This window comes from Streptomyces sp. NPDC001056, assembly GCF_053598955.1.
Genome location: NZ_JBSFLI010000001.1, coordinates 1 through 56,153 on the forward strand (window position 1 = coordinate 1; position 56,153 = coordinate 56,153).

Annotated in this window: 48 protein-coding genes, 1 tRNA gene and 2 pseudogenes (1 of these 51 running past the window's edge); 24 read left to right on the top strand and 27 right to left on the bottom strand. The window is 69.9% G+C overall.

Annotated features, from left to right (window positions below; translation table 11 throughout):
- The 5 genes from ACWDD7_RS00005 to ACWDD7_RS00025 all read left to right on the top strand — a co-directional run.
- A partial coding sequence (locus ACWDD7_RS00005) for a hypothetical protein (protein ID WP_450455308.1) occupies positions 1 to 197 on the top strand: 197 nt, incomplete at its 5' end.
- Between the two features lie 213 nt (positions 198 to 410).
- Positions 411 to 1,853 (top strand): Na+/H+ antiporter NhaA, encoded by a 1,443-nt coding sequence (gene nhaA / locus ACWDD7_RS00010; RefSeq protein ID WP_450455309.1) that lies wholly within the window; start codon positions 411 to 413, stop codon positions 1,851 to 1,853.
- A gap of 97 nt (positions 1,854 to 1,950) precedes the next feature.
- Entirely contained in the window at positions 1,951 to 2,439 is a 489-nt protein-coding gene (locus ACWDD7_RS00015; protein WP_450455311.1) for a phage holin family protein, read from the top strand.
- Positions 2,436 to 3,368, top strand: coding sequence for an alpha/beta fold hydrolase (locus ACWDD7_RS00020; protein ID WP_450455312.1), 933 nt, complete (start codon positions 2,436 to 2,438; stop codon positions 3,366 to 3,368). The genes ACWDD7_RS00015 and ACWDD7_RS00020 overlap by 4 nt, the downstream gene beginning before the upstream one ends.
- 135 nt (positions 3,369 to 3,503) lie before the next feature.
- On the top strand, positions 3,504 to 3,683 hold the full coding sequence (locus ACWDD7_RS00025) for a hypothetical protein (RefSeq protein WP_392215530.1): 180 nt from the start codon (positions 3,504 to 3,506) through the stop codon (positions 3,681 to 3,683).
- A 22-nt stretch (positions 3,684 to 3,705) separates the two neighbouring features.
- Here ACWDD7_RS00025 and ACWDD7_RS00030 read toward each other — a convergent pair whose 3' ends face one another.
- The 3 genes from ACWDD7_RS00030 to nth form a co-directional block, all read right to left on the bottom strand.
- Positions 3,706 to 4,905, bottom strand: coding sequence for a MarP family serine protease (locus ACWDD7_RS00030; protein ID WP_351876664.1), 1,200 nt, complete (start codon positions 4,903 to 4,905; stop codon positions 3,706 to 3,708).
- A gap of 122 nt (positions 4,906 to 5,027) precedes the next feature.
- Positions 5,028 to 5,723, bottom strand: coding sequence for an NUDIX hydrolase (locus ACWDD7_RS00035; RefSeq protein ID WP_285557060.1), 696 nt, complete (start codon positions 5,721 to 5,723; stop codon positions 5,028 to 5,030).
- A 58-nt stretch (positions 5,724 to 5,781) separates the two neighbouring features.
- Positions 5,782 to 6,852, bottom strand: coding sequence for an endonuclease III (nth, locus tag ACWDD7_RS00040; RefSeq protein ID WP_450455315.1), 1,071 nt, complete (start codon positions 6,850 to 6,852; stop codon positions 5,782 to 5,784).
- Positions 6,853 to 7,177: 325 nt separating this feature from the next.
- Between nth and ACWDD7_RS00045 the strand changes: the two genes are divergently transcribed.
- The gene (locus ACWDD7_RS00045) at positions 7,178 to 7,852 is read left to right on the top strand and encodes a Crp/Fnr family transcriptional regulator (protein ID WP_014674022.1); all 675 of its coding nucleotides are present in this window, start codon (positions 7,178 to 7,180) and stop codon (positions 7,850 to 7,852) included.
- 123 nt (positions 7,853 to 7,975) lie between these two features.
- A complete protein-coding gene (locus ACWDD7_RS00050; protein WP_450455317.1) occupies positions 7,976 to 8,806 on the top strand; it encodes a nucleotidyltransferase domain-containing protein in 831 nt (276 codons plus the stop codon).
- On the opposite strand, the gene ACWDD7_RS00055 is transcribed toward ACWDD7_RS00050, so the two are convergent.
- From ACWDD7_RS00055 to ACWDD7_RS00070, 4 genes are all read right to left on the bottom strand, one after another.
- On the bottom strand, positions 8,803 to 9,633 hold the full coding sequence (locus ACWDD7_RS00055) for an MBL fold metallo-hydrolase (RefSeq protein ID WP_450455319.1): 831 nt from the start codon (positions 9,631 to 9,633) through the stop codon (positions 8,803 to 8,805). The genes ACWDD7_RS00050 and ACWDD7_RS00055 overlap by 4 nt on opposite strands.
- Entirely contained in the window at positions 9,630 to 10,523 is an 894-nt protein-coding gene (locus ACWDD7_RS00060) for an NUDIX hydrolase (protein ID WP_450455321.1), read from the bottom strand. The genes ACWDD7_RS00055 and ACWDD7_RS00060 overlap by 4 nt, the downstream gene beginning before the upstream one ends.
- A 68-nt stretch (positions 10,524 to 10,591) precedes the next feature.
- The gene (locus tag ACWDD7_RS00065) at positions 10,592 to 11,056 is read right to left on the bottom strand and encodes a RidA family protein (protein ID WP_351876670.1); all 465 of its coding nucleotides are present in this window, start codon (positions 11,054 to 11,056) and stop codon (positions 10,592 to 10,594) included.
- Positions 11,053 to 11,211 (bottom strand): DUF4177 domain-containing protein, encoded by a 159-nt coding sequence (locus ACWDD7_RS00070; RefSeq protein WP_018547934.1) that lies wholly within the window; start codon positions 11,209 to 11,211, stop codon positions 11,053 to 11,055. The genes ACWDD7_RS00065 and ACWDD7_RS00070 overlap by 4 nt, the downstream gene beginning before the upstream one ends.
- A 100-nt stretch (positions 11,212 to 11,311) precedes the next feature.
- Between ACWDD7_RS00070 and ACWDD7_RS00075 the strand changes: the two genes are divergently transcribed.
- Both ACWDD7_RS00075 and ACWDD7_RS00080 read left to right on the top strand, forming a co-directional pair.
- Positions 11,312 to 12,289, top strand: coding sequence for an ArsA family ATPase (locus ACWDD7_RS00075; protein WP_450455324.1), 978 nt, complete (start codon positions 11,312 to 11,314; stop codon positions 12,287 to 12,289).
- The gene (locus tag ACWDD7_RS00080; RefSeq protein ID WP_450455325.1) at positions 12,286 to 13,746 is read left to right on the top strand and encodes an ArsA family ATPase; all 1,461 of its coding nucleotides are present in this window, start codon (positions 12,286 to 12,288) and stop codon (positions 13,744 to 13,746) included. Before ACWDD7_RS00075 ends, ACWDD7_RS00080 begins: the two co-directional genes overlap by 4 nt.
- Before the next feature lie 108 nt (positions 13,747 to 13,854).
- Here the strand turns inward: ACWDD7_RS00080 and wblA are convergent, their stop codons facing one another.
- On the bottom strand, positions 13,855 to 14,193 hold the full coding sequence (wblA, locus tag ACWDD7_RS00085; protein ID WP_285557034.1) for a transcriptional regulator WblA: 339 nt from the start codon (positions 14,191 to 14,193) through the stop codon (positions 13,855 to 13,857).
- Positions 14,194 to 14,687: 494 nt separating this feature from the next.
- Here wblA and ACWDD7_RS00090 point away from each other — a divergent pair, with 494 nt between their 5' ends.
- Complete coding sequence (locus tag ACWDD7_RS00090) at positions 14,688 to 16,982, top strand: transglycosylase domain-containing protein (protein WP_450455327.1); 2,295 nt, start codon at positions 14,688 to 14,690, stop codon at positions 16,980 to 16,982.
- Between the two features lie 141 nt (positions 16,983 to 17,123).
- Here ACWDD7_RS00090 and ACWDD7_RS00095 read toward each other — a convergent pair whose 3' ends face one another.
- On the bottom strand, positions 17,124 to 17,591 hold the full coding sequence (locus ACWDD7_RS00095; protein WP_351869305.1) for a GatB/YqeY domain-containing protein: 468 nt from the start codon (positions 17,589 to 17,591) through the stop codon (positions 17,124 to 17,126).
- 94 nt (positions 17,592 to 17,685) lie between these two features.
- On the opposite strand from ACWDD7_RS00095, the gene ACWDD7_RS00100 reads away from it, so the two are divergent.
- The 4 genes from ACWDD7_RS00100 to ACWDD7_RS00115 all read left to right on the top strand — a co-directional run bounded on the left by ACWDD7_RS00100 (position 17,686) and on the right by ACWDD7_RS00115 (position 21,409).
- Positions 17,686 to 18,612, top strand: a complete 927-nt coding sequence (locus ACWDD7_RS00100; RefSeq protein ID WP_351869302.1) for a metallophosphoesterase — start codon at positions 17,686 to 17,688, stop codon at positions 18,610 to 18,612.
- Positions 18,613 to 18,667: 55 nt separating this feature from the next.
- Positions 18,668 to 19,396: a Pr6Pr family membrane protein gene (locus ACWDD7_RS00105; protein WP_450455329.1), complete on the top strand. Its 729-nt coding sequence runs from the start codon at positions 18,668 to 18,670 to the stop codon at positions 19,394 to 19,396.
- Between the two features lie 67 nt (positions 19,397 to 19,463).
- Positions 19,464 to 19,537: transfer RNA gene (locus tag ACWDD7_RS00110), tRNA-Pro, on the top strand.
- A gap of 225 nt (positions 19,538 to 19,762) precedes the next feature.
- Positions 19,763 to 21,409, top strand: a complete 1,647-nt coding sequence (locus tag ACWDD7_RS00115) for a PE-PGRS family protein (protein ID WP_450455330.1) — start codon at positions 19,763 to 19,765, stop codon at positions 21,407 to 21,409.
- Here the strand turns inward: ACWDD7_RS00115 and ACWDD7_RS00120 are convergent.
- Positions 21,339 to 22,091 carry a PE-PGRS family protein gene (locus ACWDD7_RS00120; protein WP_450455824.1) on the bottom strand — a complete coding sequence of 251 codons (753 nt, stop codon included), beginning with the start codon at positions 22,089 to 22,091 and terminating at the stop codon, positions 21,339 to 21,341. The genes ACWDD7_RS00115 and ACWDD7_RS00120 overlap by 71 nt on opposite strands.
- A 263-nt stretch (positions 22,092 to 22,354) precedes the next feature.
- On the opposite strand from ACWDD7_RS00120, the gene ACWDD7_RS00125 reads away from it, so the two are divergent.
- Both ACWDD7_RS00125 and ACWDD7_RS00130 read left to right on the top strand, forming a co-directional pair.
- Positions 22,355 to 23,686, top strand: a complete 1,332-nt coding sequence (locus ACWDD7_RS00125; RefSeq protein WP_450455332.1) for a DNA cytosine methyltransferase — start codon at positions 22,355 to 22,357, stop codon at positions 23,684 to 23,686.
- Positions 23,687 to 24,090: 404 nt separating this feature from the next.
- On the top strand, positions 24,091 to 24,543 hold the full coding sequence (locus ACWDD7_RS00130) for a very short patch repair endonuclease (RefSeq protein ID WP_450455826.1): 453 nt from the start codon (positions 24,091 to 24,093) through the stop codon (positions 24,541 to 24,543).
- On the opposite strand, the gene ACWDD7_RS00135 is transcribed toward ACWDD7_RS00130, so the two are convergent.
- Complete coding sequence (locus tag ACWDD7_RS00135; protein ID WP_450455333.1) at positions 24,490 to 24,678, bottom strand: AbrB/MazE/SpoVT family DNA-binding domain-containing protein; 189 nt, start codon at positions 24,676 to 24,678, stop codon at positions 24,490 to 24,492. The genes ACWDD7_RS00130 and ACWDD7_RS00135 overlap by 54 nt on opposite strands.
- 227 nt (positions 24,679 to 24,905) lie before the next feature.
- On the opposite strand from ACWDD7_RS00135, the gene ACWDD7_RS00140 reads away from it, so the two are divergent.
- From ACWDD7_RS00140 to ACWDD7_RS00150, 3 genes are read left to right on the top strand one after another with little or no spacing between them, the layout of a single operon-like run.
- Complete coding sequence (locus ACWDD7_RS00140) at positions 24,906 to 27,239, top strand: ATP-binding protein (RefSeq protein WP_450455335.1); 2,334 nt, start codon at positions 24,906 to 24,908, stop codon at positions 27,237 to 27,239.
- A gap of 14 nt (positions 27,240 to 27,253) precedes the next feature.
- Complete coding sequence (locus tag ACWDD7_RS00145) at positions 27,254 to 28,912, top strand: DEAD/DEAH box helicase (protein WP_450455336.1); 1,659 nt, start codon at positions 27,254 to 27,256, stop codon at positions 28,910 to 28,912.
- Positions 28,913 to 28,968: 56 nt separating this feature from the next.
- On the top strand, positions 28,969 to 29,535 hold the full coding sequence (locus tag ACWDD7_RS00150; protein ID WP_356525626.1) for a hypothetical protein: 567 nt from the start codon (positions 28,969 to 28,971) through the stop codon (positions 29,533 to 29,535).
- A 119-nt stretch (positions 29,536 to 29,654) separates the two neighbouring features.
- Here ACWDD7_RS00150 and ACWDD7_RS00155 read toward each other — a convergent pair whose 3' ends face one another.
- The 5 genes and pseudogenes from ACWDD7_RS00155 to ACWDD7_RS00175 all read right to left on the bottom strand — a co-directional run.
- Positions 29,655 to 31,409 (bottom strand): hypothetical protein, encoded by a 1,755-nt coding sequence (locus ACWDD7_RS00155; protein ID WP_450455338.1) that lies wholly within the window; start codon positions 31,407 to 31,409, stop codon positions 29,655 to 29,657.
- Positions 31,410 to 31,428: 19 nt separating this feature from the next.
- A complete protein-coding gene (locus ACWDD7_RS00160) occupies positions 31,429 to 34,479 on the bottom strand; it encodes a DEAD/DEAH box helicase (RefSeq protein ID WP_450455339.1) in 3,051 nt (1,016 codons plus the stop codon).
- Positions 34,476 to 35,651, bottom strand: a complete 1,176-nt coding sequence (locus tag ACWDD7_RS00165; RefSeq protein WP_450455340.1) for a sigma-70 family RNA polymerase sigma factor — start codon at positions 35,649 to 35,651, stop codon at positions 34,476 to 34,478. The genes ACWDD7_RS00160 and ACWDD7_RS00165 overlap by 4 nt, the downstream gene beginning before the upstream one ends.
- Before the next feature lie 821 nt (positions 35,652 to 36,472).
- Positions 36,473 to 36,781: pseudogene (locus ACWDD7_RS00170) on the bottom strand (hypothetical protein); the annotation flags it as partial.
- 54 nt (positions 36,782 to 36,835) lie between these two features.
- A pseudogene (locus ACWDD7_RS00175) lies at positions 36,836 to 37,009 on the bottom strand (transposase); the annotation flags it as partial.
- Positions 37,010 to 37,539: 530 nt separating this feature from the next.
- Between ACWDD7_RS00175 and ACWDD7_RS00180 the strand changes: the two are divergent.
- Positions 37,540 to 38,028, top strand: coding sequence for a flavin reductase (locus ACWDD7_RS00180; protein ID WP_450455342.1), 489 nt, complete (start codon positions 37,540 to 37,542; stop codon positions 38,026 to 38,028).
- Positions 38,029 to 38,084: 56 nt separating this feature from the next.
- Here the strand turns inward: ACWDD7_RS00180 and ACWDD7_RS00185 are convergent, their stop codons facing one another.
- Positions 38,085 to 38,963 carry a TauD/TfdA family dioxygenase gene (locus ACWDD7_RS00185; protein ID WP_450455343.1) on the bottom strand — a complete coding sequence of 293 codons (879 nt, stop codon included), beginning with the start codon at positions 38,961 to 38,963 and terminating at the stop codon, positions 38,085 to 38,087.
- A 500-nt stretch (positions 38,964 to 39,463) separates the two neighbouring features.
- Between ACWDD7_RS00185 and ACWDD7_RS00190 the strand changes: the two genes are divergently transcribed.
- Genes ACWDD7_RS00190 through ACWDD7_RS00205 form a run of 4 tightly spaced genes read left to right on the top strand, consistent with a single transcriptional unit; the run spans position 39,464 to position 44,556 of the window.
- Positions 39,464 to 40,963: an ABC transporter substrate-binding protein gene (locus ACWDD7_RS00190; RefSeq protein ID WP_450455344.1), complete on the top strand. Its 1,500-nt coding sequence runs from the start codon at positions 39,464 to 39,466 to the stop codon at positions 40,961 to 40,963.
- 49 nt (positions 40,964 to 41,012) lie between these two features.
- Entirely contained in the window at positions 41,013 to 41,942 is a 930-nt protein-coding gene (locus ACWDD7_RS00195; protein WP_351869287.1) for an ABC transporter permease, read from the top strand.
- Positions 41,942 to 42,757: an ABC transporter permease gene (locus ACWDD7_RS00200; protein WP_351869284.1), complete on the top strand. Its 816-nt coding sequence runs from the start codon at positions 41,942 to 41,944 to the stop codon at positions 42,755 to 42,757. Before ACWDD7_RS00195 ends, ACWDD7_RS00200 begins: the two co-directional genes overlap by 1 nt.
- The gene (locus ACWDD7_RS00205) at positions 42,754 to 44,556 is read left to right on the top strand and encodes a dipeptide ABC transporter ATP-binding protein (protein WP_450455346.1); all 1,803 of its coding nucleotides are present in this window, start codon (positions 42,754 to 42,756) and stop codon (positions 44,554 to 44,556) included. The genes ACWDD7_RS00200 and ACWDD7_RS00205 overlap by 4 nt, the downstream gene beginning before the upstream one ends.
- A gap of 25 nt (positions 44,557 to 44,581) precedes the next feature.
- Here the strand turns inward: ACWDD7_RS00205 and ACWDD7_RS00210 are convergent, their stop codons facing one another.
- From ACWDD7_RS00210 to ACWDD7_RS00255, 10 genes are all read right to left on the bottom strand, one after another.
- The gene (locus tag ACWDD7_RS00210) at positions 44,582 to 45,607 is read right to left on the bottom strand and encodes a bile acid:sodium symporter family protein (RefSeq protein WP_351869278.1); all 1,026 of its coding nucleotides are present in this window, start codon (positions 45,605 to 45,607) and stop codon (positions 44,582 to 44,584) included.
- Positions 45,608 to 46,195: 588 nt separating this feature from the next.
- The gene (locus ACWDD7_RS00215) at positions 46,196 to 47,143 is read right to left on the bottom strand and encodes an L-tyrosine/L-tryptophan isonitrile synthase family protein (RefSeq protein WP_450455347.1); all 948 of its coding nucleotides are present in this window, start codon (positions 47,141 to 47,143) and stop codon (positions 46,196 to 46,198) included.
- Positions 47,144 to 47,284: 141 nt separating this feature from the next.
- Positions 47,285 to 48,547, bottom strand: a complete 1,263-nt coding sequence (locus tag ACWDD7_RS00220) for a cytochrome P450 family protein (protein WP_450455348.1) — start codon at positions 48,545 to 48,547, stop codon at positions 47,285 to 47,287.
- Positions 48,548 to 48,558: 11 nt separating this feature from the next.
- Positions 48,559 to 50,385: an asparagine synthase (glutamine-hydrolyzing) gene (gene asnB / locus ACWDD7_RS00225; RefSeq protein WP_450455350.1), complete on the bottom strand. Its 1,827-nt coding sequence runs from the start codon at positions 50,383 to 50,385 to the stop codon at positions 48,559 to 48,561.
- Positions 50,386 to 50,401: 16 nt separating this feature from the next.
- Positions 50,402 to 51,904, bottom strand: a complete 1,503-nt coding sequence (locus tag ACWDD7_RS00230) for an MFS transporter (RefSeq protein ID WP_450455352.1) — start codon at positions 51,902 to 51,904, stop codon at positions 50,402 to 50,404.
- Positions 51,905 to 52,000: 96 nt separating this feature from the next.
- Complete coding sequence (locus ACWDD7_RS00235; protein WP_450455353.1) at positions 52,001 to 52,798, bottom strand: ABC transporter ATP-binding protein; 798 nt, start codon at positions 52,796 to 52,798, stop codon at positions 52,001 to 52,003.
- Entirely contained in the window at positions 52,795 to 53,868 is a 1,074-nt protein-coding gene (locus tag ACWDD7_RS00240) for a FecCD family ABC transporter permease (RefSeq protein WP_450455354.1), read from the bottom strand. The genes ACWDD7_RS00235 and ACWDD7_RS00240 overlap by 4 nt, the downstream gene beginning before the upstream one ends.
- 2 nt (positions 53,869 to 53,870) lie before the next feature.
- A complete protein-coding gene (locus ACWDD7_RS00245) occupies positions 53,871 to 54,953 on the bottom strand; it encodes an ABC transporter substrate-binding protein (protein WP_450455356.1) in 1,083 nt (360 codons plus the stop codon).
- A 169-nt stretch (positions 54,954 to 55,122) separates the two neighbouring features.
- Positions 55,123 to 55,794: a sigma-70 family RNA polymerase sigma factor gene (locus ACWDD7_RS00250; RefSeq protein WP_450455358.1), complete on the bottom strand. Its 672-nt coding sequence runs from the start codon at positions 55,792 to 55,794 to the stop codon at positions 55,123 to 55,125.
- Positions 55,795 to 55,968: 174 nt separating this feature from the next.
- On the bottom strand, positions 55,969 to 56,153 hold the 3' end of the coding sequence (locus tag ACWDD7_RS00255) for a hypothetical protein (RefSeq protein WP_450455359.1). Its footprint extends 514 nt past the window's final position; 185 of the gene's 699 nt are visible here — the last part of the coding sequence; its start codon lies off the right edge, out of view — the gene reads right to left on this strand; its stop codon occupies positions 55,969 to 55,971.

The window sequence follows — 56,153 nt, forward strand, 5'->3', positions numbered from 1 at the left end:
CCCTCGGCCCCATCGCCAAACCCAAGCGCATCCTCCCCGTCGCCGAACTCCCCAAGACCCGCTCCGGCAAGATCATGCGCCGACTCCTCCGCGACATCGCCGAAAACCGCCAACTCGGCGACGTCACCACCCTCACCGACTCCGGCGTCATGGACCTCATCCAGTCCAAACTCCCCGCCACCCCCAGCGACGACTGAGCCGTACGACGGAAACGGGGCGCCCGGCAGCGGCACGCAGCCGCCGGGCGCCCCTTCCGCATGCCCTGGCCCACGTGCACCTCCCGCCTTTCCCTCCCGGGAGAATTTAGGTAAAGTAAGCAAAGCGTCAAAACCGCAACAAGATCCACACGGGTGTGCCGGGAAGTCTGGTCGGCAGGTAAGCCGTCCTGTCCGATCCCGGAGGTCCCCGCCGTGACCGCGCCCCGCACCCCGCGTCCCGCCCGCAAGGCCCTCGGACGCCTGTCCCTGCCCGAGCGGACCATCGTCGCGGACGCGCTGCGCACCGAGACCGTCGGCGGCGTTCTCCTGCTGATCGCCGCCGTGACGGCCCTGGTCTGGGCGAACGTCCCGACGCTGCGCCACAGCTACGAGGCGGTCAGCCACTTCACCTTCGGCCCCGCCGCCCTCGGCCTGGACCTGTCGATCGCCCACTGGGCCGCCGACGGCGTCCTCGCGGTCTTCTTCTTCGTCGCCGGCATCGAGCTCAAACGCGAACTGGTCGCCGGGGACCTGCGCGACCCCAAGGCGGCCGTGCTCCCCGTGGTGGCCGCGCTGTGCGGCATGGCCGTACCCGCGCTCGTCTACACCGCAACCGCCCTCACCGGACACGGCTCCACCCAGGGCTGGGCAGTGCCCACCGCCACCGACATCGCCTTCGCGCTCGCCGTTCTCGCGGTGATCGGCACCTCGCTGCCCAGCGCCCTGCGTGCCTTCCTGCTCACCCTCGCCGTCGTCGACGACCTCCTCGCGATCCTGATCATCGCGATCTTCTTCACCGACCGGCTGAACCTCGCCGCGCTCGGCGGCGCCTTCCTCGGCCTCGCCGTCTTCTGGCTGCTGCTGCGCAAGGGCGTGCGCGGCTGGTACGTGTACGTGCCGCTCGCGGTCGTCAACTGGGCGCTGATGTACAACAGCGGCGTGCACGCCACCATCGCCGGTGTGGCCATGGGCCTGATGCTGCGCTGCACCACCCGCGAGGGCGAGCGGCGTTCGCCCGGCGAGCGCGTCGAGCACCTGGTGCGGCCGTTGTCGGCCGGGCTCGCCGTACCGCTGTTCGCACTGTTCAGCGCGGGCGTGACGGTGTCCGGGCGGGCGCTCGGCGACCTGTTCACACGGCCGGAGACCCTCGGCGTGGTCCTGGGCCTCGTGATCGGCAAGGCGCTCGGCATATTCGGCGGCACCTGGCTGACCGTCCGCTTCACCCGCGCCTCCCTCAGCGAGGACCTCGCCTGGGCGGACGTCTTCGCGGTGGCCTCGCTCGCCGGCATCGGCTTCACGGTCTCGCTGCTCATCGGCGAACTGGCCTACGACGGGAACGCGCTCCTCACCGACGAGACCAAGGCCGCCGTCCTCGCCGGATCGCTGATCGCGGCGGTGTTCGCCACCGTGCTGCTGAAGATACGCAACACCAAGTACCGCAGGCTGTGCGAGGCCGAGGACCGCGACGACGACCTCGACGGCGTCCCCGACGTCTACGAGGAGGACAACCCGGCGTACCACCTGCGCATGGCCGAGATCCTGGAGCGCAGGGCCGCCGAGCACCGGCGGATCGCCGCAGAGCGGGCGGCCGCCGAGGGCGACGGGCTTGCGGAAGTACCGGGCGGGGCAGGCGAGGAACACGGCCGTCCGGCATGATCTGACGAGACGGTACAAATCAAGACGGTGACCAAGGGCAGGGCGGCGGCACGCCCGCGCGGCCCAGGGCCACGGAAAACTCGTGAGGGAGAACGCGATGAGCGCACCCGACGGCAGCCCGGTCGGCGCCGAACGCAGCATCGGCCAGCTGTTCGCCTCGGCGACGACCGAATTGTCGGCGCTGGTGCACGACGAGATCGCGCTGGCCAAGGCACAGCTCAAGCAGGACGTGAAGCGCGGCGCGACCAGCGGTGGCGCGTTCTCGATGGCCGGCGCGGTCCTGGTCTTCTCCCTGCCGATGCTCGACTTCGCCCTGGCGTACGGCATCCGCACCTGGACCCACTGGAACCTGGCGATCTGCTTCGTGCTGTCCTTCGCGGCCAATGTGCTGGTCGCCGGCCTGCTCGCGCTGATCGGCGTGGTGTTCGCGAAGAAGGCCAAGAAGGGCCGGGGCCCGCAGAAGGTCGCCGCCTCGATGAAGGAGACCGCGAGCGTGCTGCAGAACGCCAAGCCGCACCCGCGCCCGGAGCTTCCCGAGGATCGCAGCCCCGCGGCCATCGAGGCTGTGGCACGCTCGTCGTCATGACGGACCCCGCTCATCCCTCGCTGGTACGGATCGACCTGCCCGGACACCCGGTGATCCACCGGGACGTCGCCGCGAACGGCGCCCGCTTCCACATCGCGGAGCTCGGCGACGGCCCCCTGGTGCTGCTGCTGCACGGGTTCCCGCAGTTCTGGTGGGCCTGGCGGCACCAGTTGGTCGCGCTCGCGGAGGCCGGCTACCGGGCGGTGGCCATGGACCTGCGGGGCGTCGGCGGCAGCGACCGCACGCCGCGCGGCTACGACCCGGCCAACCTCGCCCTGGACGTCACCGGCGTCGTCCGCTCCCTCGGCGAGCCGGACGCCGCGCTCGTCGGGCACGACCTCGGCGGCTATCTGGCGTGGACGGCGGCGGCCATGCGCCCCAAGCTGGTGCGGCGGCTCGCGGTGGTCTCGATGCCGCACCCGAGGCGCTGGCGCGCGGCCATGCTGCGCGACGCCCGGCAGACGGCCGCCAACTCCTACATCTGGGGCTTCCAGCGGCCCTGGATCCCGGAGCGCCAACTCACCGCGGACGGCGGAGAGCTGGTGGGCCGTCTGATCCGCGACTGGTCCGGGCCGCGCCGGCCTGAGGGCGAGGCGGTGCTCGCGTACCAGCGCGCCATGTGCATCCCCTCCACCGCGCACTGCTCGGTCGAGCCGTACCGCTGGCTGGTGCGCTCCCTGGCGCGCCCGGACGGCGTGCAGTTCTACCGCAGGATGAAGCGGCCGGTGCGGGTGCCCACGCTGCATCTGCACGGTTCACTCGATCCGGTAAGCCGCACGCGCAGCGCCGCCGGTTCCGGGGAGTACGTCGAAGCGCCGTACCGCTGGCGGCTGTTCGACGGTCTCGGGCACTTCCCGCACGAAGAGGACCCGGTGGCCTTCTCGACGGAGCTGATCAACTGGCTGAAGGACCCCGAGCCCGACCGGTGACGGGTGACGGGACCGACGCGTGGAGTGTCCGGTTCCTCGCTGCTTGTCCCCCGTTCGGCCACATGCCCGCCGCATAGGCCAATTGGCCGCCGTCCAAGCGGTTATCGACCTTGGGGCGGGGGCACACGGAGGGGTATGGGCTGGACGCACGACTACAGTGACGCACCCCGCAACCGCCGCTCGGCCGTGGGCCTGAGCACGCCTCAACGAGGCACCCCGCAACTCGCGGAAGGCGACCTGCGGGTGGGAATCCCACGCATCCTCCGCCGCCGGGCCCGCTGGGTCTCGGTGCGCCTGCGTCACCCGCGCGGCTGAACGGCTCGCCGGCGGTTCGGGTTCACAGCGCGCAGCTGTCCGTACCCACCTGTTCGTTCGCCGCGCGACCGCGCGCGATGTCCGGGCGGATCTCGTCCGCCGTCAGCGCGTAGCCGGTCTCGGCGTCGTCCAGGGACTTGGCGAACACCACCCCGTACACCCTGCCGTCAGGGGTGAGCAGGGGTCCGCCGGAGTTTCCCTGGCGGACGGTCGCGTACAGCGAGTAGACGTCCCGGCGGACGCTGCCGCGGTGGTAGATGTCCGGGCCGTTGACCGAGATGCGCCCGCGCACGCGGGCGGCGCGCACATCGTACGAGCCGTTCTCCGGGAAGCCGGCCACGATCGCGCCGTCGCCGCCCGCCGCGTCCGGCGCGGAGAACTTCAGGGCGTCCGCCTTGAGGTCCGGTACGTCGAGTACGGCGATGTCGCGCTTCCAGTCGTAGAGCACCACCTTGGCGCCGTACCGCCGGCCCACGCCGCCTATCTGCACGGTCGGCGCGTCCACGCCGCCGACGACGTGCGCGTTGGTCATCACGCGGCGGTCGGCGAAGACGAAGCCGGTGCCCTCCAGGACCTTGCCGCAGCTCTGGGCGGTGCCGGTGACCTTGACGATGGAGCGCTGGGCGCGGGTGGCGACCGGGCTGCCGGCGAGGGCCGGGTCCGGCGGCTGGACGTCCCTGATCGGCTCGTCCGAGAACGGGCTGAAGACCTGCGGGAAGCCGTTCTGCGCGAGGACGGAGGAGAAGTCCGCGAACCAGGTGTCGGCCTGCGCGGGCAGCGCCCGGGAGACCCCGAGCAGCACCTTGGAGCCGCGTACCTGCTTGCCGAGGGTCGGCAGGGTGGTGCCCGCCAGGGCGGAGCCGATCAGCCAGGCGACCAGGAGCATCGCCACCACGTTGACCAGGGCGCCGCCGGTGGCGTCCAGGGCACGGGCCGGGGACCAGGTGATGTGCTTGCGCAGCTTGTTGCCCAGGTGGGTGGTCAGGGCCTGGCCGACGGAGGCACAGACGATGACCACGACCACGGCCACGACGGCGGCGGTGGTACCCACCTCCGCGCTGCCGGTCACCGCGTCCCAGACCACGGGCAGCGCGTACACCGCCGCGAGGCCGCCGCCCAGGAAGCCGATCACCGACAGGATGCCCACGACGAAGCCCTGGCGGTAGCCCACGACCGCGAACCACACGGCCGCCACCAGCAACAGGATGTCCAGCACGTTCACCGCTTCAGGCCCTCGCCTACTCCATTCCGCTTCCCGCGGCTCGGACGAGGCGTCCGGCCCGCCCCCACGGGGACAGAGGGACCCAGCGTCCCCGGGAAAGAGACAGCACGGGGATCACCCTGTCATGAGCTCCAGTCGAGCGGGGCCAGCTTTTCCCGGTCCCAGGGGCGCTCCCAGCCCGCGAAGTGCAGCAACCGGTCGATGACCCCCGCCGTGAAGCCCCACACCAGGGCGGATTCGACCTGGAATGCCGGACCACGGAACCCGCTGGGGTGGACGACCGTGGTGCGGTTGGCGGGGTCCGTGAGATCCGCCACGGGGACCGTGAACACCCGCGCCGTCTCGTTCGGGTCCACCGCCCCGACCGGGCTGGGCTCGCGCCACCAGCCGAGCACGGGCGTGACGACGAAGCGGCTGACCGGGATGTAGAGCCGGGGCAGCACGGCGAAGAGCTGCACGCCCGAGGGGTCGAGTCCGGTCTCCTCCTCGGCCTCGCGCAGGGCCGCCCGCAGCGGGCCCTCGCCGAGCGGATCACCGTCCTCGGGGTCGAGGGAGCCGCCCGGGAAGGACGGCTGGCCCGCGTGCGAGCGCAGCGAGCCGGCGCGCTCCATGAGCAGCAGCTCGGGACCGCGCTCGCCCTCGCCGAACAGGATGAGCACGGCGGACTGCCGGCCCGAGCCGTTCTCCGGCGGCAGGAAGCGGCTGAGCTGGAGCGGCTCGACGGTCTCCGCCGCGCGCACCACCGGGTCCAGCCAGTCCGGCAGCCCCTGACCACTCAGCGTCACCGCGCCGTATCCCGTCTCACTGGCCCGCGTCATCGTCGCCCACCCCCGTCGCTCTGCCCCGTCCAACGCCGAGGCCGTCGAGATCGTTCCGTCACGCGGCCCCCAGGGGCGGCGCCGGCCTGCCGCCCGCGTCCAGGTACGCCTGCGGCGGCTTGAGCCGCTGGCCGGGCAGGCCGCCCTTCTCGTACTTCAGCAGCTTCTTCGCCTTCTCCGGGTCCGTCTCGCCCTCGCCGTAGGCCGGGCAGAGCGGGGCGATCGGACAGGCGCCGCAGGCGGGCCTGCGGGCGTGGCAGATGCGGCGGCCGTGCCAGATGACGTGGTGGGACAGGTCGGTCCAGTCGCTCTTGGGGAACAGCGCGCCGACCGCGGCCTCGATCTTGTCCGGGTCGGTCTCCTCGGTCCAGCGCCAGCGCCGCACCAGCCGCTGGAAGTGCGTGTCCACGGTGATCCCGGGCCGCCCGAAGGCGTTGCCGAGCACGACGAAGGCGGTCTTGCGACCGACACCGGGGAGCTTGACCAGGTCCTCCAGCCGGCCGGGCACCTCACCGCCGAAGTCCTCGGCCAGCGCCTTGGACAGCCCTATCACCGACCTGGTCTTGGCCCGGAAGAACCCGCAGGGGCGCAGGATCTCCTCGACCTCCTCCGGGTTGGCGGCGGCCAGGTCCTCGGGGGTGGGGTAGCGGGAGAAGAGCCCGGGGGTCGTCTGGTTGACGCGCAGGTCGGTGGTCTGGGCCGACAGCACGGTGGCGACGAGCAGCTGGAAGGGGTTCTCGAAGTCCAGTTCCGGGTGGGCGTAGGGGTACACCTCGGCCAGCTCGCGGTTGATCCGGCGGGCCCGGCGGACCAGGGCGGTCCGGGACTCCTTCGCCGGGGGCGTCACGGCGACCTTCTTCGCGGGCGCGGCCTTCTTCACGGAGACCGATCCGCCGGCGGCCGCGACCTTCTTGGCCGGGGTGACCTTCCGGGCGGAAACGGGCTTCTCGGCGGAATCGGGCTTCCCGGCAGCGGTCGCCTTCCCGGCGGAAGCCGGCTTCCCGGCGCGGGCCACTTTCCCGGCGGGCTCGCCGGCCGGTGCGGCCTTCTTCGCGGAAGGTGCCTTAGCGGCGGACGCCGCCTTCCCGGCGGATGCCGCCTTCCCTGCGGAACCCGTCTCTTCCGTCATTTCCGCCTTTTTTCTGCTTTTCCCACTGCCTCCGGGGCCCTGTTCGCCCACAGCGGAATCGCGACGTACAACCACCCGCTAAGCCCCCTTGGCCTGTGCTCTCACCGGCGATTTGGACACCCGGCCAGCCTAGAGCCCGGCGCCCGCATCCGCCCCGGACCCCGAAGATCGGTCCCCGATTGGACCCCTGACGCTTACCCGGGCACACCGGTGCGGCATCCTTGTGACAGATCACACTGTTTGGACCGTCCGGCAAAATGAGAACACGGTCCCCGGGCACACGGGGGAACAAGATCCCCTGAGCAGGTCGACAAGGAGATAACTCGTGGACGACGTTCTGCGGCGCAACCCGCTCTTCGCGGCGCTCGACGACGAGCAGGCCGCGGAGCTTCGCGCCTCGATGAGCGAGGTCACCCTCGCCCGCGGCGACTCCCTGTTCCACGAGGGCGACCCGGGCGACCGCCTGTACGTCGTCACCGAGGGCAAGGTCAAGCTGCACCGCACCTCCCCCGACGGCCGCGAGAACATGCTCGCCGTCGTCGGTCCCGGCGAGCTGATCGGCGAGCTGTCACTGTTCGACCCGGGCCCGCGTACCGCCACCGCCACCGCGCTGACCGAGGTCAAGCTGCTCGGCCTCGGCCACGGCGACCTCCAGCCCTGGCTGAACGCCCGCCCCGAGGTGGCCGGCGCCCTGCTGCGCGCCGTCGCCCGCCGACTGCGCAAGACCAACGACGCCATGTCCGACCTGGTCTTCTCCGACGTCCCCGGCCGCGTGGCGCGCGCCCTGCTCGATCTGTCCCGCCGCTTCGGCGTGCAGTCCGAAGAGGGCATCCACGTCGTCCACGACCTCACCCAGGAGGAGCTGGCCCAGCTGGTCGGCGCCTCCCGCGAGACCGTCAACAAGGCCCTGGCGGACTTCGCCCAGCGCGGCTGGCTGCGCCTTGAGGCGCGGGCGGTCATCCTGCTGGACGTGGAGCGGCTCGCCAAGCGCTCCCGCTGACACCGGGACGGCACTCGGGGCACGCCTCTTCGGACGCGCCCCGGGGCCGACCCCCGGCAGGCCGTCGGCGCCCGCTGCCGAAAACCAGCTGCCCCGCACCGGGGCGCACGGCAGAGTGGCCCCATGCCCGCCCCACCCCGCCCCCACGGACTCGACCCCCACGGCTTCATCGCGCGTGAGGGCTCCCTCGACCGCGTGCCCGGCGCCTTCCAGCCGGTCGTGGCCGCCGTACGGGACCGGTTGCCGGACGTCTTCGGAGCGCGGTTGGACGGCGCGTACCTCTACGGGTCGATCCCGCGCGGCACCGCGCGCGTGGGCCGCAGCGACCTGGACCTGCTCGTCGTCCTGCGCGCGGAGCCGACCGACGCCGACCGTGCGCTCACACGCGCCCTCGGCGAGGCCCTGGACCGCGAGTTCCCGCAGATCGACGGGGTCGGGACACTGCTCTACGGCCGGGAGCGGCTGCTGGGCGAGCAGGAGCGGTACGACATGGGCTGGTTCGTGGCCTGTCTGTGCACGCCGCTGCTCGGCGACGACCTGGCCGAACGGCTGCCCCGCTACCGCCCCGGCTCCCTGCTCGCCCGCGAGACCAACGGCGACCTCGCCCGGCTGCTGCCCCGCTGGCGCGAGCGGATCGCGGCCGCCGCGGACGACGAGGCGGCCCGGCGGCGCCTGGTGCGCTTCATGTCCCGGCATCTCGTCCGTACGGGCTTCACGCTCGTCATGACCCGCTGGAACGGCTGGACGAGCGATCTGCGCGAGATGGCCGAGGTCTGCGGGGCGTACTACCCCGGGCGGGCCCCGCAGCTGCTCAGGGCGGCGGAGTACGGCCAGGAGCCCGTGGGCGACCCGTACGTGCTCCAGAGCCATGTGGACGACCTGGGCCCCTGGCTCGCCGCCGAGTACGCGCGCGTGCACGGCGTGAAGAGCCCGCGAGCGCAGGACGCCCCCTAGATCAGGCCGTGCTCGCCGAGGTACTCCAGCTGCGCCCGCACCGAGAGCTCCGCCGCCGGCCACAGGGAGCGGTCGACGTCGGCGTAGACGTGGGCCACGACCTGGGCGGCGGTGTGGTGGCCGTTCTCGACGGCGGTCTCCACCTGGGCGAGCCGGTGGGCGCGGTGGGCCAGGTAGAACTCCACGGCGCCCTGGGCGTCCTCCAGGACCGGACCGTGGCCCGGCAGGACGGTGTGCACGCCGTCGTCCACCGTGAGGGAGCGCAGCCTGCGCAGGGAGTCCAGATAGTCGCCGAGCCGCCCGTCGGGGTGCGCCACCATCGTCGTGCCGCGCCCGAGGATGGTGTCGCCGGTCAGCACCGCCCGGTCGGCCGGGAGGTGGAAGGACAGCGAGTCCGAGGTGTGCCCGGGGGTCGGTACGACCCTCAGTTCGAGGCCGCCGACGGTGACCACATCGCCCGCGGCCAGGCCCTCGTCGCCGAGGCGGAGCGCCGGGTCCAGGGCACGCACCCGGGTGCCGGTCAGCTCCGCGAAGCGGCCCGCGCCCTCGGCGTGGTCCTCGTGCCCGTGCGTGAGCAGGGTCAGGGCTATCCGCTTGCCGGCCCTCTCCGCGGTGTCCACGACCGCGCGCAGATGGCCGTCGTCCAGCGGGCCCGGGTCGATCACCACGGCGAGGTCCGAGTCCGGCTCGGCGACGATCCAGGTGTTGGTGCCGTCCAGGGTCATCGCGGAGGCGTTGGGCGCGAGGACGTTGACGGCCCGCGCGGTCGCGGGTCCGGAAGCGACCGCGCCCCTGGGCTGGCCCGGCAGCGCGCTTGCGTCGGTCATGCGCGGCCTCCACCGGTCGCGTCGGCGGCCTGGGACCGCGTCGTGACGTGCTTGGTGAACTCCTCGTGCCCCGGCCAGGACAGCACGATCCCGCCGTCCTGGAGCCGGGCCGTCGCCTGTACCGGCGTGAGGTCGCGCGCGGCCGCGGCCGCGAGGGCCTCGGCGGCGGTGCCGTACGGCAGCAGCTCACGCAGCGCGGCGATGGTGGGCGGCATCATCAGCAGCTCGCCCCGGTCGTACCCGGCGGCGGCCTCGGCCGGGCTGATCCACACCGTGCGGTCGGCCTCCGTGGAGGCGTTCCGGGTGCGCTGCCCCTCCGGGAGGGCGGCCGCGAAGAACCAGGTGTCGTAGCGGCGCGACTCGAACTCCGGGGTGATCCAGCGCGCCCAGGCGCCGAGCAGGTCCGAGCGCAGCACCAGGCCGCGCCGGTGCAGGAACTCCGCGAAGGACTGCTCGCGCGCGACCAGGGCGGCGCGGTCCGCCTCCCATTCGTCGCCGGTGGTGTCGCCGACGACCGTGTCCGGGTCGGGGCCGGCGAGCAGGACGCCCGCCTCCTCGTACGTCTCCCGGACCGCCGCGCAGACGATGGCCTGGGCGCCGGTCTCGTCCACCCCGAGCCGCTCGGCCCACGACGCGCGCGAGGGGCCCGCCCAGCGGATCCGGGTGTCGTCGTCGCGCGGGTCGACGCCGCCCCCGGGGTACGCGTACGCGCCTCCGGCGAAGGCCATGGAGGCGCGTCTGCGCAGCATGTGGATGACCGGTCCGGCTCCGGTGTCCTTCAGCAGGAGCACCGTCGCCGCGCGCTTGGGGAACACCGGGGTGAGGGTGCCGTCCGCGAGCGCGCGGATGCGGTCCGGCCACTCCGGGGGGTACCACTGACCGTTCGCCATGGCCGGAGGCTATCCCGTGTAGGGCGAATGTTCGAGAGGTGCCGGAGGTGCCGGGCGGCTCGGGCGGGCTACGGGACCAGCTCGACCTGGACCTCGACCTCGACCGGCGCGTCCATCGGGAGCACCGCGACGCCGACCGCGCTGCGGGCGTGCACGCCCTTGTCGCCGAGGACCTCGGCGAGCAGCTCGCTGGCGCCGTTGATCACACCGGGCTGCCCGGTGAAGTCGGCCGCGGAGGCGACGAACCCGGTGACCTTGACCACGCGCGCGATCCGGTCCAGGTCGCCGACCACGGACTTCACGGCCGCCAGCGCGTTCAGCGCGCAGATGCGGGCCAGGCCCTTGCCCTCCTCGGCCGTGACCTCGGCGCCCACCTTGCCGGTGACGGGCAGCTTGCCCTCGACCATCGGCAGCTGGCCCGCGGTGTAGACGTACACGCCGGACTGCACGGCCGGCTGGTACGCGGCCAGCGGCGGTACGACCTCCGGCAGGCTCAGGCCCAGTGCGGCCAGCTTCTCCTCGACCGCGCTCATGCCTGCTTCTCCCGCTTCAGGTAGGCGACCAGCTGCTCGGGGTTCGGCCCGGGGACGACCTGGACGAGCTCCCAGCCGTCCTCGCCCCAGTTGTCCAGAATCTGCTTCGTGGCATGGACGAGCAGCGGCACGGTTGAGTATTCCCACTTGGTCATGGGCCGACTGTATCCGCTGTGACCGATCACTCCCTCGTCGTCTCCCCGTTATCCACAGCCTCCCGCGTGACGGTCGGCCGGACTGGTTAGTCTCGAAGACGTGAGCAGGCTCCAGGTCGTCAGCGGCAAGGGCGGGACCGGAAAGACGACGGTCGCCGCCGCACTCGCGCTGGCCCTCGCGACCGAGGGGAAGCGGACGCTTCTCGTGGAGGTCGAGGGCCGGCAGGGCATCGCACAGCTCTTCGAAACGGAGGCGTTGCCGTACGAGGAGCGGAAGATCGCGGTCGCTCCCGGGGGCGGGGAGGTGTACGCACTGGCCATAGACCCCGAACTGGCCCTTCTGGACTACCTCCAGATGTTCTACAAACTGGGCGGCGCGGGCAGAGCCCTCAAGAAGCTCGGCGCCATCGACTTCGCCACCACCATCGCGCCCGGCATCCGGGACGTCCTGCTCACCGGCAAGGCGTGCGAGGCGGTGCGCCGCAAGGACCGCGGCGGCCGGTTCGTCTACGACTACGTGGTCATGGACGCGCCCCCGACCGGCCGCGTCACCCGCTTCCTCAACGTCAACGACGAGGTGGCGGGCCTGGCGAAGATCGGCCCGATACACAATCAGGCACAGGCCGTGATGCGGGTCCTCAAGTCGCCGGAGACGGCGGTGCACCTGGTGACGCTGCTGGAGGAGATGCCCGTCCAGGAGACCGCCGACGGCATCGCCGAACTGCGCGCCGCCCGGCTGCCGGTGGGCCGGGTCATCGTGAACATGGTGCGGCCCGAGGTGTTGGACGCCGCCGACCTGGAACTCGTACGGACGGTGGACCGTTCCGCCCTCGCCCGGTCCCTGTCGGCCGCCGGCCTCGGCGGGGCACGGCGCGGCGGCAACGCGGAGAAGCTGGTGGACCCGCTGCTGGCGCAGGCCGCGGAGTACGCCGAGCGCCACACGCTGGAGCAGGAGCAGCGCTCGGCGCTCGGCGAGCTGGGCCTGCCCCTGCACGAACTGCCGCTGCTGGCCGAGGGAATGGACCTGGCGGGGCTGTACGAACTCGCCGCCGAGCTGCGCACGCAGGAGGTGTCATGACAGCCGAGGACCAGGGCGAGGCCGAGGGGCGCGAGACGGCACCCGAGGGCCATGGCGGGGCCGAGGGCCATGGCGGGACCGAGGGCCATGGCGGGACCGAGGGTCTTGGCGGGACCGAGGGTCTTGGCGGGGCCGAGGGGCGGGAGGCGGCGGCCCGGCGGCTGGTCTCCTCCCGTGTGCTCGATGTCGACGCGCTGCTGGACGACCCGAAGACGCGCATCGTGGTGTGCTGCGGCTCCGGCGGCGTCGGCAAGACGACGACCGCGGCCGCCCTGGGCCTGCGCGCGGCCGAGCGGGGCCGCAAGGTGGTCGTGCTCACCATCGACCCGGCCAGGAGGCTGGCCCAGTCGATGGGCATCGACTCCCTCGACAATGTGCCGCGCCGGGTGAAGGGCAGCGAGGGCGACGGCGAACTGCACGCCATGATGCTCGACATGAAGCGCACCTTCGACGAGGTCGTGGAGGCGCACGCGGACCCCGAGCGGGCGGCCGCGATCCTGGCGAACCCCTTCTACCAGTCGCTCTCGGCGGGCTTCGCGGGCACGCAGGAGTACATGGCCATGGAGAAGCTGGGCCAGCTGCGCGCGCGGGACGAGTGGGACCTGATCGTGGTCGACACCCCGCCCTCCCGCTCGGCCCTGGACTTCCTGGACGCCCCCAAGCGGCTCGGCTCCTTCCTGGACGGCCGGCTGATCCGGCTGCTCACCGCCCCCGCCAAGCTGGGCGGCCGCGCGGGCATGGCGTTCCTGAACGTCGGGATGTCGATGATGACCGGCACCCTGGGCAAGCTCCTCGGGGGTCAACTCCTCAAGGACGTCCAGACGTTCGTGGCCGCGATGGACACCACCTTCGGCGGCTTCCGCACCCGCGCGGACGCCACGTACAAGCTGCTCCAGGCGCCCGGCACCGCGTTCCTGGTGGTGGCGGCGCCGGAGCGGGACGCGCTGCGCGAGGCCGCGTACTTCGTGGAGCGGCTGGCCGCCGAGGACATGCCGCTGGTGGGCCTGGTACTCAACCGGGTGCACGGCAGCGGCGCGGCCCGGCTGTCGGCCGAGCGGGCGCTCGACGCCGCGGAAAATCTTGCCGACCCCGGCATTGTGGATCAGGGGGAAGGGAAAGCTGGACTTCGTAACTCTCCCGACGCGTACGGCAGTTCACAACCTCCCGCGGCCGAGGCCGCAACCGGTACCAGCGCTTCCGACGAAGGCTCCCCCGCCGACGAGGAACGTTCCGTCGACCGGCTCGCCGCGGGTCTGCTGAGGCTGCACGCCGAACGCATGCATCTGCTGGCACGCGAGCAGCGCACGCGTGACCGCTTCACCGCCCGCCATCCCGAGGTGGCGGTGGTCGACGTACCCGCGCTTCCCGGCGATGTGCACGACCTCACGGGCCTGCGCGACATCGGCGACCGGCTCGCGACGGGCACACCCACGGAGCGCCCGGCGGAACCGTCGTAGGAGCGGGTCCGTCACGGCCACAGCCGGAGCCCGGCACCGCGGAAGCGAAGGAGCCGCGGACGCCCGGGGCTCCTGGCCGAACCCGGGGCGCAGCGGACGTGTGCCCGGTCAGCTCACGGCCGCGTAGTTCTCGTACACCTCGTCGCTGTCGAGGGGCACGAACCCGGTGCCGCGCTCGTACTCCGAGCGGGCGGTCTCCAGCAGTCTGCGCCAGGAGGTCACGGTGGGCCGCCGGCGCAGCAGTGCGCGCCGCTCCCGCTCCGTCATGCCTCCCCACACGCCGAACTCGACGCGATTGTCCAGCGCGTCCGCCAGGCACTCGGTGCGTACCGGGCATCCGGTGCACACCGCCTTGGCTCTGTTCTGCGCTGCTCCCTGAACGAACAGTTCATCCGGATCGGTAGTGCGGCAGGCAGCCTGCGCACTCCAGTCGGTTACCCAGCCCATACCGGCGCCGTCCTCTCCCGAATCGAGGCTCCCCCACGGCGGCAGCGGCATATTCACCGCAGCCAGTTGAGGACGTTACGGAAGGTGGACACAGCGCAACACCCCCTTCGGGCCCAATCTTGAATGGCCCGAACGGACTATGGGTAAGCGGCAGATCACCCGCGGGAGTGAGCTGGCGACATACGCGACCATCCCGGCGAACCAGGACAGCTACGGTGCGCCACAGCGGACACCAAGTGACACACGAGGCGCAATCGGACACGCCTCGACGGCCGACACCGGTGGATCGCAACGATTCGGGACGCCGGACGAAGTGGTACGGAGCCGCATTGCCGTGACAGTTGGGAGCAGCTTAGGCCAAGGGCTGCGCACCTGTCCGGGAAATGGAAACGTAGGCAGGTCAGGCAGCACGCGGTGCTCCGCACCGGTGCCGGAACATCCCGAAGGCAAGCCGCTCCCTCGGAACGCTCAGGAGTACGGATTAGGCTGCCCCCATGCCAAAGAAGCGCTCGGGCGGTGGTCTGTCACCGTTGCAGCAGGCCGCGAAGTTCCTCGGTGTCAGTGTCCTCGCTGGAGCCGTGATGGCCGGCATCGCGCTGCCCGCGGCCGGCGCGCTGGGCCTCGCGGCCAAGGGCTCGGTCAAGAGCTTCGACGAGATCCCGGCCAACCTGAAGAGTCCGCAGCTGAGCCAGCGCACGACGATCCTGGACGCCAAGGGCCAACAGATCGCGAGCGTGTACTCCCGCGACCGTACGGTGGTCGACCTCAAGGACATGTCGCCGTACGTGCAGAAGGCGATCGTCGCGATCGAGGACTCGCGCTTCTACCAGCACGGCGCGATCGACCTCAAGGGCGTGCTGCGCGCCCTGAACAAGAACGCGCAGGAGGGCGGGGTCGCGCAGGGCGCCTCCACGCTCACCCAGCAGCTGGTGAAGAACTACTTCATCGAGGAGGCCGGCGACGACCCGACGAAGGTCGCCGAGGCCACCCAGCAGACCATGGGCCGCAAGGTCCGCGAGCTGAAGTACGCGATCCAGATCGAGGAACAGCTCGGCAAGAAGAAGATCCTTGAGAACTACCTGAACATCACCTTCTTCGGCGAGCAGGCCTACGGCGTGGAGGCCGCCTCCCAGCGGTACTTCTCCAAGCACGCCAAGGACCTGAACCTCCAGGAGTCCGCGCTGCTGGCCGGCATCGTGCAGTCCCCGAGCCGCTACGACCCGGTCAACGACGAGGCGGAGGCCACCAAGCGGCGCAACATCGTCCTCCAGCGCATGGCGGAGCTGGGCGACATCTCCCCGCAGGAGGCCGCGCAGGCCAAGCGGGAGCCGCTCGGACTGCACCCCAGCCAGCCCAGGAACGGCTGCATCACCGCGGTCCAGGGCGCCGGCTTCTTCTGCGACTACGTGCGCGAGGTCTTCCTCACCGACCCGGTCTTCGGCAGGACCAAGGAGGCGCGGGCCAAGCTCTGGAACCAGGGCGGTCTGACGATCCGCACGACGCTGGACCCGCAGGCCCAGCAGTCCGTGCAGAACTCCGTCAAGGACCACGTCTACAAGTCCGACCCGGTGGCGACGGCCGCGACGATCGTCGAGCCCGGCACCGGCAAGATCCTCGCCATGGGCCAGTCGCGGCCGTACGGCTTCGGCAAGGACGAGACGCAGATCAACCTGTCGGTGAACCAGGACATGGGCGGCGGCGCGGGCTACCAGCCCGGTTCGACGTTCAAGCCGATCGTCGCCGCGGCCGCGATCGAGGGCGGCAAGCCCGCGACGCAGGAGTACCCGTCGCCGTACGAGATGCCGTACCCGAGCCCGGTGGCCGCCTGCAACGGCAGGACCTGGCGCAACGACCCGGCCAAGCCGGCCACGCTGACCAACGAGAACGAGTCCGAGCACGGGCCGTACGGCATGAAGGAGGCGACCGCCAAGTCGGTCAACACCTACTACGTGCAGCTGATCGGCGACATCGGCATCTGCCCGGTGATCGACATGGCGAAGAAGATGGGCGTGTCGCGCGCCGACGGCCGCAAGATCGACCAGGCCCCCTCGATCGCGCTCGGCACCCAGGAGATGTCCCCGCTGACCATGGCGAGCGCGTACGCCGCCTTCGCCTCGCGCGGCATGTACTGCACCCCGATCGCCATCGAGTCGGTCACCCGGACCACCGGCAGCCAGGTGAAGTCCCTGCCGGTGCCGCGCTCGACCTGCTCGCGCGCGATGTCCGAGAAGACCGCGGACACCGTCAGCACGCTCCTCAAGGGCGTGGTCGAGGACGGCACCGGCCAGGAGGCCGGCCTCGGCGACCGCCCGAGCGCGGGCAAGACCGGTACGACGGACGAGCGCTTCGCCGCCTGGTTCGTCGGCTACACCCCGAACATGGCGGGCGCGGTCTGGGTCGGCGACCCGCAGCACCGGCGCCACATGATCAACATCACCATCGGCGGCATCCCGCACGACAAGGTCTACGGCGGTGAGGTCCCCGGCCCGATCTGGCGCGACATGATGAACGGCGCCCTGGAGGGCAAGCCGGTGGAGGACTTCAACCTGGTCGACATCCCGGACGACAAGGGCTCCGGGGACAACAACCAGGGCCGGGGCAACGGCGGCCGGCAGGGCGCCACGGGCGGCAACCAGGGACAGCTGATCGGCGGCCTGCTCGGCGGTCTGACCGGCGGAACCGGTGACATCGGCGGGGCGGTGCCGACGCCGCCCGCGAACATCATCCAGGGACAGACGAACGGCGGGCCGAACGGGCGGGCGAACGGGGGGACCGGGGGTCGCCGCTAGGTCCTCCGGGAGGACGACAAAGTACGACGGTGGGGCCACACCCTTCTTCGGGGGTGCGGCCCCACCGTCATACGGGCATCCTGTCCTGCTTCCGCAGACCGGAGCTTCACGGGGCGCGGCGCCTTCGTGACGGGGGCGGGCTCAGCCCTGGAGGAGCTTCTTCACCGCGGCGGCGACGCGGCCGCCCTCGGCCTGGCCGGCCACCTTGGGGTTCACGATCTTCATGACGGCGCCCATGGCCCTCGGCCCCTCGGCGCCCGCCGCCTTCGCCTCCGCGACGGCCTGGGCGACGATCGCGTCCAGCTCCTCGTCGGTCATCTGCTTGGGCAGGTACTCGGCGAGGACCTCGCCCTCCGCCTTCTCCCGCTCGGCCGACTCGGCACGACCGCCCTGCGCGAAGGCGTCGGCCGCCTCACGGCGCTTCTTCGCCTCGCGGGTGATCACCTTGAGGACCTCGTCGTCGGACAGCTCCCGCTTCTCCTTGCCCGCGACCTCCTCCTTGGTGATCGCGGCGAGCGTCAGCCGGAGCGTCGAGGAGCGGAGCTCGTTGCGCTCCTTGATCGCGGAGTTGAGGTCGTCCTGCAGCTTCGACTTGAGCGTGGTGGTCATGTGGTCGATTGTCGCAGGTGCGGGACGGCGGGCGCCCGCTGATTTCGGGGGCGGGCGGTCTCATCGGGCCCCTGTGGTCTGACACGATGGTCATATGCGCGCGCGATACGGAGTTCCCCTGGGAATCATGGCGGCAGGCGCCGCCGGTCTGGCCTACGCGGTGGGCTTCGAGGCCCGCTCCTTCCGGTTGCGACGGGTGACCGTCCCCGTCCTGCCGACGGGCATGCACCCGCTGCGTGTCCTCCAGGTCTCCGACATCCACATGGTCGGCGGCCAGCGCAAGAAGCAGCGCTGGCTGCGCTCGCTCGCGGGCCTGCGCCCGGACTTCGTGATCAACACGGGCGACAACCTGTCGGACCCGGAGGGCGTCCCGGAGGTGCTGGACGCCCTCGGCCCGCTGATGGAGTTCCCTGGGGCGTACGTCTTCGGCTCGAACGACTACTACGGTCCCAAACTCCGCAACCCCGCCCGCTACTTGATGGAGAAGGCGAACGGCCGCCACGGCCTGAACGGCAACGCGCCGGCGGTGGGCGCGATCCACAACCCGTGGGAGGACCTGCGGGACGGCTTCGACGAGGCCGGCTGGGTGAACCTGACCAACACCCGCGGCGCCCTGAAGATCGAGGGCGTGTCCATCGAGCTGACCGGCCTGGACGACCCCCACATCAAGCGCGACCGCTACGCGAGGGTGGCGGGCGGCCCGACGGAGTCGTACGACTTCTCGCTCGGCGTGGTGCACGCCCCCTACCTGCGCGTCCTGGACGCGTTCACGGCGGACGACTACCCCCTGATCCTCGCCGGCCACACGCACGGCGGCCAGCTGTGCATCCCCTTCTACGGCGCCCTGGTCACCAACTGCGACCTGGACACGGACCGGGTGAAGGGCCTGTCCACGCACACCGCGGAGGGCCGTACCTCCTACCTCCACGTCTCGGCGGGCTGCGGCACCAACCGCTACACCCCGGTCCGCTTCGCGTGCCCCCCGGAGGCGACGCTGCTGACGCTGGTCCCGAGGTCCTAGCCCACCTGGCCCAAGCCGCATGGCCCTCGCGCCTCCCCCTTCCTAGCGTGAGGGCATGACGGCCCCGATACCCAGGGAGATCCCGGACCTGCCCGCGGTCCCGGCGTCCCCGCTGCTGCCGCGTTCCCCGGCCCCGGCCAGGGCGGTGCTGGCCCCCTCCCACCGCCCCCGGACGGCGCTGTTCCGCCTGCTGACCGCGCTGGCCGCGGCGGCGGGCGTCGTCCTGGCGGTACTGGCCGGCACCCCGGCCCACGCGCTGAGCTACTTCGCCGTGCAGGCGAGCGCGCTCCTGACGCTGACGATGCTCCTGTCGGCCTCCCGGGCCTGGCGTGCCCGCCACCCCCTCCCGTCCTGGCTGACGGGCGCGGCCCTCCTGTACGCCCTGGTGTCCGCGCTGACGTACCACCTGCTCCTGGCCCGGACCACGTTCTCCATGACGGCGTCCTCGGCACCTCCGGAGCGCTGGCACACCCAGTGGATCAGCCTCCAGCTCCTCCACACGGTGGCCCCGGCGGCGGCCCTGCTGGACTGGCTGTGCCTGACCCCGGCCGCCCGCCTGCACCTGCGCCAGCCCACGACCTGGCTCCTCTACCCCCTGGCCTATCTGGCCTTCTACCTCACCCGCGGCGCCCCCTACCTCTACCCCTTCCTGAACGCCTCCGCCCACGGCTACCGCTCCACCCTGGCCAACGCCCTCCTCCTGGGCCTCGCGATCTACGCCCTGGCGGTCCTCCTGGTGGCCCTGGACCACACCCGCCCGACCCCGTTCCGCCGCCGCCTCTGAATCGGATTTCGTTTCCTGGCCCCTGGTGGGCTAAAGTAAACGACGTCGCCGCGGGAAGCAGCGACACCGGGGTGTAGCGCAGCTTGGCAGCGCGCTTCGTTCGGGACGAAGAGGTCGTGGGTTCAAATCCCGCCACCCCGACAGCCGTAACACCAAATCAGGCCCGGTGCTGAGAGATCAGCACCGGGCCTGATTTGCTTTGTGGCCCCGTTTTGGGAGCCGCCGGGAGCCAACTTCCAGAAACCGGCTCCCGGCGGCTCCCAGCGAGCGGCCGTCCGCCGTCCAGCCCGCTCTTTGCCGCTCACGCTGGGAAAGGGTCATCCCTACGGTTGTGCGAGGCCGATCACAGGCGGTACGACGATCGCCATGCACCGATGGTCTCCGTTAAATGACCGGCAGCTCGCACTCCTCACCCGCATCGGGGACGGAGCCGACCCCGTCACGTCGGACAGCCCAGAGCTCGCCCTCACCGCCCGCGCGCTCAAGGAGCGGCGTCTGATCACCATGCCCAAGCAGGATGGGAAGTGGCAGGCGGAGATCACTGACGCGGGGCGCTTCTACCTGGAACACGGCCATCACCCGGACCGGCCGGAACCGGCGCCGCGCAAGCAGCGGTCGACGGGTTCCGAGCAACGCACACGTCCTGCCCCTCCTCCGCAGAAGCAAGACACAGCTCCGTCCACGACGAAGCCGGCGCCGCAACGCACCACCAAGCCCCCACAGGCATCGCCGACCGAAATCGGAGCCGCCTTGATCGCGGAGGTACAACAGGCTGGGCGGTTCCTACGGATCCCAAACCCCAGCGACCACGAGCGAGCCCGCTACCGCAGGGCCTTCGACGCAGCCCGGCAGTGTGCGCCCGAGGGGTACCACCTGAAGTACAGCGGCCGGGCGAAGGGAGACTTCTTCCTCGGCCTGCTCAGGGTGTCGGGTGAGGACGACACCGAGTGGAACCGGATCCGGCTGGCGCGTAGCCGGGTGATCAGCGATGTCGAGGACGTGATCGCCGCTGTCACGGCGGACCACAGCGCCTTCGAGGTCTCGGAGGAGGTCCTGCCGCGAGTTCTCTCGCTGCTCCGGCTCCTCGCCGAGCAAGCCCTCGCACGCCACGGCGAGATCACGGTGTCCAAGAAGCGCAAGCAGCCCAAGCCCCTGCTCACCGTCCACGGCAGGACGTACGAGGTCGGCTTCCGCGAACGGCAGAAGCAGGTCCGGTACGTGCCCAAGCAGCCGGGCCGACGTACGTACGACTGGCAGCGGGTGACGCCGGCGCACAGGTTCGAGCCGTCCGGCGAGCTGGAACTGCTGATCAGTGAGCACTCGGGCTACGGCTACGGCCACAACTACGGCTGGAAGAAGGAATGGGCTGACACCGCCAAGAAGCCGTTGGAGGAGCAGGTCGGTTCGGTCTTCCGGGCGCTGAAGGCGCGCGCGGAGGAGCAGGAGCGGGCTCGGCTGGAACGGGAGGCGGAGCAGCGGCGCCTGCGAGAGGAGCGGGAGCGGCAGGAGGCGGAGCGTCGGCGTCTGGAAGCGGAGCGGGAGGAGCGCGCGCGGCGGGAGTGGGAGTCGGCAGTCAGTGCCGCCTCGATCAAGGCGGTTCACGCTGCACGGGCGGAGCACTTCGGCACAGCCCTTGAGCAGTGGAAGGTGGCCGGAGAGATCCGGGTGTTCTGCGGCGCACTGGACGAAGCCGCCGCGACATCGGACGACGCCGTCGAAGCCGAGAGGCTGCGAGAGTGGTCCGCTTGGGGGAAGGCGGAGGCCGACCGGCTGGACCCCACCATGAACGGCAGGGGCCTGGCCGTTCTCGACTTCCACGCGGAGCCGACGGGAGATCAGCTACGGCCCTTTCTCGGCGGCTGGAACCCGCACCGGCCGGAGAGGGAGCAGCCTGCGGCACGGCCCGAGCCGCCGAAGCCGACCCCGGAGCCGTGGCGCGGCTCTATCGACGCACGTCAGGATCAAGGCTGGCGATATGGACGCCAAGGTCGCGCTCAATGGTGGAGGCGATGACGCCGTGCCCACGGTCGCGTAGGGCCTTGACCGCCTTCTCCGCCAGCTGGCCGAGCCGGATGACCTCTTCGCGCAGTGCGACCAGCTCGTCGTAGCGCTCAGCCTTGTCCTCGCCGCACCACACCCGGACGGTCCGCAGGACGGCCGCCTCCGCATCCAACTTGCGGTCGTCCCGACGACGGTAGGAGTACCAGGAGGGCTGTGCGCGCTCCTGCTCGATGTCCTGCTGCTTGCGGTCCACCTCCGGAAGGATCTCGTCGGCGAGGCGGCCCGCTACCTGACGGGCGACGCGTTCGGTGACCGGCCAGCCGGCCAGGCACATGCCGGCGCGGTCCTCGTGCACCATCGGGTCACTGCGGAGCGCAGTGGCGTCCATGCCGATGAGCGGCGCCGTCTCGTCGAGTCGGCTCAGTTCCAGAACTCCCGCGTCCGCCACCCCTCGGCGGAGGCGCAGCCTGTTCTTCGGCCGAACGAACCCGAGGATCAAGCGCGCGGCCTCGAACTCCGTACCGCCCCGTACGTGGCGTGACGCCTCGGCCAGTCTGAGCTCTGCCTCGTCGTCCGCGCGGAACGCGTCGACGTCTGACCACGGTGCTACGAGGCAACCGGGACTGACCCATTCCTGCAGGCCGGCATCATCCCCTTCCAGGAACCGGACGTGGATCGCAGGTGGTGACGATATACGTGCGGCTGCACTGGTCGACGCGGTACGGAGATCACTGTCGTAGCTGGCCGAGGGCGCATCTTTGGGCGCCCCGCCCGTAGACGGCCAGATCGGTGCCTGTCCTCTCCTCGGCCACGGTGCCGCGCCGGGGGGCACCGGGTATGTGGGCGCGGTTACGACTGGTGGTACCACAGCCATAAACCCACGTGCCCTCTTGACTCAGGTGATGACTCAGTGCATTACCCTTTCCAAGGATCCCTACTCCGCGGTATGGTTTTACAATGTCTGAGCAGCAAGAAGAACGATCTCCTGACCGTACGGCGGTGGAGCTGTTCGCCGGCGGTGGCGGCCTGGCCATGGCCGTCGAGCGGGCGGGTTTCAGGCCGCTCCTCTACAGCGAGGTCGCCACACGCGCCTGCGAGACGCTGGAGGCGAACGGCGCCAAGGAGCGGGGCCCGGAGGAGTGGATCCCGGAGCCTGGCGGGCCCGTCCCCCTCGTCAAAGGCGATGTCCGCGCGCTCGACATGAAGTACCTGAGCGGCAAGGTTGACATGCTGGCTGGCGGGCCACCTTGTCAGCCGTTCAGCCTGGGGGGGATCGCCAAGGGGGACGAGGACAAGCGGAACATGTTCCCGGAGATGTTCCGTGCCGTTCGCGAGATCCAGCCGAAGGCCGTGATTTGCGAGAACGTGGTCGGTCTTCGACGTAAGTCCTTCGAGGACTACTTCCAGTACATCCTGCGGGAGTTGGCCTATCCGTACCGGGAACGCGATCCCAACAGCACGTGGCAGGAGCACGACGCGCTCCTGCGTGCCTACGATGCCGACTTGAAGGCCGGCCGTACCTCCGACCCGTCCGGGGGGCACGAGCTATATGACGTCGTCGCCACTAACGTCAACGCGGCGAACTACGGGGTGCCGCAGGTCAGGAACCGGGTAATCATCGTCGCCTTCCGCCGAGACCTCGGGGTGGACATTGAGGCGTTCGAGCGGAGCGTGAAGCCCACCCACTCACATGCCGCCCTGGTCCGCTCCATGCGGGAGGGCGACTACTGGGACCGCCACCAAGTGCCGGACCACGTCCGCGATCGAGTCATGGCCGAGTTGCCGAAGCAGACCGCGTTCGATACCGAGGAGACGTCGCTCCTTCCTTGGCGGACATTCCGTGACGCGCTCGCCGGACTGAACGGTGAGCCGCCACTGCCGCCCGTTCCCTGGGCGCACCTCGACCGACAGGAGCGCTACCTGGGCGGCGTGACGAACCACATCGGCTGGCCCAGCGCGCGCATCTACAAGGGGCATACTCCGAACGAGCTGGACCGCCCGGCGAAAACGGTGAAGGCGGGCGTCCACGGGGTGCCGGGCGGTGAGTCGGTGATGCTGACCGACGACCGCGTTCGCGACCCCTCCGTTCCGGGCGGATGGAGGTACAAGCACCGGTACATGACCGTGCGGGAGACGGCTCGCGCCATGACGTTCCCGGACAATTGGGTGCTGGAGGGTCCGCGAGGTGAGCAAATGCGTCAGCTCGGGAACGCCGTGCCCGTTCTGTTGGGTGAAGTTTTCGCTAAGGCAGTGGCTACCGCCCTGGACAACGCGCGGAGCACGCGGTGACCTCCGCGAAAGCGACTCCGCGCCAGGCTCGCTGGAAAGACAAGCAGCCACCCGAGCGGGCGTGGAAAGGGCGGCCTGGCAGGACCAGGGCTCAAGCGACGGCGGAGCAGGACAAAGCCGCGGGTGGGCCGGACCGGCGCTGGGTGGACTTGGGCGATGGCCGCCGGGCGCGCGCCTCCGTCGAGCTGAAGATGCTGACCAAGACCCGCCGGATCCGGGCGTATTTGCGCTGGTCGGACCGGGGGACCACGCGAAAGCCCGTGTACCTCGGGGAAGTCGACCACGACACCCGGCGCGAGAACCTCGCCGAAGCTTGGCGTAGGGCCATCGAGCGCGGCCATATGCTGCCCGAGGAGGAAAAGCCGGCGTCTTCCTGGGCGGCGAGCCGCTCGGTTCGTGCCTCCATGCGGGGTAACCGATCGCGTGACACGACCCCGGAGAAGCTCCTTCGCAAACACCTGCATGAGCGGGGCGTGCGATACCGCGTCTCGCATCGCCCTATGGCGAGTGTGCGGCGAACCGCTGACGTGGCCTTCCCCGGCGTGAGGGTGGCCGTGTTCGTGGATGGGTGCTTCTGGCACGGCTGTCCAGATCACTGCCGGTGGCCGGGAACGAACGAGGAGTTCTGGCGAGACAAGATCGAGGGGAACCGCGCGAGGGATTCCGAGACCAACCGCTTGTTGGAGCAGTCGGGGTGGCTGCCTGTGCGGGTCTGGGAGCACGAGGACCCATCGGAGGCGGCTGACAAGATCATCGCTCTTGTGAGGTCGCGGCGCCGGGTCACGGCTCCTAAGACGCGTGCTTCACAGGTCGCCTTCTCCCAGAAGGTCGGCGATGGCGTCCTCAGCGCGACGTAGCACGATGCGGCCGTCGCCCGCGCTATAGGCGAGCAGACGGCTGCCGCATCCAAGGCCGGCCTCTGCCAGTAGCCCCATGGGCAGCTCGACCCGACCGTTCTCGTCGATGGTTACCTCGGCGGGCTCTCGGATCATGAAAACCAGTCTGGCATGCGTGAGGAAGGATCGTCGGCGGTGCGTCGCCGCTGGTGCGCGGGCTGATCCTGCGGATCCCGAACTGATTGTCAGTGGGCGTCAGTAGAGTAAACGCATGCTGACGCGAGGTATCTCGGGGGGCGAGTCGCGGGCAACGCGAAGCTCAGCCCCCGCCGGTCATACGCACTTCATCAAGGACGACGCGGTCACCCGGGGAGCGACGACGCATGTCTGAGGACCACTACATCAACGTGATGCCGCACCCCCGCATCCTCGGTGTCCTGGGGGACATCGAGTTCGCGGCCTGGCAGTGCCTCGCCGAGCTCGTGGACAACGCCTTCGACGTGTTCCAATCCTCTCCCGAAACGGGCGGCGAGAGGCCCACCGTGAGCATCTCGCTGCCGACCGCGCAGGACTCCCGGTCTACGGCTGAAGTGATCGTCCAGGACAACGGCCGAGGCATGAGTCTGGACGAGGTGCGTAATGCGATCAGCGCCGGCTGGAGCGGAAACGGCCGACACGGCGCGCTCGGCCTGTTCGGCATGGGCTTCAACATCGCGACCGCCCGCCTCGGTCGCAAGACCGTCGTCCGTACAGGGCGTTCCGGCGACTCCTACTGGACCGAGGTCACACTTGATCTTCCGCAGATCGAGGCGTCGGCCGCCTATCAGGCTCCGTACCGCCAGGTGCCCAAGGCGAACCCTGATGAGCATGGGACCGTCATCACCATCAGCGACCTCAAGGGGGAGCAGTTCGAGGCGCTTCGTCGCCCCAACGCCCTCAAGGTGATCAGGGAAAAGCTGGGTGATGTGTACAGCTACCTCCTCACCGAGCGGGGCTTCCGGCTGACGATCAACGGCAAGAAGCTGCCTCCCAGGAAGCCCTGCGTCTGGGACGAGAAGCGCACCGTCACACGGCGAGGCGTGGAGATCAGCGCCGTTCAGCGCATAGACGTCCCCCTCTCGGACAAGAAGGCGTGCATGGCCTGCGGGTACTGGAACCCGCTCGACGTTGATCGCTGTCGTGAGTGTGACCAGGACCGGCTGGAGGTTCGTTCCCGCCGTATCTGGGGCTGGCTCGGGATCCAGCGCTACGTGCACCGCACGGACTATGGCATCGACTTCCTGCGCAACGGCCGGAAGATCCTCCTCAAGGACAAGCGGGTCTTCTACTGGACCGACGAGGACGGCCTCGGCGAGCCGGAACTCGAGTATCCGATCGACTCCAAAGCGGCGACTGGGCGCATCGTCGGGGAGATTCACTGCGACCACGTCACCCCGAACTACCAGAAGACAGCTTTCGAGTTCGAGACCGCCGAGTGGCACCAGGTGCTGCGGGCCATTCGTGGGGAAAGCCCGCTGCGACCGGAGATCGCCAAGCGGCGCCAGCTACCGGAGAACGACAGTCCGCTCGCGCTCCTGTACTCGGGCTTCCGCCGCCAGGACCCCGGCCTGAACTACTTGGTACCCGGAAACGGCAAGGAAGCCATCCACGAGAAGACCGTCCAGTGGGCGAAGCTGTTTCGGGACGACCATCCCGACTACCAGAGCGACGACATCTGGTACGAAGCCGCCTACAGCCACGATCATCCGCACCAGGACGACCCGGGTTCCGACTCGGATAGCGACACCGACGAGCTCCTGCCGGGCCTTGGGCCCGTAACTCCTGGCGAGGAGGACGACGATCAGGAAGTCCCCGGGGCAGAGGACGTACCGCCGGCCGACGATCCGGCGCCGGCAGAAACCTTCGAACAACGGCTGCAGCGTTATCGCGACAACGCGGACCAGTTCCCCGACCTCGCCGGCGAGTACTTGATTCCCGAGATGGGTCGGATCGAACTGAGGGTCTGGGCCGTGCGGAACCAACGACTCACCAACGCCAAGGATCAGGAGACCCCGGCCTTCGCCATCATGCTGCGCTCTCCGCAGCTGGAGGTCTTCGTCGACTCCGATCACCAGCTCTACCGAGAGCACGGGGCGGACATGCGTGACATCGCGCTGTTGGAGGCGGCCGAGTACATGCGCGTCCGGCAAAACGACAACTCCACGCCGCTGTCGCAGTTGCTGCTCCTGTTCAAAGAGCGCTCCTCCAGCCCCCGCCTCACCCCGACCGCGATGGCCGACGAGGCCGAGCGGTTGTTGGAGCGGATCCGCACCCTGATGACCCCGGTGATCGCGGAGACCCCTGCTGTTCACTGGCTGCAACTGCGAGCGGACGAGAGGGAGGCCGCTGAGGAGCGTTTCGCCTTGGAGTCCGAGCCCGGGCTCGACTGGAACGAGGCGGTGAACAATGGCGACTTCATCCGTTTCGCTCCCGCCAGTGCCGTCCTGCGCGTCATCAGCGAGTCGCCGGCCCTCTTTATGGACGGAAAGGTCTTCCGACGCTCCTATGCCGCGCTGTCGGCCTCGGACGCCCGTGACTTGATCGTGGAACGCTTGATGAACCCTCTGAGCGACCTGGCGCTCCTCGCACAGCACCGGCCGAAGGTCACTCCAGAAGAGTTGGGGCGTATTCGCGTCAGCTGCCGCTTGATCGCCCGCGACCTCGCGGACGACAGCTGAGGATCGGAGAGGCGATGCACAGCTTCCTGGACCCGGGCCCACTTCTCGACGCCGGGCCACTGCAGTTCCCCAGGCGCGTCGAGCGGCTCCTGTGGCATCTCGGTTTCACGGACGTCGCCGTTATCGATGGCTCCGGTGACGAGGGTGGCGACGTCCTCGCTCGTCGGAAGGGAGAGCTGTGGGTCTTCCAGTGCAAGTGGAAGCGACGGGGGGTCGTCGGCGCTGACGCCGTGGACGAGGTCGACAACGCGCGAGACCACTACAGCGCGCATCAGGCAGTCGTCGTAACCAACAGCCGCTTCAGCTCGGAAGCCCGGCGCCGAGTCGACGTTCTGTCCCGTATCCGTCCCACCATCCACCTCTGGGAGGGCGGTCACCTCGCCCGCAGCTTCAAAGGGGTCCCGCCCCGCTTCGGGGAGGTGACGCCTCGCCCTTACCAGGCCGAGGCTCTTTGGGCCCTGGACAAGGACCTGGACTCACATGGACGCGCCCTGCTCATCCTGGCTACGGGGCTCGGCAAGACCGTGGTCGGCGGCGAGGTCATCGCGGCGCACCTCCGCCGTCACCCATCGGATCAGGTTCTCGTCGTCGCTCATGCCAAGGATCTCGTCCAGCAGCTGGAGCGCGCCCTCTGGCGACACCTCCCCAAGGACATCCCGACCCGTCTCCTGACTGGGGACACCCGCCCGGATGACCTGTCCGGAGTGACGTGTGCCACGGTGGGCTCCGCTCTGCCAGCCGCCCGCTTCGGCTACCGGCCGGCACTCGTCATGGTTGACGAGGCTCACCACGTCGGCGAGGACGGTCAGTACGACGAGTTGCTCGACGTGCTGTCTACCGCTAGGCAGTTCGGAGTCACGGCCACACCTTGGCGGGGAGACTCGCACGACATCAGCCACCATTTCGGGCCGGCGAGCTTCACGCTCGGCATCGAGGAGGGCATGCGTCGGGGCTATCTGGCACAAGTGGATTACCGGTTGTTCGTCGACAACGTCGACTGGGATGTCGTGAAGGCGGCTAGCGAGCACGAGTACGGCCTGGCTGACCTCAACGCCCGCCTCTTCCTGCCACAGCGGGATGAGTCCATCCGTGATGAGCTGGCTGCCGCGTGGGCGGCAACCGCGAATCCCCGAGCCATCGTGTTCTGCCGCACAGTTGAGCACGCCGAGCGACTGGCCGAACTACTGCGTCGCACTCCCTTGTGGTCCGGCGCCCTGGCCCTGCACGCCGGCCTGGCCAAACGTGAGAGGCAAAGCCGTCTCCTAGCCTTCCGTAGCGGCGACGTCCCCATCCTCACCTCGGTTGACATCCTCAATGAGGGGGTGGACGTCCCCGACGTCAACATCCTCTGTTTCGCCCGGGTGACTCACTCCCGGCGCATCTTCGTCCAGCAGCTGGGGAGGGGGCTCCGACTGCGGGAGGGTAAGGAGCGCGTGACGGTGCTGGACTTCGTCAGCGATCTACGCCGGATCGCGGCAGCCCTCAACATGAAGCGAAGCCTGGAGGGCGGCGAGGTCGAGGTTCTGGACCAAGTCGCCCCATCACAAATTGAGTTCAACGACCAACGGGTTGCGACCCTTATGAAAGAGTGGATCAAGGACGCGGCCAGTCTCGAAACCGCGTACGACGAGCACCGCCTGCAGTTCCCGTCCGCCCTCGCCGCCTTGGAGTAGCCGCCTTGCCGCAGCTCAACCTTCCGGAAGCTCTTCGACGTCGCATCCTCCTCAGCATGTACCGCACCGCCGACGAGCTGGATTGGGAGTTCCTGAGTAACCCCGGGAAGACCGCTCAGTACCGGCGATGGTTCGATGACGCAGACATTGGCGGGGAGCTCCGAAGGTTCGCCAGCGACCAGGACGTCCGGGTATGGATCAAGGACGTACCGATGAAGGAATACGCCAGGGCTCAGGAGGGTATCGGCAACTTCGTCCCGTACGTCCGCCGCCGCTTTCGCGGGGCGGACGAGATCGTCCAATTCTTCTGCGGAACTGACTGGTCAGTTGTCCCGGACTCGGTGGAGGGCAAGCCCAACCACTGTCTCGCCACTGACGGCAACGTCACGCGATATATCTGCTGGGGTAAGGCCGGGGTCTTGAAGGACCTCATCTGGGCAGCGCTGAATGAGGCCATCGACTCAACCACCCGCCCCGGCATCGTGATCACGACCAGGGACGGCGAGACGATCTCCCAGCACACGCGCGAGCGTCAGGCTCGGCTGGCGAATCACTGCGGCGTCGATCTCGATCACCTGCACCGCTCCATGATCGATAATCCCGACCTGATCACGATGCCATAGATCACGACCCTCCGGATCATCCACAGCCGCCCAGCTCCGCAGGCCAAGGCCCTGGAGGGTGAGGCCGGCGCTCGCCCCACCTGGTTGGAAGGGCGAGCGCCGAGGCGATGGCGTTCAAGTCATGACTTGTGGTGTGCGGTGGTGGCGAGGAAGCCGTCGGGGCCGAAAAGGGCAGTGCGGTTCAGGTATCGATTGAAGTGGTCACACACTGGCTCGCCTAGGTGCAAACAGGCGGGGCAAGCGCCGCCATTACGTTCGCAGGCCGGATCCATGGCACATCTGGATTCGGCGCCAGCGATGCTGCCGAGCAGAATGTGTAGGTCGTTCTCAAAGACAGCTTGCAGGCCACCCAGGACGAAATCGCCGCGGCTGGCAGCGAAAACGAAAAAGCCGTTGTGTCGAGGGATGAGGTATTCGCCCAGTCCTTCTCGGTCGACACCAGCGAAGACAGCGAGTTGGCGGATAGCCCGGTGTGCATAGGAGTGGATGAGGATGAGAAGGTCCCGGCCGACAGGCGACGCGTCCTCCGGGTCACTAAAGCGAGAAGGCGGGGTCACGTGGGCGGCGAGAACAGTGCGTGCGGTGCGTGCGTCACTTGCTGGCGGGAGCACGTGCCCGCGTTGACGCAAGACCGTGTGGACTAGGAGCGGATCGAGGCGGAAGAACAGCGCCTCAGTGGATCGTAGATCAGCATAGATTCGTCGCCCGCTCTTTCCCGTGAACAGACTAAGGCGGGAGGTACCAGGCTCGCCTCCGCCTCTTGTATACCCGTATACGGCCTTGAGGACGGGGAAGTCTGTGAACAAATCCACCCCCGAAAGGCCAGCGCGCCGCAGAGCCGCAGGATAATCGCCTTCATAGCGGGTTCGAACGGCGAGCGGAGTCGCAGGAGTGATGAGGTCGGCAATGCGCTGGCGGGAGCCCTTCTCGGTCGCCGCCAAGGCGACGTCTACGGCCTCCCGTTCAGCGGCCTCGATTTGCAGGCTGGGGGCACTGGCGAGTTCGCCGAGGTCTTCCTCAGCACCCAGTTCACCTGCTTCGCCAGCCACAGCGGCCATCTTCTCGGCAACCGCGCGGGTCAGCCCAGAAGCGACGAGCTGGTCGACTAGGGAGGTCTCGGTCTGGCGGCCCGCGCCTGGCCGGGAGTCCTCAAAACCACCCAAGGCCCAAACCAAGGCACGACGCGGTCCCCCAGACTCGGTTACACGGCGCATCGCGGCGCGGCTTGCTGGGTTGATTTGCGTGAAGGTCTGGGGCGTATAAACGCTGGCGGATCGATGGACGTTGTAGCGCAGGTACTCAGCGTTCTTGGCCTCGGAGTACCTACGCCCGCAGGGACACTTGCGCCATGCGAAGCCCTTCTGGATCTCCTTCTGGCAGACGGGGCACTCGAATCGGATGCGCGCGGCGTCCATGCTCGACTGATGGGGCATGCGGACCTGCCGATGCTCACGGCATAGAGGAATCGCTGGTTGCTCCAGCAGTCCACAATCGTGGAATCCGACGAAGTGCAGCTGTCGCCAGTGATTGTTCCCGCACTGGCAGGTCTTGGCGGCGCCGGTCTCTACACGCCGGCACACTCTGCACACCCATACCAAGGGAAAGCGCTCGACGCGCACTCCTCGTTCGGGATTAACGCCGACGACTTCGACCGGACCGCCCGCGCGCAGGTAGTTCACCGCAGTGGCGTCCAAGCCGCGGCCCACCCAGCCCTCGAGTTCGGAGATTAGGCGGCCTCTGATGATCGAGTCCTCGACATCAACGGGGCGCGGGTCCTTCCATTCGGTGGTGCGCCAGATTCCGCCCTTGAGGTCAGCGGTCTGCTGCGGGAGGAAGCTGTAGAGGATCTGGGATCCGCTGCGCTCGTCCTTCATCGCTGTGCCTTCCCTGTGGTTAGTCGTCGCTGACGGGGATCTGGGCTTCGACATCGCGCAGGGAACGCATGGGGGCGCGCGCGAGCAGCTGGTTGGGCCACTTGGCTCCGTCTCCGGGGTTCTCGAGGCGCATGAAGTAAGTCTCGAGCTGCCGGGAAACGTCAGAGAAGGCCAGATGGTGTTGTTCAGCCACGCCCAGGGCGGCGGCGCAAGCTCTGGCCTCCTCCTCGGCGGTCAAGCCTGTCTGGGTGGCGAACTTGCGAAGCAGGTCCACGGTGGTCAACCGTCCGCCAGCAGAACGCGGTTCGTGGACGAACAGACGGCGGGACTCGATTGCCGCGCTGGTAGTCAACTCCAGTACACGACGGCTGGCGCGGGTGATGGGGATGGGTTCCACGAAGCGGTCGCCCTGCTCGATGAAGGGCCGGAACTGGGAGAAGACGGCGGAGTCTCGTTCGCGGCCGATCTTGTGGATGACGTAAACCAAGCCGGGATGAGCGCGTCCTACGCGGGCCGTAGCCTGAATGAACTCCGCAGTTGTCAGCGGCACACCGAGCACCGTCATCACGTTCAGCCGGTCGACGTCCACGCCGTGGGAGATCATCGAGGACGCAGTGACGACGTGCAGGCGCTCCAGGAAGTTGGCCTCCGGGCGCAAGAGGCGCTGCAGGGTCTCGCGCACTTCTTCGAAAGGAGTCTGCCCTGTGAGTTGGGCGGCGTTGAGTGGGCTTACGGGGACCTGGGTTCCGAGAGAGCGCCGGGCGGCCTCGACATCGCGCACGGTATTGCCATACACGACATGAGTGCCGTAGAGGTTCAGGAGCATGGGCACGTGGACGAGGTCGACGCCTGCCTGAGCGCATACGGCCTGGGGCTCGTCGAGCAGGCGGCGTACGGACTGCTGGAGGATGGTCGTAGTGCGGTCTGAAACCCACTCGAGTGTGACCCCGCGCGGCCACACCGCGACGAACCTGCGCAGCAGCCGATCCGTCTCACGAGACCAAAAGGACTCGCGAGCGGAAGGCCCTGGAACCGGGAAGACACGCCCTCGTCGGTTGTACAGGACCTCCACCTGGCGCTCAAATCCAGTGAGAGTCGCTGACGAGGCGATGATTTTCGGGGCTCGGCCGGTGAGTTCCGTCTGCAAGGCGTCCAGCAACGACTCGTAGTGAGAGTCCACCGCGCCGAGGGAGTCCCGGAGCAGGTGCAGTTCGTCTTGCAGTCGGAAGGAGGGGGCGAATCGCGCACGGTCCCGAGCTACCAGGGGGGTGGTGTCACCAGGACAATCGGGGACCAGACAGCCGGTTGGCCGTTTGGCTCGCTTCGCGTAAGTGAACCCATGGCCGGGACGTGAACAGCGCCCGGTCGGCCCCTCGAAGAATCCCCGCATGCCGCCCTGCATGGCGATCAGAGCGGCCTTGTCCAGCGTGCCGATAACGACGGTGGGCAGGAAGCGATAGATCTCCTGATCGACGACGTACACCGGTAGCGGCTTGCCTTCGCTGGGGCACCCAGTCGCGACGCACAGGTGACGCAGGGTCCAGTCACCGCGGTGGAACTTCATGCGGATCTCCTTGGACCCGCAGAAAGGGCAGGCGGTGAGGACCTGGTAACGGTCCGCCATACGAGGTTCGTCCACGTCGATGGGGTTGTGATCGGTGGGCGCGGTAGGGACTTCGTTCGGGGTCGCGCCAGCGCCGATGAAGTAGCCCAGGGAAATAGGCTCTCCACCGAGCGTGCATTCGCGACGCACCAGCTCGGCTGCGGCCAGGGCATCCGCGAAGCGCTGGGTCTGCTGGAGGGACAGCATGCGTAGCGGGAATCGACTCCAGGCCGTGATGCCTGCGAGCTTCCCGCGTAGCCGATCGTAAAAGGCGGCTAGGACGAGCAGACCGAGATACGTCTCGGTCTTGCCGCCACCGGTGGCGAACCACACGATCTCCACCTGCTGCCAGTCTTCACCTTCATTCACCAGGGAGGGCAGCACTGAGAGGATGAAGCCGATCTGGAACGGGCGCCAGCCGGCGTAGCGCCCACGGGCCGCGCGGCGCATGGCGCGGTTCATGAGCTGGAAGGCTTGGCGTAGATCGGCGTCCCGTTCCAGAACGGCCGCGCCCGCACGTAGCCGCTGGAGTTCGGCCGTATGCTCCGCAGCGGCTTCTACGGCTTCTTGAAGCATCTCCGGCTTCCAAGATTCCTCTGTGGCGCGGCGTTGCAAGGCGTCCGAAGACCAGTGCTCAAGCCCCCATGCCTCGTACGCCTCTACCAGTCGCGCGAGGGTGGCCACCGGTTCTTGGGCAAGGTTCTCGAAGGTCAACGGCAGGAGCCGTGCGTCGGTTCGCTCAAAGGTGTATTCAGGACGGTATCGATCAACAACCACCTGATCGGTCGTTACAAGTTCATTGGCGCTCCGGACAGCCACGCCACAGTTGATGCCGATGGCCGGCAGGCGCCGGTCGTAGCGAAAACTCTCGGGCAGGGATTCGAGCAGGAAGGGAGTGGTCAACAGGTCGAGGACCGTCAGTTCCACCTCGAAGAGATGGCGCTCGCCTCGCTGACGTGAACCCTCAGGCGTGGTGTTCACGAGTTCCACCACGAGCTCAGGACTGCCGCGCCAGGACTCATCTGTCACGCGCACTTCCGCACACGAGCCCACCGCCCCCGCGGCATCAAGGGCCTCGGCGATCTGGCGCCCACCGAAGGCCGCTCCCGCAGCGCCCAAGGGGACTTCGATCGGCAACACTACGTCGATCGGCGCCGTCTTCTCCCACTTCTCGCCTCGTCCCTCCGAACCCCGCACCTGGTTCCAGGCCAGCGCCCGCACGCGCGCCCGCAAGGTCCATGGCCCCTCGCCCTCAGGCCGCACTCGCAGGCCAATCGCGCATGGGTCCATGCGCCGCTCCCTGCGTACTGTGGCCGCCTCGCTTTCCGGAGCCAGCCGGCCCAACCAGTACACCCCGGCAGGGTCCGCGTCCAGGACGTCGTCCCGATCGCCTCGACCCTCCGCGGTTACCTGGCTGTCGAGCCAGTCCACGAACCGGCTCTGTGCATCCACCGCGTCCTGCGTCACGCCGCCTCCATCGCCAAAAACTCCAGCGTCAGCCGCTTAAGGCGGCAGCTATCCCGCAGACGCTCGAGCAATTTCTTCTCCAGTTGCCGCACCCGCTCACGAGTGCAGCCGAATTCCTTGCCCAGCGCCTCCAGCGTCATGGGATCCTCGCCGTCCAGGCCGAACCGTCCCTCCAACAACCGCGCCAAGCGTGGGTCGGCGTCAGTGAGCATGGCGCCGATCATCCCCAAGATCTGATCCTTCAAGAGCCGCCGAATGATCTCGTCCTCCGGCCGTTCCACCTTGGACGCGAGTACCAGATCGCCGAGCGTGGCACCGCCCTCCTCGTCTACCGGAATATCCAGGTGGATAACCGGGGCGGAGTAGTCCAGCAGTGCGCGGATATTCTCCGGCTTCTCCCCCAACCCCTCGGCCAGTTCCACCACGGTGGCGGAGCGCCCATTGCGCTCCTCGAAACGTCGCGCGTACTGCTCCACGCGGCGCAGGTCGTCACGAACATGCACCGGCAAGCGCACCACGGAGCCGGTGTTCGCGATGGCCCGGGTTACCGACTGCCGCACCCACCAACTCGCGTACGTCGAGAACTTGTAACCCATGGTCGGATCGAACTTCTCCGCCGCGCGGTTGAGACCGAGAACCCCTTCCTGGATCAAGTCATCCAGTTCCAGGTCGCCAGCACTCGGCAGGTAGCGCCTCGCGATGTCGATAGCAAGGCGTACGTTGTGCCGGACCAGTGTCTTGCGAGCTTCCTCGCCGTCACGAATCAGCTCAGCCACATCACCGGACGCCTCACAGTCGGCCGCGGGCTCTTCCGTCCTCAGAGACTCCTCCGCCCGCAGCCCCATCTGGATGCGTCGCCCCAGCGCCACCTCTTCCTCGGCCGCCAGGATCCGATGCCGTCCCAGCCGCCCCGGGTAGGCGTCCGACTGTTCTCGACCGCTGAAGCCCGTGGGCCTGGCGTCCGCCTCGGCTCCGCCACTGGCCAAAGCGTTGTTCTGCGGTTCTTCGCTCAGCACCCCGTGCTCACGCAGGACGGCCAGGACACGGCCCAACCGCTGTGGATCAATACCCCGGCGGCTGGCCACCTGCACTACGTGAGCGCGCTCAAGTCGGCCAAGGCGCTCACTGTCCTCCAGCAACGCCTCAACGCAGGCTTCGATCACGTCTTCCACGCTGAAGACGCCCTCCCCTGAAATCAAAAACGAGTTTCCTGGACGCCGAGCGATGCTGTTCCCCGCCCCCTCGACCCAGTGGAAGAAAGCTAGGACCGCAGATCTACCGAGCGCAAGCGGAAGTTCAATTTATGGCTACTCAACCCCTTTTAAGGCCGACTGCCGGAATGCTTCCCAGGAAGGCCAATATGAGAGTTAGGCCCGACTCGTTGACTCGCCGCCTCCGGGCCGCTACATTTGCCGCACAGGCTGAAACTCGATCTTAGATCATGTGTTCGAGGAGTGCCGCATCAGCGGCTGGCAACCTCGCCTTGTACGCGCTCGCAGGCCGCTCGTCGCACACAGAATTCCTTGTGCACTGGCGCATGCACTTTCTGATGTCCCGCTATCACGCGGTGAGAGAATTCGCGGTCGGCGTCTACCGAGTCCAATCATCGTGGGCGGACCCTGAGGCTCCTCTCAAAGGGCGGCAGGTGGACGACTCATGTGAGCCAGCACCGCAGAATAAGGTGGCCCCTGCAGCCGTTCGGAGACGATGCTGGGAGCCATCTGGGAGCCAACCCGCTCCCCGAGCCCCTTCGAGCCTACGCGAGACCAACCGTTCCCCCGCGCCTGACCTGCGGAAATGTCGTCGCTGCTGGCAGGCTCACCAACCGAACCTCGTTCGGGACGAAGAGGTCGTGGGTTCAAATCCCGCCACCCCGACGCCGTAGTAGCAGATCAGGCAGGTACTGGATTCAGTGCCTGCCTGATCTGTTTCTGTCTGCGTGACTAACGCTTCCCGCCTGTCTACGACCGCCGCTCTTGCGTACCGAAGATGCCCCCTTCAGAAAGACGTGGTCCCAGGTGAGGGCCCGCAGTTCCTCGGTGCGGGCCCCGGTCAGCAGGGCGACGACGATGTACGCGTACATCGAGGTTCCCTCGGCGCTCCTGAGCACGGCCTCGGCCTGGGCGAAGGTGAGCACCTTCGAGGAACGCCCCGCTTGCCCCTGGGTCCCGGCGTCGTATCCCCGCGAGGCGAGAGCGACGGTGGCGTCCGCCTTCACCGACTGTGAGTCCACGACCGCCGCACTCGGCTCCTCTTTGCGGCCCTCAGCCCTGCGGACGGCCTCGCGCAGCCGGTCGTGCAACTCGGCCACCAGCCCCGCATCCCGCCGGCGGGCGAAGAAGGCATACACCCGCGGCCAGGGCGGAAAGTCGGACGGCATCGCGCGCCACTTGATGCCGTTGTCGACGAGGTAGCGCACGGCGTCGATCATCTGCCGGTGGCAGTAGCCCTCCGGACGGCAGCCCCGGCCCGCCAGCCACCCCGGTACCGGCAGCAGATCCCGTACCGACGCCCACTCGGCATCGCTCATGTCCGAGCCGTACCGGGGCCGGCGCTCCGGCCGGTCGGCCGCATTCCCGAACTGATGGGCGAGACAGCCACACCCAGGAGTGGACCGACTGGACCCGGCAACCACGACCACGCGACACTTCGACAACAGGGCCTCTTGCTCCTCGCTGGACTCGACAACCGCGAGCTACCAAGAGGCCCTTCCTTCATGCCTGCACGGACACCGCGAGCCCTCCTCATCCAAGAGCTGGCGAAGATCAGCGATTGGAATCTCCGGAACTGCGGTGTAAAACCAGAGATTCCCACCAAGAGATAATGGATCGGCGCACGATGTAAGCGAATATATGAATTCGCATCGGGAGTGCATCACCCCACCAGCCAGCTCGACCAGACGACACACAGGCGATGGGTGGATCCACGCCCGAAGCAGCCCGTCCAAGGCGTAGTCGAGCGACTACGGCGATTGCGCCCTCAGGCGACATCAACTCCTGGCAAGCGGTTCAGTCGCACCACAAATGCACCAGATCAAGCGGGGAACAGCGGGGGACCACGATGAAGGCAGCACATCCCAGAAGCACCAGGAAACAACCGTTCACCCAGGTCGGCGGCCTGGGGGTGCCGGGCGCAGTGATTGCGTCGGCTCCTGTGTGTGCCCGGCGACCGGCTAGCTGTACGACAGCGACCCCGCGGGCCTGCGAGTCGCCCGGACCGTACCCTGCCGGCGCTGATGTCCGCGGGGGCGTTCGTGGTCAATTTTCTCGCCGGTTCCGGCGAGGCAGCCTCGCAAGCCTTCACGGGCAAGGGCCAGGACGAATTCTCCGCCGTGAACGGGATCCCTTCGGAGGTGGCCCAGGGGCCCCGATCCTCTCCGACATGGCGCTTTCTTACGCGGAATGCCGCACGGTGCAGAGCCGCGAGGCAGGAGGTCACCGGCTCTTCATCGCCCAGGTCGACGGAGGCGTGGTGCACACGCGTGATCCCCTGCTGTGCTGCAAGGGCGAATACAGCACCTGGCCCCGCCTCGCCGTGGCCGGGGTCTGATACAGGGCGAGGGCGCGCAGGGCGGCCCCCGTCCTGTATCAGGAGGCTCATTCACGTCAGTGCGTCTTCGGCATGCCGAAGCGGAATGCCGCGAAGTCGTCCGGATACTGGCGCGCCTTGCGGGTGTTGAGCCACAGGCGCAGCAGATCACGGCGGCGGCCCGGCTGGTCCTCGAACGCCGTACGGCCGTGCACCACAAGGTTGTTGTTCAGCAACTGGATGTCGCCCGGCTGGAGCTTCATCGAGATCTGGTGCTCGTCCATGGCACCGATCTCCTGGAAGAGCCGGAGGGCGTACCGCTCGATGTCACTGAGCGGAATCCCGGACCGCGCGGTGGCCGACTCGATGTACTGCGCCATGTAGAAGCGGCAGCTGAGCTGGTCGTTGAAGTAGCCGTACACGGCGTTGCGGTAGTACGGCACCTCGTCGGTCGCCTCTTCGGCCCGTCGGTCGTAGACGAAGCCACGGTAGTAGATGCCGAGTAGCTCACGATGGTGGGCGAGCAGGTAGTTGTAGATCGTCATGGAGCTGGCCAGCGTGCTGACTCCGCCGTGTCCCGCGTTGCGCAGGCACAGCAGGCCCACAATGTCGGCGCTGTCGGTGTGGAAAGGCAGCGCGGAACGGGTCCGGTAGGCCCGGGTCACGGTGTTCGGGTCGTCGAGGTCGCCCTCCGAGTAGTCCTTGACATGGGCCATCAGATCGCCGGCCGCATTCTGTGACACCGGTACGCCGAGGTGAAGCCCGACGCCCCAGTAGATCACCTTGGCATCCTCCACCGACCACTTGTCGACCGGAAGACCGCGCACCACACTGAATCCGCGGCCGAACTCCAGTTCGTCCACGATCGCTTCGAGCCGCCTGCCGAGAGTGGGCAGTGGAAAGTCGTCCACGGAGAGTTTCGCGAGCGGCTCTCCGCGCTCCTTCGCGGTACCCAAGGCGCTCTCCAGTTCAGCGATTTCCCGCTCGTCGAGGACCTCCGTCCAGGAGCTCGAATCGGTAAAGTCGCTCGCCTGCCAGACTCCAGGTCCGGTGACCGGTTCGGTGCGTATGAAGTGGTTGGAATTCGGGGACAAAAGATCTCTCCGATCTCGTAATGCGGCGGTTCACGCCGACTGCGCAACTTCCCGCGCGACCGTACGGTTTGAACACAGGTCGATCATGGTGGTAACCGACCTGAACGTCAAAGCTACAGAAGGGTGTTGATGCTCCATCAGGGCAGCGGGTAGGGTGCCGATGTCCTACCTCAGGCGTGCGCAGTCCGACCCACCCGACCATCAATTCCCGAGCTGTAGCGACGTTGTCTCACAATCTTGGTTTCACCACGAAGACAGTCCGTGTCAACTCCGGGCACACATAGCCCGACCTCACCCGATGCGGTGAACTCGCCCTGGCCTGCCGCGGGTCGGCACCGGCCCATCACGGAGAGACAGTGATCATGCCCCCCCGACGGATTCCTGCCCTCACCCTCAGCGCTGCCCTGGTCACGGTCACGCTGGCCGGCTGCGGATCGGGTGTCGACCGGCACTCCACCGACGCTCTCACCGTCGGGCTGGTGGCCGAGCCCGCGACGCTGGACTTCTCCACCACGGACGGCGCGGCGATCCCGCAGGCGTTGCTGGGCAACGTGTACGAGGGCCTGGTCCGGATCGATCAGCAGGGCCGAATACAGCCGGGGCTGGCGAAGAGCTACGACCGCAGCGCCGACGGTCGCACCTACACCTTCCACCTGCGCAATAACGTGAAGTTCACCAACGGGAAGGCCTTCACGGCGGACGACGCCGTCTTCTCCATCAATCGCGTCCGGACGGTCTGGAAGCTGAAGATCGCCCAGCAGATGGACGACGTACGCAGCGCGACGAAGGTGGACGCCGACACCGTCAAGGTCACGCTGAAGCGCCCCAGCAACAACTGGCTGTACTCGATGACCACGCGCATCGGCGCGATGTACAGCCGAGACGGGGTGTCGGACCTGAAGGAACACCCGGTGGGTACCGGGCCCTTCGAGGTGGAGAGCTGGCAGCGCGGCGACAGCCTGGTCCTCAAGCGCAACGCCGGTTACTGGGGCGCCAAGCCCGCGCTGGGCACGGTGACCCTGAAGTACTTCAAGGACTCCGGGGCCCTGAACAACGCGATGCTCGCCGGGGACATCAACGTCCTGGGCGCCGTGCAGGCCCCCGAGACGCTGTCGCTGTTCAAGGACAAGAGCCGATTCCAGGTCATCGACGGATCCTCGACCTCGGAAGTCGTACTGTCGATGAATAACTCCCGCAAGCCCTTCCAGGACAAGCGGGTCCGCCAGGCCGTGCGGTACGCCATCGACCACGAGGCGCTGCTGAAGACCACCCGCGCCGGCCGCGGCACGCTGATCGGCTCCCAGGAGTCCCCGAGCGACCCCTGGTACGCGGGCGCGTCCAACCGCTACCCGTACGACCCGGCGAAGGCCAAGCGGCTGCTGAAGGAGGCCGGGGCGGAGGGCACCAGCATCCGGATGCGGATTCCCAACCTGCCCTACGCCGTCAGCGCGGCCCAGGTCGTCCAGGACCAGCTGGCTCAGGTAGGTCTCAAGGTGCGGATCGAACCCCTGGAGTTCCCGGCCCGCTGGCTGTCGGAGGTCTTCGACAAGGCCGACTACGACATGTCGATCATCGCCCAGGCCGAACCCCGCGACCAGTGGATCTTCGCCGACCCGCACTACTACTTCCGCTACGACAACCCCGCCTACGCCCGGCTGCTCCAGGAGGCCGACGCCGGGTCGCCGCAGGAGGCTTCCGCGGACTACCGTCAGGCGCTGAAGCTGCTGTCCCAGGACTCCGCCGCCGACTGGCTCTACCTCATGCCGAACCTGATGGTGGCGGACAAGAGCCTGCAGGGCCTGCCGGTCAACCAGGTCGGCGAGGGACTGGAGTTCGCGGGCGTGCGGTGGTCCGGGAAGTGAGCCACCGCGTCCGCAGCGCCGACGGTTGCGGTGCCGTATGAGCCACGTCGTGCGCAGGACTGCGACCCTGCTCGTCAGCGTGGTGGTGGCCAGCTTCGTGGTATTCGCCCTCCTCGCCGTACTGCCAGGCAACGCGGCGGAGGTCGCGCTGGGCACCAACGCCACTCCTGCGGCCGTGGCCAGGCTGAGCCGGGAGTTCGGCACGGACCGGCCGTTGCTGGTGCAGTACGCCGACTGGGCCCAGGGCCTCCTGCACGGTGACTTCGGCACCTCGTACGTGACGCACGAGGCGATCGGCCCGCGGATCGCGGATCGCTTCGCGGTGACGGCCTGGCTCGTGGCGGGCGGCATGCTGGTGGCCCTGCTGCTCGCGCTGCCCGCGGGTGTGCTCGCGGCCGCCTGGCACCGCACCGGACGCGGGGCCCTGCTGTCAGGCCTCAGCCAGGTCGGTATCGCCGTACCCGCCTTCCTCGCGGGCATCCTGCTCGTCTACGCCTTCGCGGTACGCGCCGGCGCCCTGCCGGCCGGAGGGTACACACCGCTCGCCGAGGATCCCCAGGACTGGGCCCGGCATCTGGTGCTGCCCTGGTTGTCACTCGGCTTGGTCCAGGGCGCGGTGCTCACGCGCTACGTACGCTCCGCCCTGCTGTCCGTGCAGCGTCAGGACTTCATGCGCACCGCACGCGCCAAGGGGGTGCGCCGGTGGGCCGCGCTGTGCCGGCACGGGCTGCCCAACGCCGCCATCCCCGTGGTCACCGTCCTGGGCCTGCAACTGTCGAATCTCTTGGTCGGGGCGATCGTCGTCGAGCATGTCTTCGTCATCCCCGGCCTCGGCGATCTGCTGTTGCGCGGTGTGCAAGACCGCGACCTGCTGCTCGTGCAGGGCGTGGTGGTCGTTCTCGTTGTTGCGGTGCTTGTGGTGAATCTGGTGACTGACCTGCTCTATCGCGTGCTCGACCCCCGTCTGCGGAGCCGCTGATGAGATTCCGGGCAACTCTGGTGACCGGCTGCCTGATCGTCGCTCTCGTGCTCGCGGTGGCCGCCGTCTCCATGGTGTGGACTCCGTACGATCCCAACCACGTGGACGCCGCCCGGCAACTCGCCGGCGCGGGCGGTGAACACCTGTTGGGGACCGACCAGTTCGGCCGTGACGTGGCCAGCCGTCTGATGGTGGGTGCCCGCATCACCGTCTTCGCCGGTGTCGTCGCCGTGGGCATTGCGCTGCTGGCCGGGGTACCCATGGGCGTGGTCGCCGGGATGACAGGCGGCTGGCTCAGCACCGTCATCATGCGCGTGAGCGACTTCCTCCTGGCCTTCCCCGCCCTGCTGCTGGCCATCATGCTGGCGGCCGTCTACGGCTCCGGCACGCTGACCGCGATGGTGGCGATCGGGATCGCCTCGGCCCCGGGTTTCGCCCGGGTCAGCAGGGCCGCGACGCTGCGCGTCATGACCGCGGAGTACATCGACGCGGCACGGCTGGCCAAGCGCGGCCGCCTGGCGATCGCCCTGCGGCACGTGCTGCCGAACATCGCGGACATCGTCATCGTGCAGGCGTCCGTGTCGTTCTCCACCGCAATCCTGGCCGAGGCGGCCCTGTCCTACCTCGGGCTCGGCACGACGCCTCCGACCCCCTCCTGGGGACGGATGCTCCAGGAGTCACAGGATCTGCTCTTCTCCACGCCCCAGCTCTCCCTGTGGCCTGGGCTCGCTGTCGCGGCCACCGTGCTGGGGCTCAACCTCCTCGGCGACGGTCTGCGTGACCGCGTGGACCCTGCTCTCGAAGGAGTGCGATGAGCCCCGGCGAGCCCCTGCTCGAAGTGACGAACCTGACGGTCGACTCAGGTTCGGCGCAGTTGGTGCGCGGTATCGGCTTCACTGTGGCGCGCGGCGAACGGGTCGGTGTCATCGGCGAATCCGGTTCGGGCAAGTCCCTCACCGCACTGGCCTGCCTGGGGTTGCTCGACGACGGGTTGCGGCCGGGCGGGAGCGTGCGCCTCGCGGGCGTGGAGTTCGACCTGCTGGGCGCCTCCGACCGGCAGCTGTCCGCGATCCGCGGCAAGCGCATCGGCATGGTCTTCCAGGATCCGATGGCCGCCCTCAACCCCGTGCAGAAGGTCGGCTCGCAGATCACCGAGGGGATGCGCCTGCACGGCACCCGGCCCACACGCCGGGTCGCCGACGAAGCGGCCGTGGAACTCCTCGACCGGCTGCGGCTGCCCGCCCCCCTGCAGGCGGCCCGCTCCTTCCCGCACCAGCTCTCCGGCGGCCAGCGCCAGCGCGGCGTCCTCGGTATAGCCCTCTCCAACGACCCCGACCTGCTGATCTGCGACGAGCCGACCACCGCCCTCGATGTGACCGTGCAGAAGGAGATCACCGACCTGATCGTCGGCCATTGCGAGGAGCGGGGCACCGCGGCGCTGTTCATCAGCCACGACCTCGCACTCGTGTCGTCCGTGTGCCACCGTGTCCTGGTCATGTACGGCGGCCGGATCGTGGAGAGCGGGTCTGCCGACCGGGTGCTGTCGGCACCGAAGCACCCCTACACCCGGGCCCTTCTCGCCGCTTGTGATCTGACGCCCGGTTCCCGCGCCCGCGCCATCCCGGGCGCCGTCCCCGCACCCAAGGACCTGCCGGCCGGCTGCGGTTTCAGCAACCGCTGCGCGTACGCTGACGAGCAGTGTGCCGCTCCGCCTGAGCCGACCGGCGAGAAACCGGACGACACGGTCGCCTGCTGGCACCACGACGCACTGCCCTCCTGGCCGTCCGCCGCCGAGTCCCCAGACCGGGACCGTACGGAGCCGGCCCACTTCGGGAAGGCCGTGGACAGCGAACTGCTGCTGTCCACGCAAGGCCTCACCCGGCGCTACCAGGGGCGCCGTACGGGCCTCTTCGGCAAGCGCCCGACCATCAGGGCCCTCGAACCAATCGATCTCGACCTGCGTGCGGGACAGCGGGTCGGGGTGGTCGGTGAGTCGGGGGCCGGAAAGTCGACTCTGCTGCGGCTGCTGGCCGGTCTGGACCGCCCGAGCGACGGCGGCGTGCGCTACTTTGGGCGCGCCGACGGGCCCAGCGGCGGGGCCGGTTCCAGACTGCAGGTGGTCTTTCAGGACCCCATGGGCTCGCTCGACCCCCGGCTTCGGGTGCGGGAAATCATCGCCGAGCCCCTGCCCGCCCGCCGCTCCGCGGCCGCGCGGGAGCGGGTGTCCGAACTGCTGATGGCCGTCGGACTTCCCGAAGAGGCCGGCGAGCGCTATCCGCATCAGCTCTCCGGCGGCCAGCGCCAGCGCATCGCCATCGCGCGGGCGCTGGCTCCGGAGCCCGCCGTCCTGCTCGCCGACGAACCCGTCAGCGCGCTGGACGTCTCGGTACGCGCCGAAGTCCTCGACCTGCTGCGCACGGCCACGACCGAGCGACAAATGGCACTGTGTGTCATCTCGCACGACCTCGGTGTCATCCGCTATCTGTGCGACACGGTGCTGGTGCTGCGGGACGGCAGGCTGGTCGAGAGCGGCACGGTGGAGTCGGTGTGGGAGGCACCACGGCACCCGTACACGAAGCAGCTCCTCGGCGCCATACCGAGGATGAGGTACTGAAGACCGGCGGCCCGGCCCCGTCCGCTCAACTGCGGCGTGCCGCACGGGACATCCAGGCCGCGACCGCCGCGCCCGAGACGTTGTGCCACACGGAGAAGATGGCTGCGGGCAGAGCCGCCGCCGGACTGAAGTGGGCGGTGGCGAGCGAGGCCGCGAGGCCGGAGTTCTGCATGCCGACCTCGAACGCCATGGCCCGGCTCGCCGGCCGGCTGAGGCGCGCCAGCTTCCCGGCGGCGTAACCGAGCAGCAGGCCGAGGCCGTTGTGCAGCACCACTGCGAGGAACACCAGGGCGGCCGCGTCCTTGATGCGAGCGGCGCTGCCCGAGATGACGACGAGCACGATGACGGCGACGGCGGCGGCGGAGAGCCAGGGAAGCAGCCACAGGACCCGGTCCACGTAACGGCCGACGGCCAGCCGTACGGCCAAGCCGGCGAGGACCGGGACCAGCACCGTCTTGAGGATGTCCACCACCATGGAACCGGCGTCGACCGAGAGGAACTTCCCGGCGAGCAGTAGCGTGAGGGGCGGCGTCACCAGCGGTGCGACCACCGTGGAGACGGTCGCTACCGAGACGGACAGCGCGACGTCTCCCCGGGCCAGGTAGGTGATCACGTTCGACGCCGTACCGCTCGGGGCGCAACCGACGAGGATGACACCGGCCGCCAGCTGAGGGGGCAGATCCAGCAGCGTCGCGACCAGCCAGCCCAGGCCGGGCATGATGACGTAGTGGGCGACCAGGCCCAGCCCCACAGGCCAGGGGCGTCTGGCGATCGCGGTGAAGTCCGGCGGCGTCAGGGTCAGGCCCATGAGGAACATCACCACGCCCAGCATCCACGGCACGGCGGGCGCCCAGCCCGTGAAGTGCGCCGGCCAGAGCAGCCCGATCACACCGGCCGCGACCACCAGAAGGGGGAAGAGGACGACGGCACGTCGTGCCGCCCGGTCGGCGGACGGAACGTCAGCGGGAGGGGAGGGGACGTCCGGGGTGGTCGGCGTCTCGGGTAACGAAGAGAGCTCATCACCGGAAACGCTCTGGTGCTCGCTAGGCATGACCGGCACCCTAGCCCGTAGCCGACGTGGCCGAGTGGTCACCGAAACATTTGACGGTCGAGGGGGGCGCCGGCAGGACCCGGCCGAGCGGGGTCGCGGCAGCGGGCAGGCGGACGCCGACCGAGATGTGGACCGCGAGGATGTGGCTCGAACAGGACTCCGTTGCCCCTGCCGCTCCCGTGCCTGCCGGTGTCCGGAGTTCTCGTAGTCATGGCGGCAGCCCGCGTCCCGGGCGGTGCGCTGGTTGCCGTAGGCCGGGGGTGCCACCGACATCCTTCAAGGCCCGTGCCAGTGCAGCAGGTTCCAGGCGCATCGAGCGTGGATGACGCCCTGGCCGCCATGGGCGGATTCTCCGGTTGCCCGGCCGGCGCTGCACCCTTCTTCGTGTGCTGCCGCAACGGTGCCCTTCCGGGCGACTCTCGTCAGCGTCGACGCAACCATGGCCTGGCTCGCAGGACGCTGACGACCGCACGGAGCGGCGGTCCGTCAAGGGGTGCGGGCCGCCGCGGTCAGGCCGCGTGATCACGGGGTGCCTGAAGCACTGCCCCCGTAATAGCCCCCCGTGGGGTCGTCCGTGCGGTGTGGAGGTCAGGCGGTGTCGCGTTGGTCGAAGTGGCTGTCCCGGCCGTTCTGCCGTACCAGTCGGCCCGTACGGGCGGCTTCGGTTCGGGGGAGGAGGGTCCAGGTGCCGTCGGGGCGGTGGACGGCGGTGGAGTGCCAGGGGGTGGTCCAGATGTCCGGCGCGTCGAGGAGGCGGATGCCGAACTTCGGGGCGCCGATGGGCTGGGGGTGGATGGAGAGGCGTACGGCGCGGGGATGGTGGGCGGCGATCAGGGCGCCCCAGGCGCGGCTGCGCTGGATGACGCCGTAGGCGCGTTGCCGGCAGGTTCGTTGGAGGGCGGAGCGGGTGCCGGACCAGTCCGCGGTGTCCTCGACGAGGAAGCGGGTGATGCCGCGGTAGAGGGCGAGGGCGTGGTCGTCGGTGCGGAACGCGGCGCGCAGGGCGTCCACGGTGGGGGCGTAACGCTCGTGGACGTGGGCGCGTTTGGCGTCGTGCGGGAGGTCGCCGAGCGCGTCGCGCAGGTCGAAGACGGAGAGTCTCTCCAGGCCCAGTTGCCGTATCTGCAGGCGCAGGTCGTCGGCGTAGGCGTCGATGTGTTCGTCGGGAACCCCGATGAGGTCGGCGAAGACGTGGCCGTCGGAGCAGATGATCACGCGGGCGCCCGGCGGGTAGACGCGCTCGATCTCCGCGCACAGGGTGTCCAGGAAGGTGAGGGAGAGACGTTCGCCCTGGTCGGGGAGGTGACCGAGGACCTTGGCGGGGTTGGGGGACTTGCAGGGAAAGCCGGGCAGCGCGAAGACGACCGGGGCGCCGTCGCGCACGAAGGCGGCGATGCGGCGCAGCTGGTGGGGGAACGCTTCCGCGGGGGCGGGAGCGGCGGCGCGGTCGGAGGTGCGGTGATGGGGCAGGAGCAGGCCGAGGATCTCGGCGCCGACGCGGGTGGCGAGGGTGTCCGGCGCGGTCGTCAGTGGCATGTCGTTCCTCCTGGGGTTCGGGGGCACGTCGGCATGGCGCCGCGGCGGGGGTGGTGGCCGGGCGCCGGTGGTCGGCTGGTGGGGGGGCGCCCGGGACCGGGCCGGACGGCGCGTCCGGACCCGGACGGCCGGGAGCCCGGGTCAGAGGCGTCGGTCGTAGCCGACGGGCAGACGGCTGGTGCCGCGGCCGAGGACGGCCGGGATCCACTCGATGTCCTCGTCCCCGGTCGCCAGGTGGAGGCCGGGCAGGCGGGCGAGGAGGGTGCCGAGGGCGACCTGGAGTTCGGCGCGGGCGAGGGCCGAGCCGGGGCAGAAGTGGATGCCGTGGCCGAAGGCGAGATGCGGGTTGGGGGTGCGGTCGAGGTCGAGGGTGTCGGGGTCGGGGAAGCGGCGCGGGTCCCGGTTGGCGGCGCACAGGGAGACGATCACCGAGTCGCCGGCCGGGACCCGCGTGCCGTGCAGGTCGCTGTCCTGGTCGAAGAAGCGCCAGGTGGTCAGCTCGAAAGCGCTGTCGTAGCGCAGGAGTTCCTCGACCGCGCGCGGCAGCAGGTCCGGCTCGGCGCGCAGCCGGGCGAGCTGGCCGGGGTTGCGGAAGAGGGCGATCAGGGCGGTGGTGATCTGGTTGGTGACCGGTTCCTGGCCCGCGACGAGGAGCTGGAAGATCATCGAGTCCAGTTCCTCCGGGGAGAGTTCGCCCCGGTCGCGCGCCGCGACCAGGCGACCGAGCAGGCCGTCGTCCCGGTGTGCCCGCTTGTGGGCGACGACGTCGGCGATGTAGCGCTGCAGGCCGTGCAGCCGGGCCTCGTACCGCGGCCGTCCCGGGTCCGTGGGGCCGACCGGCTGGACGACCTTCCCCCAGTCGCGGTCGAAGCGGGCCGCCAGCTCCTGCGGAAGACCGATGACCTCGGCCAGGACCTGGAAGGGGAACGAGGCCGCGAAGCCGCTCACGAGGTCGGCGGGACCGTGCTCGGGCAAGGCGTCGATCAGCGCGTCCGCCAGTTCCTGGAACCGGGGGCGCAGACGCTCGATCCGGCGGGGGGTGAAGGCGTCGGTGACGAAGCGCCGCATGCGGGTGTGCCGCGGCGGGTCCTGGTGCAGCAGGTGGACCTGGAGCTGTGAGTGCTGGGGCTCCGGCATGATCGAGGCGCGGGCGCGCCAGCGGTCGTTGCCGCGGTCGTGGTTCTTGCCCAGGCGGTCGTCGTTCAGCGCGGCGTGCGCGGCGTCGTAGCCGGTGACGAGCCAGGCTCGGACTCCGCTGGGGAAGAGGACCCGGTGGACGGGGCCCGCCTCGCGCATCCGCCGGTACAGCGGGTAGGGGTCGGCCTTGTAGGGGCAGCCCGTCAGCGGGACCGGCTCGGGGAGCGCCTGCTCCGCCCGGTTCGGCGGGGGTTCCTGGATGGTCATGTGAGGGCTCCTCAGAGGACGAGTTCGGGCCGGTAGTGGTCCAGCCACAGCGCGAGGTCGACGACGCGTTCGAGGCGCAGGCGCTGGCCCCACTCCAGCCGGTCGGGCGGGGTGTCGAGGCAGGGTCTGATGCGGGTCTCGTCGGCGATCGCGCACACCCCTTCGGCGGACAGCGCGTCGCGGGCCATGTCCTGCAGGCCGCGGTTGTAGTCGGGGTGGTGGGTGGCCGGGTAGTGGTTCTTCGGGCGGCGCAGCACCGAGTCCGGGGCGAGACCGGAACCCATCGCCCGCAGCAGGCTCTTCTCCCGGCCGTCGAAGCTCTTCAGGGCCCAGGGCGTGGCGAAGGCGTACTCCACGAGCCGGTGGTCGCAGTACGGCACGCGCACCTCCAGGCCCTGCGCCATGCTGAGGCGGTCCTTGCGGTGCAGGAGCTGGCGCAGCCAGCGGGTCAGGGACAGGTGCTGCATCTCGCGCTGCCGGTGCTCGGCGGGTGTCTCGTCCTCGTGGTGCGGTACGGCGGCCAGCGCGGTGCGGTACGTGTCGTCGCGGAACTCGCCGATCCGCAGGTCGAGTTCCGGATTCATGGGCATGGCCGCCTCGTCGCCGGTGACCAGCAGCCACGGGAAGGTGCGGGCGGCGAGCGCAGCGGGGTGGTGGAACCACGGGTAGCCGCCGAAGACCTCGTCGGCCGCCTCGCCGGACAGCACGACGGTGGAGTGCCGCCGTATCTCGCCGAAGAGCAGGTACAGGGAGGTGTCCATGTCGCCGACGCCGATCGGCGCGTCGCGGGCCACGACGACGGCTCGGCGGTGCCCGGGGTCGAGCAGGGCACGCGGATCGAGTACGACCGTGCTGTGGTCGGTGCCGATGAAGGCGCCGGCCTCGGTGGCGAACGGGGTGTCGTGACCGGTGCGCAGCACGTCGCCGGTGAACTGCTCGGCCTGGTCGCTGTAGTCGACGGCGTACGAGCGGATCCGCGCGCCGGGGCCTTCCCGCAGCCGGAGTTCGTCGGCGAGCAGGGCGGTCAGGACCGTGGAGTCGATGCCGCCCGACAGCAGGCTGCACAGGGGGACGTCGGCCTCCAGCCGGCTGCGTGCCGCCGCGCCGACCAGGGCGCGGACCCGCTCCACGGCGGTGTCCCGGTCGTCCTCGTGGGCCGCGGCCGCCAGCTGCCAGTAGCGGCGTTCGCGGATGCCGTCACGGTCCAGGACGAGCACGCCGCCGGGCTCGACCTCGCGTATCCCGGACCACACCGTCGGTCCGGTGTTGAACAACAGGCTGTACGCCTCCCGCAGTCCGTCCGCGTCCACCCGGGGCCGTATCTCCGGGTGCGCGAAGAGGGCCTTGGGCTCGGAGGCGAAGGCCAGCCCGCCGCCGACCGCCGCCCAGTACAGCGGCTTGACGCCGAGGCGGTCCCGGACCAGCACCAGCCGCTGGGCGCGCTCGTCCCAGACGGCGAAGGCGAACATGCCCTCCAGGTGGTCGGCGACGTCCTCGCCCCACTCGGTGTACGCGCGCAGCACGACCTCGGTGTCGCTGCGCGTGCGGAAGTCGTGGCCGCGGGAGCGCAGTTCGGCCCGCAGCTCGTGGTGGTTGTAGACCTCGCCGCCGTAGGTGAGCACGGTGGACGGCCGGTCGGGCCGGTCCGTCATCGGCTGCGCGCCGCCCGCGAGGTCGATGACGGCCAGGCGGCGGTGCCCGATCGCGGTGTGCTCGCCGAGCCAGCAGCCGCCCGCGTCGGGGCCGCGCGAGGTGAGTGTGGCGGTCATGGCCTCGATGACCTGGGACTGCGTGCGGGCGTCGTGGTGGAAGGACACCCAGCCGGTGATTCCGCACATGGGGACGGCTCCTCGTTCAGCGGTCGTGGGCGGCGGTCGCCGCGTCGGCGGTCGCCGCGTCGGCGGTCTTCGCGTCGGCGGTCGCCGCGTCGGCGGTCGCCGCGTCGGCGGTCGCCGCGTCGGCGGTCGCCGCGTCGGCGGTCTTCGCGGACGCGGGCTCGGGCCCGCGTCCGCGTGGTGCGAGCAGGGGGACGGCGAGGCAGGCGGCGCCGGCCGCCAGGGCCAGCCCGGCCGTCGGGCCGTGGTCGCCCGCGGCCAGTCCCCAGGCGGCGGTGGCCAGGGCCGGGCCGAGGGTGAAGCCGAGGCTGCGGGCCAGCTGGACGGACGACCCCACGGTGGCGGTGCGCCCCGGTGGGGCGGCGCCCATCACCAGGGCCTGGGCGGGCCCGCCGTTCAGGCCCATGCCGAGGCCGGCCAGCGCCAGCCGCCAGGCGACCTGCGACGGCGCCCACTCCTGCCCCAGCGGGACGAGCAGCAGCAGGCCGACGGCGGTCAGCGCGGCGCCGGTGACCGCGACGGGCCGGGCCCCGTACCGGTCGGCGAGACGGCCGCCGAGCGGACCGGCCAGTCCCATGCCGAGGGGGAAGGCGAGCATGGTCAGACCGGTCGTGGTGGCGCTGACGCCGTCGTCGCGCCGGAGGTGCAGGGCGACGACGTAGTGCATCGCGGCGAAGCCCGCCGCGAGCGCCAGCACCGCCGCGTGCGCCCGGAGCAGCCCCGCCGCCCGCAGCACGCCGGCCACCGGACGGCCGCCCGGCCCCCGCAGCCACCACCACAGCACCGGCACGGCGGCCGGCGCGAGCATCAGCCAGCGCGGGTCGTCCGGTGCCAGGGTCAGCGCCAGGAGCAGGGCGGCCACCCCGGAGCCGACCAGCGCCGCGTCCGCCGCGGACCGCCGGTCGGGCAGACGCGGGCCGCCGTCCGCGGGCATCGTCAGCCACGCCACGATCAGGGCGAGCAGACAGAAAGGGATCTTGACGAGGAAGACGGAGCGCCAGCCCAGGTGGTCCAGCAGCAGCCCGCCCACCGCCGGTCCGGTCACCGCGCCCAGGGGGCCCAGTGTCGCGGGCACGCTCATGGCCCGCCCGCGCAGCTCCGGCCGCACCGAGCCGAGGGCGAGGACCGGCATCAGCACGAAGAGGGCGGCGCCGAACGCGCCCTGGGCGAGGCGGGCGGTGATCAGCCAGGCCACCCAGGGCGCGGCGGCCGCGAGCGCGCTGCACAGGCCGAAGCCCGCGGTCGCGAACAGTACGGCGGAGCGGGTCCCGACGCCGTCCAGCCGGCGCCCCATGGGCAACAGCAGCGCGACCACGGGGAGTTGGTAGCCCAGGACCGCCCACTGGGCGGTGCCGGCCGAGACGTGCAGACCGGCGGCGATGTCCGCCAGGGCCACGTTGACGATGTTCATGTCGAGCATCGCCACGAACGACAGCAGACCGGCCACGGCGACGAGCGGCCAGCGGTCCTCGCCGACGGGTATGTGACCGGATGGTTCCGAACCGGGTCTGTGGCGTGTCACGTGCCGCCCCTCACCGTCGCGGGTGGACTGCCGGACGGCAGCCTCGTCCCACAAGTCGGGAGGGATCGCGGGCGAGTTCCCGGATCTGGCCGGAAATCAGGGCGCCGGGACGGGCCGGCACGGACCCGCGGCGGAGAGGTCGAAGGCGATCAGCGGGTCGCCGGTGAGGGGATGGTCGACGACCGCCGCCCGCACCCCGAACACCTCGGCGATCAGGGCCGGTGTGAGGACCTCGCGGGGCGGCCCGGAGGCGACGACCGCTCCGGCGTGCAGGACGTGCAGGCGGTCGCAGACGGCGGCGGCGGCATTGAGGTCGTGCAGCGACACCAGGGTCGTACGGCTCCGGGCGCGCAGCAGGACGAGCAGTTCCACCTGATGGCGGACGTCGAGGTGGTTGGTCGGCTCGTCCAGCACCAACACGTCCGGGCGCTGCGCGAACGCCCTTGCCAGCAGCACGCGTTGGCGCTCGCCGCCCGACAGGGCGGAGAAGCGGCGGTTCGCGTGCTCCGCCATGCCGGCGTCGGCGAGCGCGCGCGCCACGATGTCCCGGTCGCCGTCGTCCTCCGCGGCGAAGGCCCGTTTGTACGGGTTCCGGCCCATCGCGACGACCTCGCGCACGGTCAGTTCGAAGTCGGCGCCCCGTTCCTGCGGGAGGGCCGCCACGTGCCGCGCCGACTGGACCGGGGTCAGCTCGCGCAGGTCGGTGCCAGCCAGCAGGACCCGCCCGGCGCTGGGCCTCAGATGCCGGTAGACGGTGCGCAGGAGCGTGGACTTGCCGCTGCCGTTCGGGCCGACCAGGCCGGTGATCTCGCCCTCGGCCGCCACCAGGTGAGCGCCCGCGACGACCGTGCGGCCGGCGTAGGCGACGTGCAGGTCCTCGACATCGATCCTCAACTGCCGCTCCCCAGGCGCCGGTCCATCAGGTACAGCAGGGCCGGAGCCCCGAGCAGCGAGGTCACCACGCCCACCGGCAGCTCCTGTGCGTCCATGGCCGTACGGCACACGAGGTCGACCACCACCAGGAGCACCGCGCCGAACAGGGCCGAGACCGGCAGCAGGCGCCGGTGGTCGCCGCCGACGAGCATGCGGCACGCGTGCGGCACCATCAGCGCGACGAAGGCGATCGCACCGGAGACCGCCACCAGGACGCCGGTCAGCACGCTGGCCACCGTGAACAGCTCGCGGCGCAGACGGGTGACGTCGACGCCGAGTCCGGCGGCCGTCTCGTCGCCCATCAGCAGGGCGTTGAGCCCCCGGGCGCGCGCCTGGAGCCACAGCAGGGCGGCGGGGACGACGACGACGGGGGCCGCGAGCATCTGCCAGGTCGCACCGCCGAGGCTGCCCATCAGCCAGAAGAGCACGCCGTGGGTCCGCTGCTCGTCTCCGGCCCGGAGCACCAGGTAGCTGGTGAAGCCGGAGAGGAACTGGCCGATCGCGACCCCGGCCAGCACCAGCCGCAGCGGCGCGAAGCCCCCGCCGCGCCGGGCCACCGCCCACACCAGCGCGAAGGTGGCCAGGGCTCCGGCGAAGGCCGCCCCGGAGATCCCGAGGCCCAGGGCCCCGCCCGCGCCGAGGCCGAGCACGATCGCGGCGACCGCGCCCAGGGAGGCACCGTTGGAGACGCCGAGCAGGTAGGGGTCGGCCAGCGGGTTGCGCACCAGCGCCTGTACGGCCGTTCCGACGACACCGAGGCCGGCGCCGACGAGGGCGGCCAACAAAGCGCGCGGGAGGCGCAGTTGCCACACGATGAGGTCGTCCGTACCGGGGCGTGGTGCCGCGCCGGACAGCCGCCGCCACACCACGCTCCACACCTCGTCCGGCGGGATGGAGGTCGAGCCCAGGGCCACGGCGGCGGTGAGCGAGGCGAGCAGGGTCACAGCCAGGACCGCGGCCAGGAGGCCGGCGGACAGGGTCCCCGGCGCCCTCGCGGCCGCCGCCCTGCGGCGGACCGGCGTGACGGCCACGGTCAGCCGGCCTTGCCCGGGTAGAGGGCCCTGGCGATCTCCTCGACCGTGTCGGCGTTCGCCACTCCCGCGATGGTCGTCCGTTCGGAGCCGATGCGCAGCAGGTGGCCTTCCTTCACCGCCTTGAGGCCCTTGGTGGCCGGGTCGGACTCCAGCCACCGCTCGGCCTCGTCGAACGCCTTCTCGTTCGCCGCCGCGCTGCCCCGGTCGCGGACGCCGAGCTGGATCCAGTCGGGGTTCTTGGCGATGACGTCCTCCCAGCCGACCTGTTCGTGGTCGCCGTCGCAGTCGGCGAAGACGTTGCGGGCTCCGGCCAGGGTGATCACGGCGTTGGCGATCTGGCGGTTGCAGGTGACCGAGGGCTGCTTGGTGCCGGCGTCGTAGTCGAAGAAGAAGAACGTGGGCCGCTCGCTCCGCGGCGTGCCGCCGACCGCCTTCTGGACGGCGGCCACCTTCTCCTTCATCCCCGCGACGAGTGTCCGTGCCCGAGCGGCGGTGCCGGTGACCTCGCCGAGGGTGGTGATGTCGGCCTCGACGGCCGACAGGTCGGTCACCGGGGACCTGCCCTGTGCGGCGCAGGCGGTGGACTTCAGGTAGATGTGCTTGATCCCGGCGGCCTCGAACTCCTCGGCCGTCGGGGCGTCGCCCATCCCGCCGCCGCCCATGCCCCCCATGGAGGCGAAGGTGTCGATGTAGAGGTCGGCACCGGAGCCGAGCAGCTTCTCCTTGGGGATGACGGTCCGGCCGAGCACTTTCACCTTCCGGGCCCGCGCGTCCAGCGCGCCGGGCAGGGTGCCCTTGCCGGGCGGGAAACCGGTGCCGATCACCCGGTCGCCGGCGCCGAGCCGGAGCAGCAGTTCCAGGGCGGAGGCGTTGCTGGTGACGATCTTCTTCGGGGTGCCGGTGAACGTCGTCCTGGCACCCGTGCAGTCGGTGACGGTCACGGGGTGGCCGCCGGCGGCCGAGTCGCCCGACCTCGCCGCGCCGTCTCCGCCGGAGTCCTTCCCCCCGCCGCCGCAGCCCGCCGCCAGCAGGCCGCCGAGCACGACAGCCGCCGTACCGCCCCACACTCGTCGAGAACGCATCGCACAACTCCCGGATCCCTCGGTACGCGGGCGAGCCTCCGTCACCCGCCCCAGAAGTCGGCGCGGACGGCGGTCGAGTTCCCGTTCGGCCGGCGTACGGGTCGTGGCCCCGGTGCCGCCGGAGGGTGCCGGCGCCGGCGTCTTTGCGGCACCGGCACCCTCCTGCCCGTCAGGCCGCCAGCGCGGCGGGCGCGGCCTCCCCCGCCGCCTTGAGGGTGTGGGGGGTGCCCCCGCCCCCGTCTTCCAGCAGCTCCATCAAGGTCGCGCGGGCTCTGGCCACGCGGGAGCGGACGGTGCCGATCGGGCAGTCGCTGACCGCCGCGGCCTCCGCGTACGGCAGGCCGAGCAGTTGCGTGAGGACGAACGCGTCCCGGCGGTCGTCGGGCAGCGAGGCCAGGAGATCGAGCAGGACGACGCCGTCGTCGAAGCCGGGCAGGTCGCACGGCTGGGCCAGCTCGACGGCAAGCTGCCAGTCCGCCACGTCGGTCAGGCGTGGCCGGGCGGCCGCACGGCGATAACTGTCGATCACCGCGCGGCGGGCGATGGACAGCAGCCAGGCCCGCGCCGAGGAACGTCCCTCGAACCGGTGCAGGCTGCCGAGCGCCCGCAGGAACGTGTCCTGCGCCAGGTCGTCCACGGCCTGGGGATCGCCGCACAGATGGGCGACATAGCGCTGCACGTCCCGGTGCAGGGCACCCACGAACTGCTCGACCGCGTCCGCGTCACCGCTCCGGGCGGCCAGCGCCCATGCGGTGATCGACTCGTCGGGTGCCGTCGTCTCGTCGTCGGTGGCGCGTCGGGCGCGTGTCGCGCGCGAGGTGGGCAGGGCAGAGGTAATCACTTGATGTCCTTCTCGGGTCAACCGTGATCCGGACCGGTGGCGCGCAGCGGCGCGCGGTCCGCTGATGTGGGGAGACGGCCCTGCGCCACGAGGGGCTACGACGCCCGCGTGGTCGCACGGCCGTGGCCCGAGGCGCGCGCGGAGAGCCGGGCGGCCTCGGGGAACCTGCTGTCGTCAGGCGACAGCGGTCCCCACCGGCGGACCCCGAGAGGTGATCGCGTGGACGAGGAGGAGGCGCGGCGCCCGGTCCGAGCGGCGGCGCCGCGGACGGACGCGCGGGCGGTCAGGGGTGGCGGGCAGGGCGAGCAGCAGGCGCAGCGGCGCCATCAGCCATCCGGCCGCCGCGCGCAGGATGCGGA

Excerpts from the sequence above, each read along its gene's own strand:
- ACWDD7_RS00015 (WP_450455311.1), top strand. The coding sequence starts at position 1,951 with ATGAGCGCACCCGACGGCAGCCCGGTCGGCGCCGAACGCAGCATCGGC.
- ACWDD7_RS00020 (WP_450455312.1), top strand. The coding sequence starts at position 2,436 with ATGACGGACCCCGCTCATCCCTCGCTGGTACGGATCGACCTGCCCGGA.
- ACWDD7_RS00025 (WP_392215530.1), top strand. The coding sequence starts at position 3,504 with ATGGGCTGGACGCACGACTACAGTGACGCACCCCGCAACCGCCGCTCG.
- ACWDD7_RS00035 (WP_285557060.1), bottom strand. The coding sequence starts at position 5,723 with ATGACGCGGGCCAGTGAGACGGGATACGGCGCGGTGACGCTGAGTGGT.
- nth (WP_450455315.1), bottom strand. The coding sequence starts at position 6,852 with ATGACGGAAGAGACGGGTTCCGCAGGGAAGGCGGCATCCGCCGGGAAG.
- ACWDD7_RS00050 (WP_450455317.1), top strand. The coding sequence starts at position 7,976 with ATGCCCGCCCCACCCCGCCCCCACGGACTCGACCCCCACGGCTTCATC.
- ACWDD7_RS00055 (WP_450455319.1), bottom strand. The coding sequence starts at position 9,633 with ATGACCGACGCAAGCGCGCTGCCGGGCCAGCCCAGGGGCGCGGTCGCT.
- ACWDD7_RS00060 (WP_450455321.1), bottom strand. The coding sequence starts at position 10,523 with ATGGCGAACGGTCAGTGGTACCCCCCGGAGTGGCCGGACCGCATCCGC.
- ACWDD7_RS00065 (WP_351876670.1), bottom strand. The coding sequence starts at position 11,056 with ATGAGCGCGGTCGAGGAGAAGCTGGCCGCACTGGGCCTGAGCCTGCCG.
- ACWDD7_RS00070 (WP_018547934.1), bottom strand. The coding sequence starts at position 11,211 with ATGACCAAGTGGGAATACTCAACCGTGCCGCTGCTCGTCCATGCCACG.
- ACWDD7_RS00080 (WP_450455325.1), top strand. The coding sequence starts at position 12,286 with ATGACAGCCGAGGACCAGGGCGAGGCCGAGGGGCGCGAGACGGCACCC.
- wblA (WP_285557034.1), bottom strand. The coding sequence starts at position 14,193 with ATGGGCTGGGTAACCGACTGGAGTGCGCAGGCTGCCTGCCGCACTACC.
- ACWDD7_RS00090 (WP_450455327.1), top strand. The coding sequence starts at position 14,688 with ATGCCAAAGAAGCGCTCGGGCGGTGGTCTGTCACCGTTGCAGCAGGCC.
- ACWDD7_RS00095 (WP_351869305.1), bottom strand. The coding sequence starts at position 17,591 with ATGACCACCACGCTCAAGTCGAAGCTGCAGGACGACCTCAACTCCGCG.
- ACWDD7_RS00100 (WP_351869302.1), top strand. The coding sequence starts at position 17,686 with ATGCGCGCGCGATACGGAGTTCCCCTGGGAATCATGGCGGCAGGCGCC.
- ACWDD7_RS00105 (WP_450455329.1), top strand. The coding sequence starts at position 18,668 with ATGACGGCCCCGATACCCAGGGAGATCCCGGACCTGCCCGCGGTCCCG.
- ACWDD7_RS00115 (WP_450455330.1), top strand. The coding sequence starts at position 19,763 with ATGCACCGATGGTCTCCGTTAAATGACCGGCAGCTCGCACTCCTCACC.
- ACWDD7_RS00125 (WP_450455332.1), top strand. The coding sequence starts at position 22,355 with ATGTCTGAGCAGCAAGAAGAACGATCTCCTGACCGTACGGCGGTGGAG.
- ACWDD7_RS00130 (WP_450455826.1), top strand. The coding sequence starts at position 24,091 with ATGCGGGGTAACCGATCGCGTGACACGACCCCGGAGAAGCTCCTTCGC.
- ACWDD7_RS00135 (WP_450455333.1), bottom strand. The coding sequence starts at position 24,678 with ATGATCCGAGAGCCCGCCGAGGTAACCATCGACGAGAACGGTCGGGTC.
- ACWDD7_RS00140 (WP_450455335.1), top strand. The coding sequence starts at position 24,906 with ATGTCTGAGGACCACTACATCAACGTGATGCCGCACCCCCGCATCCTC.
- ACWDD7_RS00145 (WP_450455336.1), top strand. The coding sequence starts at position 27,254 with ATGCACAGCTTCCTGGACCCGGGCCCACTTCTCGACGCCGGGCCACTG.
- ACWDD7_RS00150 (WP_356525626.1), top strand. The coding sequence starts at position 28,969 with ATGTACCGCACCGCCGACGAGCTGGATTGGGAGTTCCTGAGTAACCCC.
- ACWDD7_RS00155 (WP_450455338.1), bottom strand. The coding sequence starts at position 31,409 with ATGAAGGACGAGCGCAGCGGATCCCAGATCCTCTACAGCTTCCTCCCG.
- ACWDD7_RS00180 (WP_450455342.1), top strand. The coding sequence starts at position 37,540 with ATGAAGGCAGCACATCCCAGAAGCACCAGGAAACAACCGTTCACCCAG.
- ACWDD7_RS00190 (WP_450455344.1), top strand. The coding sequence starts at position 39,464 with ATGCCCCCCCGACGGATTCCTGCCCTCACCCTCAGCGCTGCCCTGGTC.
- ACWDD7_RS00200 (WP_351869284.1), top strand. The coding sequence starts at position 41,942 with ATGAGATTCCGGGCAACTCTGGTGACCGGCTGCCTGATCGTCGCTCTC.
- ACWDD7_RS00205 (WP_450455346.1), top strand. The coding sequence starts at position 42,754 with ATGAGCCCCGGCGAGCCCCTGCTCGAAGTGACGAACCTGACGGTCGAC.
- ACWDD7_RS00210 (WP_351869278.1), bottom strand. The coding sequence starts at position 45,607 with ATGCCTAGCGAGCACCAGAGCGTTTCCGGTGATGAGCTCTCTTCGTTA.
- ACWDD7_RS00215 (WP_450455347.1), bottom strand. The coding sequence starts at position 47,143 with ATGCCACTGACGACCGCGCCGGACACCCTCGCCACCCGCGTCGGCGCC.
- ACWDD7_RS00220 (WP_450455348.1), bottom strand. The coding sequence starts at position 48,547 with ATGACCATCCAGGAACCCCCGCCGAACCGGGCGGAGCAGGCGCTCCCC.
- asnB (WP_450455350.1), bottom strand. The coding sequence starts at position 50,385 with ATGTGCGGAATCACCGGCTGGGTGTCCTTCCACCACGACGCCCGCACG.
- ACWDD7_RS00245 (WP_450455356.1), bottom strand. The coding sequence starts at position 54,953 with ATGCGTTCTCGACGAGTGTGGGGCGGTACGGCGGCTGTCGTGCTCGGC.